At 44.9% G+C, this 45,619-nt stretch carries 41 protein-coding genes; 29 read left to right on the top strand and 12 right to left on the bottom strand.

Annotated features, from left to right (window positions below; all coding sequences use genetic code 11):
• Nucleotides 1-270: 270 nt before the first annotated feature.
• Nucleotides 271-585 (bottom strand): thioredoxin, encoded by a 315-nt coding sequence (gene trxA / locus ACEYKX_RS06915; protein WP_373767243.1) that lies wholly within the window; start codon nucleotides 583-585, stop codon nucleotides 271-273.
• Between the two features lie 117 nt (nucleotides 586-702).
• Nucleotides 703-2,007 carry a nucleobase:cation symporter-2 family protein gene (locus ACEYKX_RS06910; RefSeq protein ID WP_373767244.1) on the bottom strand — a complete coding sequence of 435 codons (1,305 nt, stop codon included), beginning with the start codon at nucleotides 2,005-2,007 and terminating at the stop codon, nucleotides 703-705.
• A gap of 172 nt (nucleotides 2,008-2,179) precedes the next feature.
• Here ACEYKX_RS06910 and ACEYKX_RS06905 point away from each other — a divergent pair, with 172 nt between their 5' ends.
• From ACEYKX_RS06905 to ACEYKX_RS06875, 7 genes are all read left to right on the top strand, one after another.
• Nucleotides 2,180-3,265: an MBL fold metallo-hydrolase gene (locus ACEYKX_RS06905; protein WP_373767245.1), complete on the top strand. Its 1,086-nt coding sequence runs from the start codon at nucleotides 2,180-2,182 to the stop codon at nucleotides 3,263-3,265.
• Between the two features lie 95 nt (nucleotides 3,266-3,360).
• The gene (hflK, locus tag ACEYKX_RS06900; RefSeq protein WP_373767246.1) at nucleotides 3,361-4,578 is read left to right on the top strand and encodes an FtsH protease activity modulator HflK; all 1,218 of its coding nucleotides are present in this window, start codon (nucleotides 3,361-3,363) and stop codon (nucleotides 4,576-4,578) included.
• Nucleotides 4,579-4,580: 2 nt separating this feature from the next.
• Nucleotides 4,581-5,468 (top strand): protease modulator HflC, encoded by an 888-nt coding sequence (gene hflC, locus ACEYKX_RS06895; protein ID WP_373767247.1) that lies wholly within the window; start codon nucleotides 4,581-4,583, stop codon nucleotides 5,466-5,468.
• 136 nt (nucleotides 5,469-5,604) lie between these two features.
• On the top strand, nucleotides 5,605-6,903 hold the full coding sequence (gene purA / locus ACEYKX_RS06890; RefSeq protein WP_373767248.1) for an adenylosuccinate synthase: 1,299 nt from the start codon (nucleotides 5,605-5,607) through the stop codon (nucleotides 6,901-6,903).
• Between the two features lie 154 nt (nucleotides 6,904-7,057).
• Nucleotides 7,058-8,278 (top strand): beta-ketoacyl-ACP synthase I, encoded by a 1,221-nt coding sequence (fabB, locus tag ACEYKX_RS06885; RefSeq protein WP_373780670.1) that lies wholly within the window; start codon nucleotides 7,058-7,060, stop codon nucleotides 8,276-8,278.
• Nucleotides 8,279-8,359: 81 nt separating this feature from the next.
• On the top strand, nucleotides 8,360-8,731 hold the full coding sequence (locus ACEYKX_RS06880; protein WP_373767250.1) for a cytochrome b562: 372 nt from the start codon (nucleotides 8,360-8,362) through the stop codon (nucleotides 8,729-8,731).
• An 87-nt stretch (nucleotides 8,732-8,818) separates the two neighbouring features.
• Nucleotides 8,819-9,874 carry an AI-2E family transporter gene (locus ACEYKX_RS06875; RefSeq protein ID WP_373767251.1) on the top strand — a complete coding sequence of 352 codons (1,056 nt, stop codon included), beginning with the start codon at nucleotides 8,819-8,821 and terminating at the stop codon, nucleotides 9,872-9,874.
• A gap of 42 nt (nucleotides 9,875-9,916) precedes the next feature.
• Here the strand turns inward: ACEYKX_RS06875 and htpX are convergent, their stop codons facing one another.
• Nucleotides 9,917-10,768, bottom strand: coding sequence for a protease HtpX (htpX, locus tag ACEYKX_RS06870; protein WP_373767252.1), 852 nt, complete (start codon nucleotides 10,766-10,768; stop codon nucleotides 9,917-9,919).
• Nucleotides 10,769-10,894: 126 nt separating this feature from the next.
• Nucleotides 10,895-11,965 (bottom strand): DNA polymerase IV, encoded by a 1,071-nt coding sequence (dinB, locus tag ACEYKX_RS06865; protein WP_373767253.1) that lies wholly within the window; start codon nucleotides 11,963-11,965, stop codon nucleotides 10,895-10,897.
• A 122-nt stretch (nucleotides 11,966-12,087) separates the two neighbouring features.
• Here dinB and ACEYKX_RS06860 point away from each other — a divergent pair, with 122 nt between their 5' ends.
• Entirely contained in the window at nucleotides 12,088-12,996 is a 909-nt protein-coding gene (locus ACEYKX_RS06860) for a lysine exporter LysO family protein (RefSeq protein WP_373767254.1), read from the top strand.
• Nucleotides 12,997-13,052: 56 nt separating this feature from the next.
• Here ACEYKX_RS06860 and ACEYKX_RS06855 read toward each other — a convergent pair whose 3' ends face one another.
• From ACEYKX_RS06855 to ACEYKX_RS06825, 7 genes are all read right to left on the bottom strand, one after another.
• Nucleotides 13,053-13,955 carry an inorganic triphosphatase gene (locus tag ACEYKX_RS06855; RefSeq protein ID WP_373767255.1) on the bottom strand — a complete coding sequence of 301 codons (903 nt, stop codon included), beginning with the start codon at nucleotides 13,953-13,955 and terminating at the stop codon, nucleotides 13,053-13,055.
• A gap of 501 nt (nucleotides 13,956-14,456) precedes the next feature.
• Nucleotides 14,457-16,643 (bottom strand): DNA helicase II, encoded by a 2,187-nt coding sequence (uvrD, locus tag ACEYKX_RS06850; RefSeq protein ID WP_373767256.1) that lies wholly within the window; start codon nucleotides 16,641-16,643, stop codon nucleotides 14,457-14,459.
• 140 nt (nucleotides 16,644-16,783) lie between these two features.
• Nucleotides 16,784-18,427 carry a chaperonin GroEL gene (gene groL, locus ACEYKX_RS06845; RefSeq protein WP_373767257.1) on the bottom strand — a complete coding sequence of 548 codons (1,644 nt, stop codon included), beginning with the start codon at nucleotides 18,425-18,427 and terminating at the stop codon, nucleotides 16,784-16,786.
• An 84-nt stretch (nucleotides 18,428-18,511) separates the two neighbouring features.
• A complete protein-coding gene (locus ACEYKX_RS06840; RefSeq protein WP_373767258.1) occupies nucleotides 18,512-18,799 on the bottom strand; it encodes a co-chaperone GroES in 288 nt (95 codons plus the stop codon).
• Between the two features lie 142 nt (nucleotides 18,800-18,941).
• The gene (locus tag ACEYKX_RS06835; protein ID WP_373767259.1) at nucleotides 18,942-19,826 is read right to left on the bottom strand and encodes an NAD(+) kinase; all 885 of its coding nucleotides are present in this window, start codon (nucleotides 19,824-19,826) and stop codon (nucleotides 18,942-18,944) included.
• A 73-nt stretch (nucleotides 19,827-19,899) separates the two neighbouring features.
• Nucleotides 19,900-20,778: an EamA family transporter gene (locus tag ACEYKX_RS06830; protein WP_373767260.1), complete on the bottom strand. Its 879-nt coding sequence runs from the start codon at nucleotides 20,776-20,778 to the stop codon at nucleotides 19,900-19,902.
• Between the two features lie 191 nt (nucleotides 20,779-20,969).
• Nucleotides 20,970-22,424 carry an aminoacyl-histidine dipeptidase gene (locus ACEYKX_RS06825; protein ID WP_373767261.1) on the bottom strand — a complete coding sequence of 485 codons (1,455 nt, stop codon included), beginning with the start codon at nucleotides 22,422-22,424 and terminating at the stop codon, nucleotides 20,970-20,972.
• A 178-nt stretch (nucleotides 22,425-22,602) separates the two neighbouring features.
• On the opposite strand from ACEYKX_RS06825, the gene gpt reads away from it, so the two are divergent.
• The 4 genes from gpt to thiI all read left to right on the top strand — a co-directional run bounded on the left by gpt (nucleotide 22,603) and on the right by thiI (nucleotide 27,024).
• Nucleotides 22,603-23,097, top strand: coding sequence for a xanthine phosphoribosyltransferase (gene gpt, locus ACEYKX_RS06820; RefSeq protein ID WP_373767262.1), 495 nt, complete (start codon nucleotides 22,603-22,605; stop codon nucleotides 23,095-23,097).
• A 248-nt stretch (nucleotides 23,098-23,345) separates the two neighbouring features.
• Nucleotides 23,346-23,969, top strand: a complete 624-nt coding sequence (gmk, locus tag ACEYKX_RS06815; RefSeq protein ID WP_373767263.1) for a guanylate kinase — start codon at nucleotides 23,346-23,348, stop codon at nucleotides 23,967-23,969.
• 116 nt (nucleotides 23,970-24,085) lie between these two features.
• Nucleotides 24,086-25,480: a TolC family protein gene (locus ACEYKX_RS06810; RefSeq protein ID WP_373767264.1), complete on the top strand. Its 1,395-nt coding sequence runs from the start codon at nucleotides 24,086-24,088 to the stop codon at nucleotides 25,478-25,480.
• 95 nt (nucleotides 25,481-25,575) lie between these two features.
• The gene (gene thiI / locus ACEYKX_RS06805) at nucleotides 25,576-27,024 is read left to right on the top strand and encodes a tRNA uracil 4-sulfurtransferase ThiI (protein WP_373767265.1); all 1,449 of its coding nucleotides are present in this window, start codon (nucleotides 25,576-25,578) and stop codon (nucleotides 27,022-27,024) included.
• Nucleotides 27,025-27,106: 82 nt separating this feature from the next.
• On the opposite strand, the gene ACEYKX_RS06800 is transcribed toward thiI, so the two are convergent.
• Entirely contained in the window at nucleotides 27,107-27,850 is a 744-nt protein-coding gene (locus ACEYKX_RS06800) for a YdcF family protein (RefSeq protein ID WP_373767266.1), read from the bottom strand.
• A gap of 120 nt (nucleotides 27,851-27,970) precedes the next feature.
• Here ACEYKX_RS06800 and ACEYKX_RS06795 point away from each other — a divergent pair, with 120 nt between their 5' ends.
• The 17 genes from ACEYKX_RS06795 to ACEYKX_RS06715 form a co-directional block, all read left to right on the top strand.
• Nucleotides 27,971-28,600 (top strand): acetyltransferase, encoded by a 630-nt coding sequence (locus ACEYKX_RS06795; RefSeq protein WP_373767267.1) that lies wholly within the window; start codon nucleotides 27,971-27,973, stop codon nucleotides 28,598-28,600.
• Nucleotides 28,600-29,640: an N-acetylneuraminate synthase gene (gene neuB / locus ACEYKX_RS06790; RefSeq protein WP_373767268.1), complete on the top strand. Its 1,041-nt coding sequence runs from the start codon at nucleotides 28,600-28,602 to the stop codon at nucleotides 29,638-29,640. Before ACEYKX_RS06795 ends, neuB begins: the two co-directional genes overlap by 1 nt.
• Before the next feature lie 15 nt (nucleotides 29,641-29,655).
• Complete coding sequence (locus tag ACEYKX_RS06785; protein ID WP_373767269.1) at nucleotides 29,656-30,921, top strand: cytidylyltransferase domain-containing protein; 1,266 nt, start codon at nucleotides 29,656-29,658, stop codon at nucleotides 30,919-30,921.
• The gene (neuC, locus tag ACEYKX_RS06780; RefSeq protein WP_373767270.1) at nucleotides 30,921-32,081 is read left to right on the top strand and encodes a UDP-N-acetylglucosamine 2-epimerase; all 1,161 of its coding nucleotides are present in this window, start codon (nucleotides 30,921-30,923) and stop codon (nucleotides 32,079-32,081) included. The genes ACEYKX_RS06785 and neuC overlap by 1 nt, the downstream gene beginning before the upstream one ends.
• Before the next feature lie 33 nt (nucleotides 32,082-32,114).
• On the top strand, nucleotides 32,115-33,320 hold the full coding sequence (locus ACEYKX_RS06775; RefSeq protein ID WP_373767271.1) for a flippase: 1,206 nt from the start codon (nucleotides 32,115-32,117) through the stop codon (nucleotides 33,318-33,320).
• Nucleotides 33,317-34,243, top strand: a complete 927-nt coding sequence (locus ACEYKX_RS06770; RefSeq protein ID WP_373767272.1) for a glycosyltransferase family 52 — start codon at nucleotides 33,317-33,319, stop codon at nucleotides 34,241-34,243. The genes ACEYKX_RS06775 and ACEYKX_RS06770 overlap by 4 nt, the downstream gene beginning before the upstream one ends.
• A gap of 1 nt (nucleotide 34,244) precedes the next feature.
• Entirely contained in the window at nucleotides 34,245-35,027 is a 783-nt protein-coding gene (locus ACEYKX_RS06765) for a glycosyltransferase family 25 protein (protein ID WP_373767273.1), read from the top strand.
• Between the two features lie 3 nt (nucleotides 35,028-35,030).
• Nucleotides 35,031-36,215 (top strand): hypothetical protein, encoded by a 1,185-nt coding sequence (locus ACEYKX_RS06760; protein WP_373767274.1) that lies wholly within the window; start codon nucleotides 35,031-35,033, stop codon nucleotides 36,213-36,215.
• Nucleotides 36,215-37,099: a glycosyltransferase family 2 protein gene (locus ACEYKX_RS06755; protein ID WP_373767275.1), complete on the top strand. Its 885-nt coding sequence runs from the start codon at nucleotides 36,215-36,217 to the stop codon at nucleotides 37,097-37,099. The genes ACEYKX_RS06760 and ACEYKX_RS06755 overlap by 1 nt, the downstream gene beginning before the upstream one ends.
• Nucleotides 37,099-37,899, top strand: coding sequence for a glycosyltransferase (locus ACEYKX_RS06750; protein ID WP_373767276.1), 801 nt, complete (start codon nucleotides 37,099-37,101; stop codon nucleotides 37,897-37,899). The genes ACEYKX_RS06755 and ACEYKX_RS06750 overlap by 1 nt, the downstream gene beginning before the upstream one ends.
• A 297-nt stretch (nucleotides 37,900-38,196) precedes the next feature.
• Complete coding sequence (cas3, locus tag ACEYKX_RS06745) at nucleotides 38,197-40,479, top strand: CRISPR-associated helicase Cas3' (RefSeq protein WP_373767277.1); 2,283 nt, start codon at nucleotides 38,197-38,199, stop codon at nucleotides 40,477-40,479.
• A gap of 76 nt (nucleotides 40,480-40,555) precedes the next feature.
• On the top strand, nucleotides 40,556-40,786 hold the full coding sequence (locus ACEYKX_RS06740) for a DUF2188 domain-containing protein (protein ID WP_373767278.1): 231 nt from the start codon (nucleotides 40,556-40,558) through the stop codon (nucleotides 40,784-40,786).
• A gap of 185 nt (nucleotides 40,787-40,971) precedes the next feature.
• A complete protein-coding gene (gene cas5c / locus ACEYKX_RS06735; RefSeq protein WP_373767284.1) occupies nucleotides 40,972-41,646 on the top strand; it encodes a type I-C CRISPR-associated protein Cas5c in 675 nt (224 codons plus the stop codon).
• Entirely contained in the window at nucleotides 41,643-43,430 is a 1,788-nt protein-coding gene (gene cas8c / locus ACEYKX_RS06730; protein ID WP_373767279.1) for a type I-C CRISPR-associated protein Cas8c/Csd1, read from the top strand. Before cas5c ends, cas8c begins: the two co-directional genes overlap by 4 nt.
• A gap of 2 nt (nucleotides 43,431-43,432) precedes the next feature.
• Nucleotides 43,433-44,296: a type I-C CRISPR-associated protein Cas7/Csd2 gene (gene cas7c / locus ACEYKX_RS06725; protein WP_373780669.1), complete on the top strand. Its 864-nt coding sequence runs from the start codon at nucleotides 43,433-43,435 to the stop codon at nucleotides 44,294-44,296.
• The gene (cas4, locus tag ACEYKX_RS06720; RefSeq protein WP_373767281.1) at nucleotides 44,296-44,961 is read left to right on the top strand and encodes a CRISPR-associated protein Cas4; all 666 of its coding nucleotides are present in this window, start codon (nucleotides 44,296-44,298) and stop codon (nucleotides 44,959-44,961) included. The genes cas7c and cas4 overlap by 1 nt, the downstream gene beginning before the upstream one ends.
• A gap of 60 nt (nucleotides 44,962-45,021) precedes the next feature.
• Nucleotides 45,022-45,619: AAA family ATPase (locus ACEYKX_RS06715; RefSeq protein WP_373780668.1), on the top strand; the 598-nt coding region annotated here is incomplete at its 3' end.

The following is a 45,619-nucleotide window of genomic DNA, read 5'->3' as shown; positions in this document are numbered from 1 at the left end:
GTTTTAATACGAGAGAAACCGCAAGTTAGAGATAGCTTGCGGTTTTTTTTATTTTGCGAAAGTAATGAAACAGAAGAAGAAAAGAAGAGAAGAATGAGGCTGACAAGCGGTCGGATTGCGGGGGAATTTTGCAAATGTTGGGGGTTACGCCAATAGGATAGCATGTGGTTACTGAATTTATGGTTTATTTAGTAAAGAAGAAAGATTAGATAAAGAAAAGAGCGAGAAGATGAATCTTTCGCTCTTTTTCTCTATAAATGGTATGAAAGATTATGCTAGTTTTTCTAAAAATGCCGGTAAATTTTGAGCGCCAACTTGTTGAGCGACGACTTCACCGTTTTTCACAATGGCTAAGAACGGGATGCTGCGTACACCGAATTGTGCTGGAATTTGTTGATTCTCGTCTACATTCATTTTAACAATTCGAGCTTTATCACCCAGTTGAGCGGCCAAATCATCCAATACAGGACCGATTGCACGGCAAGGGCCGCACCATGGTGCCCAAAAGTCTAATAATACCGGTACATCCGATTTTAAAACGTCTTGTGCAAATGTTGCATCCGTTGTGTGAATCACTGTACTCATAAATTTCTCCTATTTTAAATGAAAAAAGAAAACGCCTCACACCGGGAGGCGTTAAGATGAACACAAGATAGGGATAAATCGATAAAATATCAAGTAAGATTTTGTCGATTAAAGTAATTACTCTTTCGTGTTACTCGTTTTATCTTCAGGTAGCACTAAGTTTAATATCAAGGCCAATAGTGAGCCGACAGTAATACCTGAACCAAAAATCTCTTTGACGAAGCTTGGTAGTTTATCGAGTAATTCAGGGCGTGTGGTGACAGCCAAGCCGCATCCGATTGAAATCGCAATGATCAAACCGTTACGTTTGCTGCGTTCTATTTTATCCAACATTTGGATACCTGCGGCAATAATCATGGCAAACATCATTAAGCCTGCGCCGCCTAAAACCGGCATCGGAATCGATACAATTAAAGCTCCAAACACAGGGAATATGCCGGCAAGAACAAGTAAAACGCCCATAACGGTGACGACATAACGGCTAGCTACACCGGTTAAAGAGATTACGCCGATATTTTGTGAAAATGATGAAAATGGTGTGGTGGACATAATTGCCGCAAGAGCAGAACCTAGCCCATCACATAATACACCACCGCGTAAGTGTTTACCGGTAATTTCGGTTTGCGTCGCATTACCTAGCGCTAAGAAATTACCGCTGGATTCTACAATAGTGACAAGGTAAGCAATGCTCATTCCAATGATACCGGCAAGCGGGAAGCTCAAGCCAAAGTGAAGCGGTTGAGGTACTGCAACGATATCGGCATTTCGGACGCTATCAAAGTTGATCCAGCCAAGCGTTAAAGCGACTACATAGCCAACCATAATTCCAATCACGATTGCCGCAGCAGAGAAAATACCTTTTCCCCATTGCACTAAGCCTACCACCACAATTAAAACGAAGGTTGCCATGGCAAGGTTGGCCGGATCCGCATAATGGGCATCGCCACGTTGGCCGCCGGCAAACCAATCCACCGCAACAGGGACAAGGCTTAAACCAATCATCATCACGACTACGCCGGTGACAATCGGAGGAAATAATTTACGTACATAAGGCATAAAAAAACTGCCGATAATCATCACAAGCGAGCCGACTAATGAAGAGCCTAAAATGCCTGCAACACCGTGCTCAAAACCAATGGCAATGGCGGCGGCAACGAAAGTAAAACTTGTACCCATTACACTCGGTAAACGTAGACCGATCGGTCCGACACCTTGACATTGAATAATGGTGACCACGCCTGAAATCAGTAATGCAGCGTTAACCAATACAATCGTATCTTCCGTCGGTAATTTTAATACGGCTCCTAAAACCAGCGGAACGGCAATGATACCGCCAAGTGCGGCTAACAGATGTTGTGCGGCGAGTAAAAGCGTTAAGCCAAAAGGCGGTTTGGAATCAACAGGATAGAGTAGTTTTTGCATATATGAAACAGAGAATGAAATAAAAGAGGACGGATTATACGGGATTTTAGTAGTTAAGCAAACGATTGCTTTGGTGAGGTGAACTGTAAATTTTTAAAGATCGGTATATCAATGACTTGAAATTAAAGAATTTATCAACATATCGTGTAGCTCGTTAACTATGATTTTTTATATGATGAAAACGTTTTTTAAAAAATATCTCTTCCTTCCAATTGTGATTGTGAGTGCAGCCGCCTATTGGCTTTATCCGGATTCTTACCCGATTTATCAAGAGAGTGATCACTATTCGGCTCAACAACAGCAATTTTTTAATATTGTTCCCGATGGGGAGATGGATAAAAGTAAATTGTACGGCAATTTATGGGAAATGATTGTAGATGGAGAAAAATTTGCTCCTGCGTTACCATTACCTGTTGAAAAACCGGATTTTTCAGCCTTTCTTACACCGAGCGAGCAAATGAAATTTATTTGGTTCGGGCACAGTTCATTATTAGTCAGAAGCGGTGCTCAGACGATTTTTATCGATCCGGTTTTTGCAGAATATGCTTCTCCGATTCCGATCATGGCGAAACGTTTTCAGCCTCCCCCTGCGGGCATAGATGAATTGCCGCCGGTAGACGTTATTATCTATAGCCATAATCATTATGATCATTTAGATGAAGAGGTAGTGCGTCATTATGTTTTGCAAAAAACACGCTTTATCGTACCGCTTGGAATGAGGGTATTGTTGCAAAAATGGGGCGTAACTCAAGATCGTATTCAAGAGCTGGACTGGTGGCAATCGGTGAAATTGGCGGATGTTGAAGTGTTTGCCGTTCCGGCAAGGCATAATACGGCGAGGGGATTGTTTGATCGCAATAAAACATTATGGGCGGGTTATGTGCTTAAAAGTGCGACGGAACAAATTTATTATTCCGGCGATACTTCTTGGGGAGACGGTTCCCAATTTAAACAAATCGCACAACGGTTTGGCTATTTTGATCTTGTGTTAGTTGAAAACGGTCAGTATAACCCGGTATGGATAGATAACCATTTATTACCTCAGCAAACCGCCGATGCGGTTAGTCTTTTGAATGCCAAGAGATTTATGCCGGTGCACTGGGGAGCATATCCGTTGGCGCTTCACCCGTGGGATGAACCTGTGAAAGAGAGTCTCCCTTTGGTAAAACAGCGAGGTATCGGTGTTGTGACTCCGCTTTTGGGGCAAGTTTTTGATAAAGAGACGAAAACAACGTCTTGGTGGTTAGATGTTAAATAATTTTTACATTCAACCTAGCCAAAAGCAGTTCAAATCGGTACAATCCGAAGCTTACATTTTTCAAAATGTACAGTGATTTTTCTTTGGAGAGAATTATGTCGTGGAATGAATCAGGCAATCAGCAAGATCCTTGGGGAAAACCGGGGCAGAAAAAGCCTGAACAAGAACAACAAGGCTCCGGTCAGCAGCCTGAACAAGAATCTAAACATAAACAATCAGAGCAACAACCGCCTGATTTAGAAGAAGTATTTAATAATCTGCTGAAAAAAATGGGCGGGGGAAACGGGAATGGTTCAAATCATAATCATGGTGGTTCTTCGTTCTCGGCATTAGGTAAATTTTTACCGATGATTTTAGGGCTGGGTGCCGTCGTTTGGGGGGCTTCCGGTTTTTATACCATCCAAGAAGCGGAACGTGGCGTGGTTACCCGTTTCGGGAAATTAAACGAGATTGTACTACCGGGTTTAAACTGGAAACCCACTTTTATTGATCAGGTCACGCCGGTAAATATTGAGCGTGTGATGGAGTTAAAAACCAACGGTTCCATGCTGACGCAAGATGAAAATATGGTGTTGGTTGAAATGACCGTACAATATCGTATTGAAGATCCGGCGAAGTATCTTTTTAGTGTCAGCAGTCCGGACGATAGCTTAAAACAGGCGACGGACAGCGCATTACGTTATGTAATCGGTCACATGACGATGGATGATATTTTAACCACCGGACGTGCGGTTGTACGTGAAAGAACGTGGAGTACATTACGTGATATTATTAAAACGTATAACATGGGATTGTTAGTGACCGACGTTAACTTCCAATATGCCCGCCCGCCGGAAGAAGTTAAAGCCGCATTTGACGATGCCATTAAAGCGCAGGAAGATGAACAACGTTTGATTCGTGAAGCGGAAGCCTATGCGCGCGGTCAAGAACCGATTGCCCGCGGTCAGGCACAACGGATTTTAGAGCAAGCAAACGCTTATAAAGAGCAGGTTGTGCTAAATGCCAAAGGGGAAGTGGAGCGTTTCACTAAACTACTGCCGGAATATAAAGCGGCGCCGGACGTAACCCGTGAACGTTTATATATCCAATCCATGGAAAAAGTGATGAAGAATACCCCGAAACTCATGGTGGACGGTGAAAACGGCAATAATTTAACCGTATTACCGATAGATAAACTGATGGCAAAACCGACACCGTCTGCGGCACCTGAAAAAGCTGAACCGCCGCAGGTTCAATCGGTGCCCTCCGTACCATCAACATCGCCAGCACCGGTACAACCACAACCGGAATCAGTTCGTAAAGGGAGATTTTAATCATGCGTAGATTTTTATTACCCGTATTGGCGGTATTGGCGTTTGTCGTGTACCAATCGGTCATCGTTGTGCAAGAAGGTCAGCGCGGCATTATGTTGCGTTTTAATAAAGTTCAGCGTGATGCGGATAACAAAGTCAAAGTGTATGAGCCGGGGCTGCACTTCAAAGTGCCCGTTATCGATCAGCTTAAAACCTTGGATGCCCGTATTCAAACGCTCGACGGTCAAGAAGATCGCTTTGTAACGGTAGAGAAAAAAGATTTGCTTGTTGACTCTTATGTGAAATGGAAAATCAGCGATTTCGGCAAATTCTACACCGCAACCGGGGGCGATTACCAAAAAGCGGCGGATCTGTTACGTCGTAAGGTTAATGACCGTTTACGTTCGGAAATCGGTTCCCGTACGATTAAGGATATTGTTTCCGGTTCGCGCGGTGAATTGATGGCAGGTGCCCAAAAAGCATTGAGTGACGGTGAAGACGGTTCGGAAAAACTGGGTATTGAAGTGGTTGATGTACGAGTGAAACAAATCAATTTACCGAATGAAGTGTCTTCGTCGATCTATCAGCGTATGCAGGCCGAACGTGCGGCGGTTGCCCGTGAACATCGTTCTCAAGGGGAAGAAAAAGCGGAATTTATCCGAGCGGATGTGGATAGAAAAGTGATTCTGATTTTGGCGAATGCAAATAAAACCGCGGAAGCACTGAAAGGGGACGGCGATGCGGAAGCCGCTCGAATTTATGCGGAAGCATTCAGCAAAGAGCCTGAATTTTATCGTTTCGTGCGTAGTTTAAAAGCCTATGAAGAAAGCTTTGCCGAAGGTTCAAATAATATGATGTTACTGAAACCGGACAGCGAGTTCTTCCGCTTTATGAAAGCACCGACAAAATAACTGTATCTGTAAGACCCGAATCCTTCGGGTCTTTTTTATGTATTATTCATGAATATGGATTAAACAAGCGGTCACTTTTGCATAATATTTTGCAAAATGATCTGCGTTAGCCTAACTAACTCGAGGGTTTTTTTATATGGGTAAAAGTGTTGCAATTCTCGGCGCTCAATGGGGTGACGAAGGGAAAGGTAAAATCGTTGATCTGTTAACGGATCGTGTGAAATACGTAGTGCGCTATCAGGGCGGGCATAATGCCGGTCATACCTTGATTATTAACGGTGAAAAAACCGTGTTACGCTTAATTCCGTCAGGGATTTTACGTGAAAACGTGACCTGCTTAATCGGTAACGGCGTCGTGCTTTCACCATCCGCTTTAATGCAAGAAATGGGCGAATTGGAATCTCGTGGAATTAATGTGCGCGATCGCTTAAAAATTTCCGAAGCGTGTCCGTTAATTTTACCGTATCACGTTGTGATGGATCATGCCCGTGAAGCTGCGTTAGGCAAAAACAAAATCGGTACGACAGGGCGTGGTATCGGTCCGGCTTATGAGGATAAAGTGGCTCGTCGCGGTTTGCGTGTCAGCGATTTGTTTAATCGTGAAAGCTTTGCCGAAAAGCTGAAAACAATTCTTGAATACTATAATTTCCAGCTTGTTCACTATTATAAAGTCGAGCCTGTCGATTACCAAAAAACGTTAGACGACGTATTTGCCGTAGCGGATATTATCACCGGTATGGTTGCCGACATCACGACGCTCTTGCATAAAGCCCGAGCCAATGGCGACAACATTTTATTTGAAGGCGCTCAGGGGACCATGTTAGACATTGACCATGGTACTTATCCGTTTGTCACCAGTTCCAATACGACTGCAGGCGGTGTAGCGACCGGTTCGGGTTTCGGTCCGCGTAACCTTGATTATGTTCTCGGTATCATTAAAGCGTATTGTACCCGTGTCGGCTCAGGTCCGTTTACTACGGAACTGTTCGATGACATCGGCGCAGAAATTGCCCGCAAAGGAAATGAGTTCGGTGCGGTCACCGGTCGTCCGCGCCGTTGTGGTTGGTTTGACGCCGTTGCCGTGCGTCGCGCGATCCAAATCAATTCGATTTCCGGTTTCTGTATGACCAAATTAGACGTATTGGACGGTTTTGACGAATTAAAAATCTGTGTGGCGTATAAATTGCCGAATGGTGACATTGTCGAATATTCACCGCTTGCCGCAGCGGATTGGGAAGGCGTCGAACCGATCTATGAAACGTTACCGGGTTGGAAAGAAAATACCTTCCGCGTCACGAAGTTAGAAGACTTACCGCAAAATGCAATCAACTATATCAAACGCATTGAACAAGTATTAGGTGTGCCGGTCGATATCCTTTCAACCGGTCCGGATCGGGTTGAAACGATGATTCTGCGTGATCCGTTTGCCGCATAACCCGTCATATCCCCTGTATATAGGGGGTATTTTTATATGCAAAATGTTATTCAGATCTGACCACTTGTCAGTATTAAAAGGTTCTTACCTGTAGTGAAATCGGGTAGAATAGATAAGCTTTTTTAATCTAAACAATAAACTCAGAGGAAAAAGAATGAAAAGAGTTGTAATTACCGGTTTAGGCATCATTTCAAGTATCGGCAATAATAATAAGGAAGAAGTTTTAGCCTCGTTACGTGAAGGGAAATCCGGTATTGAATTTGTTCCTAGCTTTGCGGAAGCAGGGATGCGCAGCCAAGTTGCGGGAACAATCAAATTAAATCCGGCAGAGTTAATTGACCGTAAAATTTTCCGTTTTATGGGCGATGCGGCAGCGTATGCGTATCTTTCAATGAAAGAAGCGATTGAAGATTCAGGTTTAACGGAAGAACACATTTCTCATGAACGTACCGGCTTGGTTATCGGTGCGGGTACCGGTTCGGCGCGTTGGCAAGTTGCCGCCTGCGATGCGGTTCGTAGCCCTCGCGGCGTAAAAGCAGTCGGACCTTATGCGGTAACAAAAACCATGGCGTCAAGCGTATCGGCATGTTTGGCAACCCCGTTTAAAATTCGTGGCGTGAACTATTCAATCAGTTCGGCTTGTGCAACTTCCGCACACTGTATCGGTCATGCGATGGAACTCATCCAATTGGGTAAACAGGATATTGTTTTTGCCGGTGGGGCGGAAGAGTTGTGTTGGGAAGGCGCAACGCAGTTTGATGCGATGGGTGCCGTTTCAAGCAAATACAATGATACGCCGACCAAAGCTTCTCGTGCTTACGATGCAAACCGTGACGGTTTCGTCATTTCAGGCGGTGGTGCTGTTGTAGTAGTGGAAGAATTAGAACATGCATTAGCCCGTGGTGCGAAAATCTATGCGGAAATCGTCGGGTACGGTGCGACTTCCGACGGTTATGATATGGTGGCGCCAAGCGGTGAAGGTGCGGAGCGTTGTATGAAGCAGGCGATGGCAACGGTGGACGGTGACATCGAATACATCAACGTACACGGTACCTCAACGCCGGTCGGTGATGTGAAAGAGCTCGGCGCAATCAGAAACGTCTTTGCGGGTAAAACACCGGCAATTTCATCAACCAAATCCATGACCGGTCACTCGCTCGGTGCAGCCGGCGCACACGAAGCCATTTATTCGCTTATCATGTTGGACAATGATTTTATTGCACCAAGCATTAATATCGAAACATTGGATGAACAAGCGGAAGGCATGAATATTGTCACTGAGCGTCAAGACAAAGCCTTAACGACCGTGATGTCTAACAGTTTCGGTTTTGGCGGAACCAATGCGTGCTTAGTATTCCAAAAATATAAAGGTTAATCGGTCGCTTGATTATCCGGTTAAATTTGTTATAAAGACGTGGGGTGGTTGATACCTCGCGTCTTTTTTATAGGAGCAAAGATGAAATTATTAAAACAGCTCATTGCCGTATGCGGTATGGCAATTTCAGTCACGGCGGCAGCGAATGTGTCGATGGAAATGTTCCAAATGAATCGTGAAGTGGGACAATTGTTGAATGCGAATTCAACAGAAGCATTTCAACAAAGTGCGGATAAATTCCTGAGTGCAGCGAAAACGGCACAAGGATCGGTACCGAAAAGTTTGAAGGATGATCAGGCGCGTTTGGGCGGCTATCAGAAAGGAATGCAGGAAGTTATTGATGTCGTTACCGAAGCGAAATCATTAGCAGAGCAAGGTAAACTTGAAGAAGCGAAAGCGACGGCAACCAAGTTGAATCAGTTGAAAAAAATGTATCACACCGAATATAAATAACTGAAACAAGCGGTCGGTTTTCATGATTTTTTTGCAAAAAGTTTCGCAAAACCGACCGCTTGTATTCATCCGATAAGAGAAAAGATAATGGAAAATACTTCTTCATTAACCCGAATTTTGGTGGCAACGGCTGCGGTTGTGGTGATCTTAGCCGGGGTCAAATTAGCGGCGGAAATTGTCATTCCGTTTTTGTTATCATTATTTATTGCGATTATTTGTTCGCCAATCGTTAAATTTATGACGGATCGTAAAATTCCGCAGTGGTTGGCGATTACCTTGCTATTTGTGCTGTTTGTCGTTATTTTCTTTTTTCTTGCCGGTTTGATTAATAGTACGGTGAGAGAATTCACGGCATCCATTCCGCAATATAAAGTATTGTTGTCAGAACGAATCAGCACGTTGTCGCAACTGGCTCAAAAATGGAATATCCCGATAGAGATTTCCAGAGACGGCATCTTGGAACATTTTGATCCGAGCGCTATCATGAATTATGTCAGTCGATTATTGCTGAGTTTCTCCGGCGTGGTGACGAATATTTTTGTGTTATTGTTGGTGGTCGTTTTTATGTTGTTGGAAGCGCCTATCGCCAAACATCGTTTAGCCTTAGCCATGAGCGGTAATCATAAAGATGTGGCATCAAACGAAAGTCATATTAACCGAGTGTTACAAGGCGTGATCAGCTATTTAGGCGTTAAAACCTTTATTAGTCTGTTAACCGGCGCCTGTATTTGGTTATTACTCGAACTTGCCGGTGTGCAATATGCGGTGTTATGGGGAACCTTGGGATTTCTGCTGAATTACATTCCGAATATCGGTTCCATTATTGCCGGAGTGCCGATTGTGGTGCAGGCATTGTTGCTTAACGGATTCTCCGTCGGATTAGGTGTTGCGGCAGGGGTGATTGCGATTAATATGGTGATCGGCAATGTGTTGGAACCGCGTATGATGGGACGAACTTTGGGGCTTTCTACCTTGGTGGTGTTTTTGTCTTTATTGTTTTGGGGATGGCTGCTCGGTACGGTTGGTATGCTGTTGTCCGTTCCGTTAACGATGGTACTGAAAATCGCCCTGGAATCCAGTCGGAAAACGGTTCATTATGCCGGATTATTGGGGGATGTGGCGGAAGAGCAAAATCATCAATAAGTACGATAAAAAAATCAGGATGCCTCGGCATCCTGATTTTTTTTACGGAAGATTTCTTAGTGCTTCAATACGTTTTTCTAACGGCGGGTGGCTCATAAAGAGTTCTTTGCGTTTGCCGTTAATCATCATGGCATTGAGTGAACCCGGTAATTCTTCCGGCTCGTGTACTTTCTGTAAGCGTTGTAATGCGGCAATCATTTTTTCTTTACCGACAAGGCTTGCTGAGCCTGCATCGGCTCGGAATTCACGGTAGCGGGAGAACCACATGGCAATAATTGTCGCTAAGACGCCGAAGAGTACTTCAAGAACCATGGAAACAAGGAAATACATTCCGTTGTTCTGACTTTCGCCGTTATCACTGCGTGAACTGGATACGGCGGTTGCGATCATACGGGATAAGAAAATGACAAATGTGTTGAGAACGCCTTGTAATAATGTCATGGTAACCATATCGCCGTTGGCAATGTGCGCCACTTCGTGTGCCACTACCGCTTCGGCTTCCTCTTGCGTCATGTTGTTAAGTAAGCCTGTGCTGACCGCAACGAGAGAGTTGTTTTTGGTGGCACCGGTTGCAAAAGCGTTCACATCGGCGGAATGATAAATCGCTACATCCGGCATCGGAATACCGGCTTGTTGTGATTGGCGTTTTACCGTTTCCACCAACCAACGCTCCGCATTATTACGCGGTTCGGTGATGATTTCGGCTCCGACGGAGCGGAGAGCCATGCTTTTGGATAGAAATAATGAAATTAACGAACCGGTGAAACCGAACAGCAGTGCCATAATCAAAATACCGCCCGTACTGTTTCCGGCAATCCCCGTTACGCTTAGAATAATTCCTAGTACAATCATAACGGCGAAGTTAGTTGCAAGGAAAAGTGCAATACGCATCATATAGATAATTCTCCAAAGTAGTTAAGTCGTTAAGAAAGAGATTTCTTAGCATTATTGTATTCGGTGGATATTCACCGAACGCCTAACATAATGGTAATTTGAAAAAATTCAAGACTAGGACACGAATTATTCCCATAAATTTAATTGTGAGGTGGTTTTGGACTGCGGAAAATGTACCCCCAGTCCCAACAGCCGAATTCTTTTTCCGTTGCGTCTTACCCACACTTGATTCAATAATGTGCGAAATACGTCGAATGACAAACCGTCGGTTGTCCGTTCAAGAGTAGTTTGAGTGAAATCGTCAAATTTTAATTTAACGCTTAATTTTTTGAATGCCGACAACGGAATATCGCCCCAATGGCGTTGAATACGGTACACCAGTTGAGCATATTGGGACTGTATCATTTTCTCAGCATCCTCCAACCGATCAATATCCTGTAACAAGGTATTTTCAACGGTAAGGGATTTTCTCGGGCGATTAACTTCTACCTTTCGGTGATCAATACCGTGGCTGAACTCCCATAGACGTTGTCCGAACTTGCCGAATTGTCGGTAAATGTGCTGCGGATCCGCTTTTTGAATATCGGCACAGGTATAGAGCCCGAGTTGGGTTAACTTGTCATAGGTGACTTTCCCCACGCCGGGGATTTTTTTCAGTGATAATTGCGAAACGAAACCTGACACTTCTTCCGGTCGAATCACAAATTGCCCGTTAGGTTTATTTTGTTCCGAGGCGATTTTGGCTAAAAATTTCAGTGGTGCAACGCCGGCGGACGCGGTGAGTTTTAGTTCATCCCAAATAGCTTGGCGAATCTCCCGGGCAATCCAAGTGGCGGAACCGGAGCAGAGTCGGCAATCGGTCACATCCAAATACGCTTCATCTAAGGATAGAGGCTCGATAATATCGGTATAACGTTTAAAGATTTGATGAATTTGCCCTGAAACTTCCTTATAGAGCGGCATGTTGACCGGCAACAAAATCAAATTCGGGCAGAGTTTCAATGCTTGAGCGCTCGCCATGGCACTGTGTAAACCGAACTTGCGGGCTTCATAGTTACAGGTTGCCAATACGCTGCGTTGTGCGGCGCTACCGCCTACGGCAACGGGCTTGCCGATAAGCGTAGGGTTTTCGCGCATTTCAACGGCAGCATAGAAGCAGTCCATATCAATATGAATGATTTTTCGTTGGTTTTCCATGAGTTGCAAAATAAATGATAAAAATGACCGCTTGTTATCATAACAAATGGCTGTATATAAAACCAGTTTGTTTTTGTCGGATTCGGATTAAAATTCTCGCCCTAACTATAAGGAGAAAAAATATGCTTTACGGACTTATGATTGCTTTTGTGCCGCTTTTTTTCGGCTATTTGTTTCGGGTATCAAACCACGCCATACTTCAATGGGTAAACCGCATCACCATGTATTGTCTGTATTTGATTTTATTGATTATGGGAATTTCGCTCGGACAATTGGATGAGTTGACCACGACATTACCGCAAATCGGGGCGACGTCGCTCGGGTTGACGGTCATTTTACACGGCTGCAATATCATTGCGTTGGTCATCTTTGATAAATGCTATCCGATGGCTCGTCGAGCACACAATTTAGAGGCATTGCCTTCCCGTTGGAAAGTGTTGATGGAGTCCGTACAACTGTGTTTAATGGTATTTATCGGCGGTTTAGTCGGTTTTTTTACCAAAGGTTTGGTCGATTTTCCGTTACATTCCAGTACTTATGTGCTGGTCGTGATGATTTTTTGCGTCGGTATTCAATTGCGTAACAGTGGTATTCCGCTGAAAGAGGTCTTTTTAAATCAACGCGGGATTTTGACATCATTGGTCTTTATGGGCAGCGGATTAGTCGGTGGGGTAATTGCATCGTATGTATTGGATTTACCGATGATTCGCGCCTTGGCATTAGCCTCGGGTTTTGGTTGGTATTCTTTGTCCAGTGTGTTGGTTAATGACGCTTGGGGTGCGGTTTACGGGAGCATTGCTTTCTTTAACGATTTATCCCGCGAAATTTTTTGTTTATTTGCCATTCCATTTTTCATGCGGTTATTTCCATCGACCGCTGTTGGTTTGGGAGGCGCAACGTCATTGGACGCAACTTTGCCGATTATTCAAAAATCCGGCGGTATTCAAATTGTACCGTTGGCAATCAGTTTTGGGTTTATCGTCAATTTGGTGGTGCCGATTTTACTCGCTTTTTTTATCGGGCTGGCTTAAACCGACGCACGTTATGAAACGGCATAAGCGGTTCCATAACGTGACTCGGCGGATAATCAGCGGTGCTGCTGACAAATTTTATCGAGGGCATGCATGTTGTGTAAGAAATAGTCTGCCCCGGTTAAAAAGGCTTTCACGGCAAGCCAGTTTTCCCGACTGATTTCGGTTTTAAAGCGGAGTTGCTGATCATAATGCTGATGGGCTTCGAAAAATTTACTCAGTAGTTCGGGATGATAATCCAAGCGACGGATGTAATCGGCAATGAATTGTTCGATTTGATATATGCTGATAAAAGCCCGCTCGGCAAAATTAACATTCAACAGCAGATCGATATTTTTGGAGGCTTTTTCCGCATCATTTAACAAATAGCCGCGTTCGGCTTTACTCAATGCGCTAAACCAAATACCGTCACGCAGAGGAACGGTTCGGAGTAGCCGGATCAGATGGGATAAATCGCCTTCAATGAGTTCCAGCTCCACTTCACAAAGATTTTCTTTCATAAACGGGTTTTCGATTTGTCCTTGATCCAAACAGATCTCAATCTTGGCGACGGAATCAAATTCAACCAACCATTTTTCCCGAATAAAATCGGTTTTGAATATGGTTTTTAACGATGCTTGTAATTGTGCCAAATCGGCTTGGAAGGGAAGTGTACCGACCGTAGCGAGTCGGTTTAAATCGGGATTGGCATTCGGTAACGATACGTTGTATTCCGGGCGAATATGCAGTCCGCCGATGGTTTTCCCGCCTGTTTTTAAGGTCATTTCGAACGTATCGTCTTTTTTTCTGACGCGCAATCCCATTTCATGGGATGAAAAGAAGCGATCGCCATTGTCATAGTAGCTGTTTTCTAACAGAAATTTTTCATGTTTGATAATGGGTTGTATGCTAATCCAATCTTTAATGCTTTGGATGGCGCTTTCATTTAACATGAGTTTTAATTCAATTTCATTTTTCATTATATATTCTCCGGTTATTGTACTCATGCCCGCATTCTGATTATGCAAGACTTATTCAAGTATTCAATGCCGTAAAAAAACCGTCGGCGTATTTTTCTCCTTATTTGAATACGACAAAAGACGCAGAGCCCTTGAATGGCAACTATCAGATGAGTTGGTATCAACAACAGGGCTAAGCAAGCTCGCTTAGCAATCCGTTATCAGCGCAAGTAATAGTTTACTACGCTTCGTTTTTGAAGGCAGTAACGCTGCCTTTGCATAGCGGCGATGAAGGTGTGATTTAGGGGAAGATCGGAATAAACAAGCGGTCTGTTTTCAGCATTTTTTTACAAAAAAAAGATTTATTGAAATTTATTGTCTATAAATCCATCGGGTTTTGGCGTTTTTGTGTGCTTTGTCACATTTTTAAGTAAAGTTTTGCAAAAGCGCGCGGAGAGGCAAGATGACCGCAGTCACGATGCTAAACGCTGTCTGCGGTCGGTGGTTCAGAGCCATGTTGCGTTAGATTTTCTCTAAATTGGCAATTTTGGCGATCAACCATTTGATCCCTTGTTGAACGAAGGCAATTTGCAAGCGGGTTTGGTCACCGCTGCCTTCGACATTAATGATCGTCCCTTGCCCGAATTTTTCATGGCGGACTTTTTGTCCCATTTTCCATGCGGCTTCGGTTTGCGGTGCGCTACAAGCGGTCGGATTCGTGCGGAAATTTGCAAATTGTGCCGGGCGGTTAATGGTACCGCGTAAACGTACTTCACGAATATGTTGCTCGGGTAATTCGGCAATAAAACGTGAAGGCAAATGGCGCTCTTCTTTACCGTATAAGCGACGGCTTTCCGCATAGCTGATGGTCAGCTTCTTTTTGGCGCGCGTGATGCCGACGTAAGCCAAACGGCGTTCTTCCTGCAAACGACCTTCTTCAAAGCTCATGCCGCTTGGGAACAGCCCTTCTTCCACACCGACAATGAAAACGCGGGGGAATTCCAATCCTTTTGCTGAATGTAATGTCATTAATTCCACATAATCTTGATGCGGGGAAGCTTGGGTTTCGCCCGCTTCCAGTGAGGCATGGGTTAAAAAGGCACTGAGGTCACTCATTTCCTCGGCTTCATCCGGTTTGACAAATTGGCGGGTTGCCGTCACCAATTCTTCCAAGTTCTCGATTCGCACTTCGCCCTTTTCCCCTTTTTCCTGTTTGTACATGTCATAGAGCCCCGATTTTTTGATGACGTAATCGGTTTGCTCAAACAACGGCATTTGTTCGGTTTCTTGCTCAAGGGCATTGATTAATTCCACGAAGCGGAGCAATGCGGAGGCAGCCCGTCCGGACAGCTGTTCTTCCTGTACGGCAACCTGAATCGCTTGCCATAAAGTGATTTGACGGGTACGGGTTAATTGACGCAACGTATCTAAAGTGCGATCACCAATACCGCGCGGCGGTGTGTTGATGACCCGTTCAAACGCCGCATCATCTTGGCGGTTAGCGATTAAACGCAGATATGCTAAAGCGTCTTTAATCTCTTGGCGTTCAAAAAAGCGCATACCGCCATAAATACGGTAGGGAATATTAGCTTGAATTAACGCCTCTTCAATCACACGGGATTGACTGTTGCTCCGATAAAGCACGGCGCATTGATTTAACTCGCCTTCATCTTCTTTCCACTGTTTGATTTGTGATGCAACAAAACGGGCTTCGTCCAATTCGTTAAAGGCGCAGTAAATGTCGACGGGGTCGCCGTCACCGCTGTCAGTCCACAGATTTTTGCCTAAACGATCGTCATTATTGGCTATCAATGCGTTAGCGGCATTTAAGATATTGCCGGTCGAACGGTAATTTTGTTCAAGTCGAATCGTTTCCGCATTCGGGTAGTCGTTTAAAAAGCGTTGAATATTTTCGACTTGCGCTCCCCGCCAACCGTAGATGGATTGATCATCATCCCCGACAATCATCACCTTGCTTTTATCGCCGGCAAGCAAGCGAATCAAGTCATATTGAATGTTGTTGGTATCTTGGAATTCATCAATCAAAATGTGCTGAAAACGTTGTTGGTAACGCTGCAAAATCAGTGGCTTGTTTTTAAATAACTCATAGCAACGAATCAGTAATTCGGCAAAATCCAGCAACCCGGCGCGGTCACAGGCATCTTGATAAATTTGATAAATCTGCACCAATTTTTGAGTGTTTTGATCGCCATGATGTTTAATATCCTTGGCGCGTGAGCCTTTATCTTTTTGGGCATTGATAAACCAGCTGACCTGCTTGGGCGGGAAATGTTTTTCGTCGATATTATGTAACTTTAGTAATCGTTTGATTAAGCGTTGCTGATCTTCGGTATCCATAATTTGGAAATCCTGCGGCAGATTGGCATCCAGATAATGGGCTCTGAGCAAACGGTTGGCAATGCTGTGAAACGTCCCGACCCACATACCGAACAGGCGGTGATGACCGGTTTGGGAAAGGGTATATTCGATGCGGTGACGCATTTCCGCCGCGGCTTTGTTGGTAAAGGTGACGGCTAAAATATTGGATTCAGGCACATTTTCAACACCGATTAACCACGCGATACGGTGTGTGAGTACGCGGGTTTTACCGCTACCGGCTCCGGCAAGGACTAAATAGTTGCCGACAGGTGCGGCAACGGCTTCGCGCTGTTTATCGTTTAAGCCATCGAGCAATAAGGAAAAATCCATTCTTACGCCTCTTTATGTGAATTTATACAGTAATTTGCGTTATTATAGCTTACAAGCGGTCGGTTTTGGCAGATTTTTTGCAAATAAAAATGCCATCGAATAACCGATGGCATTTTTCAAAGTTTAAGGTTTAGGCAAAATTACATCATTCCGCCCATTCCACCCATACCGCCCATTCCGGCGCCTAAGTCAGCTTTTTCTTCTTTCGGCAGGTCTGTGACCATACATTCAGTCGTGATCATTAAACCTGCGATAGAGGCCGCAAATTGTAATGCAGAACGGGTTACTTTAGTTGGGTCTAAGATACCCATTTCTAACATATCGCCGTATTGTTCGGTTGCGGCATTATAACCGTAGTTACCGTTACCGTCTTTTACGTTACGAGCAACAACTGATGCTTCTTCACCTGCGTTTGCCACGATTTGGCGAAGCGGTGCTTCCATTGCACGAAGTGCTAAACGGATACCCACGTTTTGTTCTTCGTTATCGCCTTTCAGTACATCAGCCACTTTGCTTGCCGCACGTACTAATGCTACGCCACCGCCTGCGACGATACCTTCTTCCACAGCCGCACGGGTTGCGTGAAGGGCATCATCTACACGGTCTTTTTTCTCTTTCATTTCAACTTCAGTTGCTGCACCGACTTTGATTACTGCGACACCGCCAGCTAATTTAGCCACACGCTCTTGTAGTTTTTCTTTGTCGTAGTCTGAGGTTGAATCTTCGATTTGTTGGCGGATTTGAGCTACACGACCTTTGATCTGTGCTTCATCGCCAACACCGTCAATGATGGTGGTGTTGTCTTTTGAAATCACCACACGTTTTGCTTGACCTAATTCTTCGATAGTCGCTTTTTCAAGCTCCATACCGATCTCTTCAGAGATGACCGTACCCGCAGTTAAGATCGCAATATCTTGTAACATCGCTTTACGACGATCACCAAAGCCAGGTGCTTTCACTGCAGCCACTTTCACAATACCACGCATCGTGTTTACAACTAAAGTTGCTAACGCTTCGCCTTCGATATCTTCTGCGATAATTAATAACGGTTTGCCCGCTTTTGCTACTGCTTCTAATACAGGCAGAATTTCACGGATATTTGAAATTTTCTTATCCACTAAAAGAATGTATGGGTTTTCTAATTCTACCGTGCCGGCTTCCGGTTTATTGATGAAATATGGCGATAAGTAGCCACGGTCGAATTGCATACCTTCAACTACATCTAACGCATCTTCTAAGCCAGTACCATCTTCAACGGTAATTACGCCTTCTTTGCCGACTTTTTCCATTGCTTGAGCAATTAATTTACCCACAGTACTGTCTGAATTCGCAGAAATCGTACCGACTTGTTCAATCTCTTTTGATGTTTCACACGGTTTAGAGAGCGATTTTAACTCTTCAACAACCGCTGCTACCGCTTTGTCGATACCACGTTTTAAATCCATCGGGTTCATACCGGCTGCAACCGCTTTTAAGCCTTCGTTCACGATCGCTTGAGCCAATACGGTTGCAGTAGTGGTACCGTCACCTGCTGCATCGTTGGCTTTAGAAGCGACTTCTTTAACCATTTGCGCGCCCATATTCTCGAATTTATCTTCTAATTCGATTTCACGAGCAACAGATACACCGTCTTTAGTGATGGTTGGTGCACCAAAGGCTTTATCTAATACCACGTTACGCCCTTTCGGACCTAAAGTCACTTTTACTGCATCTGCTAATACGTTTACGCCGTTTAACATTTTTACACGAGCGTCGTTACCAAATTTTACGTCTTTTGCTGCCATTTTTTATTCCTTATTGTAGGGTGGGCCTTGACCCACCGTCTATGTAATACCTTGTTTTATTGGTGGGTCAAGACCCATCCTACATTATTCAACGATTGCCAAAATATTGTCTTCAGAAAGAATTAACACGGTTTCGCCGTCAATTTTTTCTTCTTTTACGCCGTATTCATTGAAAATCACCACATCACCGACTTTCACATTTAACGGCAACACAGTGCCATTATCTAAAGTACGACCATTGCCGATGGCAAGGACTTTACCTCGGGTTGATTTGGTTGCCGCAGAACCGGTTAAAACGATACCGCCTGCAGATTTGGTTTCCACTTCTTCACGTTTTAAAATCACTTTGTCGTGTAACGGACGAATGTTCATTGAGTTACTCCTAAGGTTAATTGAAATAAATGTGGTCGCAAGGGCGACCACGAACGGATTGCTATTTTGTGCCGTCTTTAATGTATTTCAAGAGCTAAGATAAAAAATTTGCAAAATTTTGTCGGAATCGTACCGCTTGTTGTTAAAACAATTTACTCAACCAGCCCAATTTGGAACCCAAGACATTAAAATAGTTATAATCTTTCAAATGCAAGAGGCGTAATTTATCCGGGCTTTTTTGCACGATAATGCGGTTTTCCGTATCGAAAGGGAGGAGTCGTTGGCTGTCACAACTGATGACTAAATTCGGTTGATTATATTTGGCAAAACGCAATGAAATCACGCTGTCGCCGTCAACGACCAACGGACGCGAAGACAAACTGTGCGGATTCATCGGAACGAGTGCAATGGCATTCATGTTAGGGGTCAGAATCGGACCGCCGGCAGACAGCGAATAAGCGGTCGAACCGGTCGGCGTAGCAATAATCAAGCCGTCGGAACGTTGGGAAAACGCGAATTTTCCGTCAATATACACTTCAAAATCAATCGTACGGGCAATTTGGCTTGAGTGAACGACCACTTCATTTAACGCATTATTGGATTCAACGATTTTGCCGTTTTCTTCTATTTTGGCTTCCAATAAAAAACGCTCTTCAATGATAAATTCGCCGCATTCAAGGCTACTGTGCAGCTGTTCGAAAGCCGTTTGTGGGGCAATGTCGGTTAAAAAACCGAGATTACCGCGATTGATCCCGATCATCGGAACACGGTATGAGGCCAATTGACGAGCCATACCGAGCATATTTCCGTCACCGCCGATAACAATCACCAAATCCGCCCATTCGCCGATATCGGGAATACTCATAGGGTTGGGTAAGTTAAGTTGCTGTGCAATTTTGGCTTCAACCAAGACATTATATTGACGATCTTTCAACCAATTATAGACGGCGAGATGCGTTTCAAGCGCAATATCGTGACGTGGCTTACCTACAATAGCAATGGTTTTGAATTTACGATTCTGAGTCATAATATTTATCTACATAAAAAGACCTTGTATATAGTAGTCTTCTCGCTTGGTTTTGTAAAACGTTTAAGCAACGCTAGCCCCATACCACCAATAATGCAGCAATGACGATCAAGGTAAGTCCGAGTAAATCTTGTCGTTTTAAACGTTCTTTAAAGACGGAATACGAAATCATCAACATAAAAAAGACTTCAATCTGCCCGACGGTTTTGACGAATGCGACATCATTCAGGCTCATTGCATTAAACCAGCCGAACGAACCTAAAAAAGAGAATATGCTGGTGGCGATCGCTAATTTAGGGCGCCGCAGTAATTTCATCAGTGTACTTTTATCGCGCAAGGCTAAATAAAAGAGCAATATGATCGCTTCAAAGGTGATTACCGAAAACAACACCCATGCAGCGGAAAGTAAGTAGTGGCCGTTTAATTGCAAACTGGCTTCTCTCACCCATAGCGATGTGAGCGCAAAACTTAAACCGCTACCACAACCGATGAGAAAGGTTTTCCACGAAACATAGCGCAGGTTGGCACTGCCCGTCATTAAAAAGATCGCCATTCCACCAAGCAACACGCCCAACCAACCGATAAAGCTGATGGTGGTGCCGAAAAACATCACGCCGAGCATCGCAGCAATGACCCCTTCACTTTTGGCAAGCCCGACGCCGATGGCATAGTTTCTGAGTTGAAACAGTTTCACCATTAATGAGGTAGCGAGAATTTGAGCGACAGAAGCGCCGAACACATACAGATAGAACAATCCGGAAAAGTGCGGAACGGCATAGCTCGGTTCGGTTTGATATAAAAAAATAAGATAACCGGCGGCTAACGGGACGGCATATAAAAATCGGGCAAGCGTGACGCCGAGAACCGGTACGTCTTTACTTAATTGTTTTTGAAAAGCGTTGCGCCCTGCCTGCATAGCGGCGGCGAGTAAGGTAAACCAAATCCACAACATGACGGGTAATGATTCGACGGTATTCGATACAAAAATTATAGCAAAGAAAAGCCTCGGCGTAAGACGATTCGGTACTTATTGGCGTATTTTGTAAAAAATCGGCAAAATCAGACCGCTTGTTTTGCGAAAAAGACCTCCGGTTATGCTTCGGGAGCAGAACGGAGGTCTTGAGATGGGGTTAAAATGACGGTTTACTTGACCGGCGCTTGAGCCAAAATCTGAGTGAGCAGTGTCCAGTAAATGTCGACGGCGGGAATATGCACTTTTTCATCCGGAGAATGCGCATTGCGGATCGTCGGACCGATGGAAACCACATCAATATTCGGATAAACCTTTTTAATCAAACCGCATTCAAGCCCTGCATGAATGACTTTAATTTGAGATTCATAGCCCAAAATTTTATCGTAGATGGCTTTGGTTAATGGGGTAATTGCCGAATTCGGATCCGGTTCCCAGCCGGGATAACCGCCTGAAAATGTCACCGTTGCACCGACTAATTCGGCAAGGGAGGTTAAACGGGAACGCACATCGGCTTTGCCGTTTTCAATTAACGAACGGGCTAAAATATTTGCACGAACGGCATCATTTTCAGTTACTAGAATACCGATACTGAGTGAGGTTTCTACCACATTTTCCACCACGTCGCTGTAACGAATAACGCCGTTCGGTAACACGTTTAAAAATTGAATAACCTTCGCAGTGGTTTCTTTCGCAAAGATTTGTGACGGTTTTTCTACATTTTCGACTATAAAATGAAGATTCGGCTCTGCATAGAGCAACTCTTTTTTCAAATCTTGCTCGAATTGACGTAAACAAGCGGTCAGATTTTCTTGATTTTTTGCATCCAGCACCAAACTGACCACCGATTCGCGGGGGATGGCGTTGCGTACCGAACCGCCCCGAATCGTAGCAATTCGGAAATCACAGTGAGATTTCAATTCGGCTAAGGCTCTTGCCATGAGTTTGATCGCATTCGCCCGCGTGGTATGGATGTCACATCCGGAATGCCCGCCGTTTAAACCTTTTAAGCTAATCTGTAGCGCACAATCAAAGTGATTGTTCTCATAAATAATAGGTAGTTCAATACTCACATCCTCGCCGCCGGCGCAGCCGATATAAATTTCACCGTTATCTTCGGTATCGGTATTAATCAAAATATCTGCAGTCATCCAATTCGGGCGTAAGCCGAGAACCCCTTCCATACCGGCTTCTTCCGTCATCGTAAGTAACGTTTCAATTTCAGGATGCACCAAATCATCGGCATCCAATACCGCCAAACAAGAGGCTAAACCGATGCCGTTGTCCGCCCCCAAGGTAGTGCCTTTGGCTTTAACCCATTCACCGTCGATATAAGGTTGAATCGGATCTTTTTTGAAATCGTGCTGTGAGCCTTCATTGGCTTGCGGCACCATATCCAAATGCGCTTGTAAGGCAATCGTTTTGCGGTTTTCCATGCCTTTTGTTGCAGGTTTACGAATAAGAATATTGCCGGCGTCATCCCGCTCAACAAACAGCTGTTTCTGTTTTGCCCAATTGACAATAAATTGCGCAATCTCTTCTTCGTGATAGGACGGATGCGGAATCGCACAAATTTGGTCAAACCATTTCCACAATAAATTCGGTTTAAGTGTTTGAATTTCTGACATATTTCCTCCCGGGTATGACAAGCGGTCAGTTTCGTGTAAAATTTTGCAAAAAATCGATGATCAGAGCGATTTTATTGTAAAAAATTCTTTGAAATGATAGCACGAAAGTGCTTTTCAGGTTATTCTTAGGCAATTTTTTTATTCGGTGGCACAGCCACTATTTTTTTAGGTAAAGTTTATGAGTGAAAAATACACAAACGAAAAATACACAAACGAAAAATACGTCGTGACATGGGATATGTTTCATATGCATGCCCGTAAATTGGCGGAACGTCTGTTACCGTCTTCGCAATGGAAAGGCATTATTGCCGTTAGTCGTGGCGGATTGTTCCCTGCTGCAGTATTGGCTCGTGAATTGAGTATTCGCCATGTTGAAACGGTTTGTATCGCAAGTTACGACCATGATAGCCAAGGCGAATTAAAGGTATTACACGCAGCACAAGTGGAAAACGGCGGTGAAGGGTTTATTGTGGTGGACGATTTGGTCGATACCGGCAATACGGCGCGTGAAATTCGCAGAATGTATCCGAACGCCAAATTTGTCACCGTGTTTGCAAAACCAATGGGTGCGGAATTGGTTGATGATTATGTGGTGGATATTCCGCAAGAAACCTGGATTGAGCAACCGTGGGATTTAGGTATCACCTTTGTGCCACCGCTTTCGAAAAAATAAAATTCCGTGTTAGGGACGCACTTGCGTCCTTAATTTTTTATCTTATCTGTTAATCAAATAAATGCTAAATTTCCGCAAAATAACCCCCTCTTTAGCAAAGAGAGACTGGGGATTTGGCAGAAGTAAAATGAAGAAAATAAATTAAATAGATACGAAAATAATATAATCTACGGTTTTATATTATTTGAACAAATCTCCCCTAACCCCTTTTTGCTAAAGAGGGAAACTTGTATGAGCAATATAACATTATGAGCTTAGGAAATTTATATATCATCTCAGCCCCGAGCGGTGCCGGAAAATCATCATTAATCAATGCATTACTTGCTGATCTTCCCCGTTCGCAAGTACAACTTTCCATTTCCCATACAACCCGTAATCCGCGTCCTGCAGAAGAAGACGGCGTACATTATTACTTCACTCAGCATGAGGAATTTAAACGCCTGATTGAGCAAGGACACTTCTTAGAATGGGCGGAAGTCTTCGGCAACTATTACGGCACATCGCTACCGATGATTGAACGTAGCCTCGAGCAAGGCATTGATGTTTTTCTCGACATTGATTGGCAAGGAGCAAGACAAATTCGTGAAAAAGTCCCGAATGTCAAAACCATTTTTATTCTGCCGCCGTCTAAAGCGGAGTTGGAAAAACGTTTAATCGGGCGCGGTCAAGACAGTGCCGAAACCATTGCCAAACGCATGAATGAAGCGGTGTCCGAAATGAGTCACTATAACGAATTTGATTATGTGATTGTGAATGATGATTTTCAGGTTGCGTTGGCGGAACTTAAAAGTATTTTAACCGCTGAACGTTTGAAACAAACAAGCCAAGCGCAGCGTCATAACACATTGATTTCACAGTTGTTAAACGGCTGACAAGCGGTCGGATTTCTGTAAATGTTTGCAAAAAATGAACGCTCGTTCATTTTTTGCTTTCCGAAATGAACGGCTTTCTTTAAAATAAGCTACTATTTTTCTATATAGGGTATCGTATGCAACTTTCTAAATTGACACTCATTTTAGTGACTGCGCTGGCGGTCAGCGCGTGTTCAAACAGAATGAGCCAAGACGGTTCGCTTGAAAAAGCGCAACAAAATTATCAACAATATCAAGACATCACTAAAGAATATCAAATTACCGAACAGTGGTGGTTGGGGTATAACGATAAGGAATTAAATCGTTTGGTAGAAATGGCATTGCTCAATAATGTGGATCTTGCCAAGGCCGCCATTACGGTCAACAAAGCCCTTTATAATGCGAATTTGGTCGGAGCGGATTTAGTGCCGACCTTTAGCGGCTCCGAATCTTCCTCCGTTTCAAAAGGTACCGGTTCGCCAAGTACGAACAGCGTTTCTACCGGCACTTCAACGCTCAGTCACCAATTGGGCTTTAATTTAAGTTATACCTTAGATTTATGGCGTCGCTTGGCGGATACGGCAAGTGCATCCGAATGGGAATATAAAGCAACGCAGCAAGATTTACTGGCATCCCGCTTGTCTTTAATTAACTCGGTCATCAGCAGTTACTATAATTTGGCGTATTATCAAGATGCAATTCGTGTGACGGAACAGAGCATCAAAAACTACGAACAAATCAGCAAAATTTTGAGCAATAAATTGAATGTCGGCGCGATTGACCCATTGAGTGTCGATCAATCGATTCAATCGGTGTTATCGGCAAAAAATACTTTAATCAGCTTGAAGTCCGCTCAGAAAAGTGCGGAGCAAACATTACGTAATTTGCTGAATTTGAAGCCGAACGAACCGCTTGTGGTCCGTTATCCGAGCATTCTGAGCGTGAAATTGCAAGGTGTGGATATGAACGTGCCGGTGTCAGTCATTGCCGCCCGACCTGATGTTGTGGCAAGCTTACAGCGTCTGCAGAGTTCCTTCAAAACCTTGACGGCAACGGAGAAAAGCTGGTTCCCGACCATTACGCTCGGCGGTAGTTTGAGCAGCTCGGCAGCGAAATTAGGTGACGTTACCGATAATCCGGTTGCCGGCGGTTCGATTTCATTTAGTTTGCCGTTCTTAGATTGGTATCGCGTGCAAAACAACATCAAAATTTCGGAAGAAAGTTATAAATCCGCTAAATTGGATTATGAGCAAACGGTCACAAGCGCGTTGAATGAAATCGATACGTACTATGTCGCTTATCAATTGTCTCGCGACAGCTTCGACAATCTTCAGAAAAAATACGATTACGACCGACGTATCAGCGGCTACTACAAAAACCGCTACGATCAAGGCGTATCGGAATTACGTGAATGGTTAAGTGCGATTAATACCGAACGTAGCTCGGAACTTTCGTTACTCGAAACCAAATACACCATCCTCAAAAATGAAAATGCGGTGTATCAAGCCATGGCGGGTAAATACAGAAGATAATTCCGTATAACCTGACAAGCGGTGTGATCTTAGGAATATTTTGCAAAATATGCTAGGATCCCGCCGTTTTTTCTTTTCAAATATCACACAACCGTATGAAATTTATTATCAAACTTTTCCCTGAAATTATGATTAAAAGCGATTCCGTGCGTAAACGCTTTATCAAAATTTTAACCTCCAATATCCGTAATGTGTTACTGCGTGAAACAGAAAATGTGGCAGTAATTCGTAACTGGGATTTCATTGAAGTGCGAGCAAAAGTCGCTGAAGAAGCTCCTCTAGTGTTGGATTTACTCAAACGCACCCCTGGTATTCATCATATTCTTGAAGTGGAAGAAATGCCGTTTACCACAATGCACGACATTTTTGAGCATACTCTTGCGAAAGTAAAAGAAGAATTAGAAGGTAAAACCTTCTGCGTGCGTGTTCGCCGTAAAGGTAAGCACGATTTCCGCTCCCTTGATGTGGAACGCTATGTGGGCGGTGGCTTAAATCAGCATATCGAGTCGGCAAGTGTGAAATTGACTAATCCCGATGTAACGGTGCGTATTGATATTGACCACGATAAGATGTTGTTAATTAAAGCTCGTCACGAAGGTTTAGGTGGTTATCCGATTGGTACACAGGAAGATGTGCTATCGCTGATTTCGGGCGGTTTTGACTCTGGCGTATCAAGTTATATGCTGATTCGCCGTGGTTCTCGTGTCCATTACTGCTTCTTTAACCTTGGTGGTGCGGCGCACGAAATCGGTGTGAAACAGATGGCGTATCATATCTGGAGCCGTTACAGCTCGTCTCATAAAGTGCGTTTTGTGGCGATCAATTTTGAAAATGTGGTGGGCGAGATTTTAGAAAAAGTCGATAACGGGCAGATGGGCGTGGTGCTAAAACGGATGATGGTGCGTGCAGCAAGCAAAATTGCCGAACGTTTTGATATTCAAGCGATTGTGACAGGCGAAGCGTTAGGGCAAGTATCCAGCCAAACCTTAACAAACTTACGCTTGATCGACAAGGCTTCCGATACCTTGGTATTACGCCCACTGATTACTCACGATAAAGAGCAAATTATCGCAATGGCAAAAGAAATTGGCACGGACGATATTGCCAAATCTATGCCGGAATTTTGTGGTGTGATTTCAAAAAATCCGACAGTGAAAGCGATTGAAGGCAAAATTATCGAAGAAGAAGGCAACTTCAACTTTGATGTTCTCGAACAAGCGGTACAAAACGCCCATTATTTAGATATTCGTGAAATTGCTCAACAGACGGAAAAAGAAGTGGTATCCATTGAAACAACGTCTGAATTAGGCGAAAACGATGTGATTTTAGATATTCGTAGCCCTGAAGAAGTGGACGAAAAACCATTCAGCCTTGAAGGTGTTGAAGTTAAAGAGCTACCGTTCTATAAACTCTCTAATCATTTCGGCAGTTTAGATCAATCGAAAACCTATCTGCTCTATTGCCAACGTGGTGTGATGAGCAAGCTGCAAGCGCTTTATTTGAAAGAAAGCGGTTTTACCAATGTGAAGGTCTTTCGCTTCTGATTAAGAGACAGACTTTCCGACAAGCGGTACGTTTAGGCGAAAAATTTGCAAATTTTTCATCAAATCGTACCGCTTGTATTTTTTACTTTTCTTTCCAGTAACCGATCCACTCTTTGAGAGCAAGCATATTGCTGTTCATGGCACCTGCTTGAGGGACGAAATACATGAAATTCAAGCCGTAAGTTGTCGGTGTTGCGCCCGAGCCGACACTGGCGGGGAGAACTTCAAAGCCCTGTTGTTCAAATAATAATTTGGCACGCTGCATATGCCATTGGTTGGTCACCAAAATAATTTTGTGAATGCCTTGTTCGGCTAATATCGTTTTACTGAAACGGGCGTTCTCTTGGGTGGTTTTGGCTTTTTCTTCCAACCATTGCGTCGGTACGTTGTAAAACAAGTCCAATTCTTTTGCCATCACGGCGGCTTCGGACGTATTGTTCGGACTGCTGCCGGTGATGAGTAGGGGTAACCCGGTTTCTTTCTGTAAATAGGCGGCATAGCGGACACGCTCGACGGCAATTTGGTTGGTGGCGAGTTTGCCGAATAACTCTTTGCTGTCGCGTATTCCGCCGCCTAACAGCACGATGGCTTGGGCGGATTTATAGTCGTTTAACGTCAGGTTGTCTTCTTTGATTAATGAGTCGTTCAGTTTTTGTGACGTGTAGGGAATGCTGAAAACATACAGGATAGCGATGCCTAAAAACGTACAAAAATAACTGAGTTTTTTGAAGTGCAATCGCGCAAATACTAATGAGCACAACCATAAAATGATGACATTAAACGGCGGTAAAATCATTGCGGTAAGGACTTTCGTGAGGGCAAACATGATTCTGTCAACGTAAGTAAAAGAGGTTTATTATTCACCATTCATGCGATCTTGTCTATTGTTTAACAAGGTGTTTGAAATTAGAATGGGGAAATTTTTGCAATAGCGTGGTAATTAATTATGCGAAAAAAAGTTGTTTTTATCGGTGCGGGCGGTTATGCAAAGTCTGTATTAGATTCGTTAGATACTGCCCAATTTGAATTCTGCGGGTTTATTGACAGTTTTAAACCCGTCGGAACCCTTCATCTCAGTTTTCCTATTTTGGCAGAAAATATCGAAAGCTTCGCAGAACGTGATCAATATGCCTTTTTTATCAGTATCGGCAACAATGAGCATCGTTTGGAAAAGTTTTTAAAATTACAGCGGTTTAACTGTGAAATCATTAATGTGATTGATAAAACGGCTCTTATTTCCTCTTATTCAACGTTAGGCATCGGTGTATTTGTCGGCAAAATGGCGATCATTAACAGCGGTGTGACGATTGGTGATGATGTCATCATTAATACCAAATCACTTGTCGAACATGGTTGTAAAGTAGGCAATCACAGCAATATTTCAACAAATACGACACTAAACGGCGATGTGATTGTCGAAGATTATTGTTTTGTCGGCAGTTCTTCCGTTGTCACCGGTCAATTACGTATCGGTGAAAGCGCGATAGTCGGCGCCGGCGCTGTCGTTATTCGTAATGTCGAACCTCGAACCGTTGTGGCGGGGGTTCCGGCAAAATTCATTAAGGATATTAAATAATGTCGAAAGTATTTATTGTGGCTGAAATCGGCTGTAATCATAACGGGGATCCGCAGCTGGCAAAAAAAATGGTGGATGTCGCTAAAACGTGCGGTGTGGATGCGGTGAAATTTCAAACCTTTAAAGCCGATAAGCTCATTTCAAAATATGCGCCGAAAGCGGAATATCAAAAAGTCACCACCGGCACGGCGGACAGTCAATTGGAAATGACCCGCAAATTGGAGCTGCCTTATGATGAATTCGTGAAGTTGGAAGCGTACGCCCGTTCGTTAGGTTTAGAGGTGTTTTCTACGCCGTTTGATTTTGAATCCATTGATTTTTTAGCTTCCCAACAACAAAAAGTCTGGAAAATTCCGTCCGGTGAATTAACCAATTTACCGTATTTGGAAAAAATCGCCCGTTTGCCGATTCCGGGGAAAACCATTGTGATTTCAACCGGTATGGCGACCATTGACGAAACGAAGGCATCATTAAAAGTGCTGGAAGATAACGGCATGGCGAAAAAAGATATTACGATTTTACATTGTAATACCGAATATCCGACACCTTATGAAGACGTTAATCTGAATGCTTTCCACCAATTAAAAGCTGAATTTGCCGACTACAGCCTCGGCTTTTCCGATCATTCGGCGGGCTATTTTGCCGGCTTGGCAGCCGTGCCGTACGGTATCACGTTTATTGAAAAACATTTCACCTTGGATAAAAACTTTGAAGGACCGGATCACAAAGCGTCCGTGACGCCGGAAGAGTTGAAGTTGCTTTGCGAAGGAATTCGTGCGGTGGAAAAATCCCTTGGTTCATCGGAAAAATTGGTGACGAATTCCGAAGCGAAAAACAAAATCGTGGCGCGTAAATCGATTATTGCCGCACGTCCGATTAAAAAAGGTGAAGTGTTTACCACGGAGAACATTACGACCAAGCGCCCGGGGAACGGGATTAGCCCAATGCATTGGTATGAAGTACTGGGCAAAGAAGCGCAGCAGGATTTTGAAGAAGATCAATTAATTCAAGACAGTCGTTTTGACAATCAACAAGTGTAACAAGCGGTCGGTTTTATGAAAAAAATTGCAATTATTACGGCGCGGTCCGGTTCAAAAGGGTTACCGAATAAAAATGTGCTGTTAGTTAACGGTAAACCGTTAATGGCGTATTCGATTGAAGCGGCGATTGAATCGGGGATGTTCGATAAAATTATCGTGTCAACGGATTCACAGGAGTATATTGACTTACTTTCCCATTATCCGATTGAGTTTATCAAACGGGCTGCGCATTTAGCCGGTGATAAAGCCAGTTCGTTTGTGGTGATTGAAGATGTGTTACAACAATATCAAACGACGGAATTTGATTACTTTATGTTGTTACAGCCGACGTCACCGCTTCGCACGGCGACGCATATTCGGGAAGCTTGTGAAAAATTCGAGAAAAATTTTGCGCAATTTGATTTTTTAGTCTCGGTTAGCGATGCGCATAAACCGACGACATTGACGCGTGTGATTGACGACGATGAAAGTCTGAAATATTTCCAATTGGATTATTCGAACTACGCACGCCAACAATATCATCCCGAATATTCGCCGAACGGGGCGATTTTTACCGCTAAACCGGATGCATACTTGGTACAAAAACATTTTTACGGTGAAAAATGTATCGCCTATTTTATGGATAAATCCGTTTCCATTGATATTGATGACCGTCAAGACTTTGAATATTTCTATTATCTGATTCAACAACAGAACAAAGATAAAGTCTTGCTTGAAAGCATTACTAAAGAAATTCACTATAAGCAATCGTATTTTAATGCGGACAGCGATATAACCTTTATCGGTCATTCTCAGTTGGCACAATGGTATATTGAAGAAATTAACGGGAATAAAATCAATAACTTGGCAATTTCCGGCATTACCGCCGAACAATATGATTCATTGATTCTGACACCTCATCTGAAGCGTGTAGCGCCGCGTGTAGTAATTTTATTGGGCGTGAATGATTTACGTCGCCAAGACACATCCGTAGACAAGGCGGTAGCGTCGGTATTAAAGGTTGTTGACGGTGTGAAGAAGCTTAATCCGCAGACCGATATTTATGTCTTGGAGTGCTTGAAAACGGTTTTCCGAGTGGATTGCAGCAATGCCGATATTGATGAGTTTAACCGAAAAATCACCCCTGAGTTACTTGAGCGTCATGTGAAGGTGGTGGCGTTAAATGCCGAATTTGAAGATAAATACGGCAAATTGGATATCCGCTACAGCAATGACGGCTTACACCTTAATGACGAAGGTTATGCCAAACTGGCGCAAATTCTGAAAAAGGAAATTCGATAATGAAGCGTATCGCATATGTAACGGGATCGAGAGCAGAGTATGGTATTGTAAAACGTTTATTGCAACGGTTACAGGATGACCCGGACATTGAGTTTTCATTGATTGTGACGGCAATGCATCTTGACCCGCAGTACGGTAATACCGTGAATATTATTGAAAATGACGGTTTTATCGTGGCGGAAAAGATTCCGCTGACCTTGGACAGTCAAAATAATCAGACGATTTTGCATTCAATGGCGGAATGTTTGGATAAGTTCGGCGCACATTTTCAGCAACATCATTACGATGCGGTGATCGTATTGGGTGACCGCTATGAAATGATGGCGGTTGCGACGGCAGCGGCAATGCATAATATTCCTTTGGTACATTTACACGGCGGCGAGCAAACTTTGGGCAATTATGATGAGTTTATCCGTCATTGCATTACCAAAATGGCAAAACTGCATTTAACCGCAACGGAAGTGTATCGTCAGCGTGTGATTCAGCTGGGGGAATTTCCCGACTACGTGCATAACGTCGGTTCATTGGGTGCGGAAAACAGTTTAGGGTTAACCTTACCGAGTAAAGCGGAATTGATCGAGCGCCGTGGGATTCCGACAACCCCGTATTTTATGGTGGTTTTCCATCCCGAAACCTTAAATGAACAACCGGTATTGCAGCAACTTGACGAACTGTTGGCGGCATTGGATTGTTTTAAAGACCGTTATCAATTTGTCTTTATCGGTTCAAATTCGGACACTCATTCGGATTTGATTTTTGCCCGCTTGAAAGCATATACCGAGCAACACCGTTTCTGCTTTTTCCCATCGGTGAAACCGGAAGAGTATTTGGCATTAATTAAATATTCGCAGGGGTTGATCGGTAACAGTTCCTCCGGTTTGATTGAAGCACCTTCATGCGGTGTCGGTACGATTAATATCGGTAATCGTCAACAAGGTCGCGTGCGCGGTGAATCGGTCGTGGATGTTGTGATCAACCGAGAAGCAATTCGACGGGGTATTGAGACCTTGTTGTCAAACGATTTCCAACAACGTTTGCCAAACATGATAAATCCGTATTACCAAGCGAATGCGATGGAAAACGCTTATCACGCGATCAAACGCTTCTTAGCTGATCCGAATAAGGACAAACCGAAAGGTTTCTATGATTTGAACGGCTGACAAGCGGTCAGATTGGGTTAAAATTTTGCAAATATGAAAGCCATAAAAGACAGCATCATTTACCTTGGCGGTGAATTGCTTTCCAAGTCCGTACCGATTTTATTATTGCCGTATCTGTCCAGAAAATTAGGTGTGGCAGGGTTCGGGGAACTCTCTTATTTTCAAACGTATCTCGCCCTATTTGCGATTTTAGTCGGGTTAAGCCAAGAGGGCGCTATTGCCCGTTATTTCTACTTTTACGGCAAACGCTCACTGAATTTAGTGATGGGTGCCGGTTACGCTTATACGTTGTTGACGGGCGGCATTATTCTGCTCGGTTGCTGGCTGGTGAAATCCGAAATTATGGCGTATGTTGCCGTCTCGGCGGTTTTTCAATCGCTGTTAGCGGTGCAATTAAGTGTTCGGCAGTGCCAAAAACAGGCATTGCCTTATGTCACCATTCAACTTTGTTCCACGATCCTCTCTGCTGTGTTGACGGTAATGCTGTTGGAATATTACCAACATGATTTGGTTGAAAAACGGATTTTGGCGATCTTATTCAGCAATGCGGCGGTATTTGTGCTGGCGTATGTGTTATACGCCAAGCACGCCACCCGTAAAACGTTTGGGGTAAACCGTTACAAAACGGCACTGTGGTATGTGATTGGATTCGGCGCACCGCTGATTTTGCATCATGCCAGTATTTTCTTAAAAGGTCAGCTGGATCGTATTTTTATCTACCATAAATTCAGTGAAGCGGATTTAGGATTATATGCAATGGGGGCACAGCTCGCCGCTATTTTGATGATCTTAATTCAGGCGGTGAATAAGGCCTTGATCCCACACCTGTTTGAAGCCTTAAAGCAAAAGAAAATATCGGTAAAAGAGGTGCATAAATGGGCGTCATATTCCCTCATTCTTGTGCCGTTGCCGGCGTTGATCATGTGGTTTATTCCGGAAACGTTTGTTGTGTGGCTGCTCGGTAGTCAGTTTGTCGGGACGAAGTACTATATAATGCTGTTTTTAGTTTCAACCACATTGGTGGTTCCGTATCTGATTTTAGTGAATTATCTGTTCTACTATGGTAAGAATACGTTGATTTCGTTTTGTTCGGTGTTATCCACCATCATTTATGTATTGAGTTTGATTTTACTGACGTTCACACAGATTCAATATATTCCCTATGCCGGTATTATCGGATCGCTCGCCATTTTACCGATTTTATATCTCATGACAGCCAGAGTGGGAAAAACCGTATGAATTTAATTATTTGTTGTACGCCGTTACAAGTGTTGATTGCTGAAAAAATTATTGAGCAACATCCGAACGAGCCTTTTTATGGCATTATGCTATCCACCGTGAGCAATAAAAAATTTGATTACTACAAACAACGTTTGGCGGATAAATGTGTCGAATTTTTTGCAATGGTGCAGGAAACCCAGCGCCTTAAATTGTTTAAACAGATTTTGCAGCTAAAGCGTAGATTCGGCGGAAAATCTTTTCATAAAGCTTTTGTTGCGAATATTAACGAACTGCAAATTCAATTTATTTTAAGTGCAATTCAATTTAATCAGTTAAATACGTTTGATGACGGTACAGCCAATATTATTCCGGGCAGTATTTTTTATACCAATAACCCGGATAGTTTAAACCGTAAACTGATCAACCGTTTATTAGGTAATAAATACAGCATAGATAGCTTGAAACGGCAATCCAGTAATCATTACACGATTTACCCGGAGTTGCCGAATATCGTTGAACCGGTCACCGCTGTCAATTTGGTTAAGCCGATAAGCGGCAATGTACAATCGGATGAAGTGACCAATATTCTACTCGGACAGCCTGTATTTCAAGACGATCAGAAAAATATTGCCTTGGCGAAACAGGTGATTGAGCGTTTCAATATTCATGCTTATCTGCCGCATCCTCGTGAAAAATATAAGCTGGATAATGTCCGTTATATTGATACGAATTTGATTTTTGAAGATTACATTACACAAGAGTTTGCCGATAAAAAATGTCGTATCTATACTTATTTTAGTAGTGCGGTATTAAATATTATGAATAAAAGCGACAATATTGAAGTAGTGGCATTGCGAATTGATGTTTCGGAGCCTTCTTATGTCGCTTGTTACAATTTATTAGAAAATGTCGGCGTAAATATTATTGATATTCGAGCATAAGATGAAAAAATATTTAATTTCATTGGATAAAGACCAAAAACGACGAGAACTCTTTTTCGCACAGGCGGATACACAAGATTTTCACGTGTTTTCTGCGTTTAATACCATGAATGAAGATTTGGCAGGATTAGCGCAACGTTTTGCGTTGCCGCAATTTGCCGCTCGTTATGAGCGGGAAGCCACGAAAGGTGAAGTCGGTTGTACATTGAGTCATTTGGGCGTTTATCGGCAAATCGTGCAAGATGTAACGATTGCCGATGAAGAATATTGCTTGGTATGCGAAGACGACGCATTGTTTAATGCGGATTTTCAACAAAATCTGGAGCGGATTCTATCCGCGGGCGTTTCTGCGGATATTCTGTTGGTTGGACAGTCCAAAATTGCGACATTTGATGATATTGAATTGGAAATAAACTATCCGACGACATTTGCATTTTTACAGCCAAAAGTGACCGCTTGTCCGTTTGCTGCGGTATATCCTTATAAAAATTATTTTGCCGGTACGGTCGCCTATTTGATTAAAAAATCGGTCGCCAAGCAGTTTTTGCTGAAAGTGCAGGAATATGGTTTGCCCTATTGGCTGGCGGATGATTTTATTTTATTCGGCGAGCATTTCGGCTTGGATATTGCCGTCGTCCGTCCGTTAATGGTGATTGAAAATCCGCAGGTAAACAGTAATTTGGAATCGATTCGCGGTTCGATTGATCATAGTTTATTTGCAAAATTGCTGAAATACCCGTTAAAAAAAGTCTTGGCGGTCATTCGGAATTTAGGGAAGAAATAAGCAATGTCAGCATTCTTTAATCTGTTTTATATTTATGATCCGTGGCTGTTTCATTTTTTCCGAATGGCGTTTTTTACCGGAATGCTGGCTTTACTTTGGTTGGCATATCAAGCGTATAAAAAAAATCTGCCGCAGGGCATTATCGTGCCGCTGGACAGTTTGTGGGTTATTTTAGGACTGATCGGCATTAGCATCATTCCGGTATTGCTGCACGGAACCAAAGAACTTGGTGTGATTATCATGTATTGTAAAACGCTGATTTTATTCGTGTTTGGTGTTGGTATTTACAATATCTTTTACCGCCGCCCGAACGGGCAAGCACTGGTTGTGAGGGATCTGAAAATCGGTATTGCCGTACAAGCCGGTATCGGTGTTGTCGCATTGGCGGGACTTTCGTTTATGATTGATTTGGCATTATGGACTAACGCCGTATTGCCGGAGCGTTTTTATGGTTCCGAACAAGAGTATCGTTTGTACAACATTACTTCGTCTGCATTTTTCCAACTCAGCGTTTTTTATATCGTTTTACTGCATTTTTTACTCGCTTATAACGCGAAGCATAACAATATCAATAGTGTATTCCTGTTTTTATTATTGTTTATCGGGTTAGTTTCCGGCAGAACCTTTTTATTTCTTTCGGTTGTGAGTATCGCCCTCTATTTCAAATGGCGTTATATTCCCGCACTTCTCGCTTTTGCCGCAATCTGCTTATTTTTAGCGATGAATTTTGCCGATAACAAATATGTAGAACATGCATTGGAACCCTTAATCAACCTATTATCCAATAAAGGTAGCATCAGTTCTTCAAGCGATAATTTAGTAAAAAACCACCTTTATCTGCCGCAATTAAAACAAATTTTGATCGGCGACGGTTATTACTATACGCCGACCGGCGGATATTACGGCGCAACGGATTCCGGCTTTATCCGCCAAGCGTTATACGGCGGAATCGGTTATATGGCGGCGTGCTTTTTATTTATGTTTTATTTTGTCAGACGTATTGCGCAAAACTGGTTTGACGGCAGTTGGACATTTACCCTTTCTACCTTATTTATTCTCAGTGTATTAAATATTAAAGCGGATACCTACGCCTTTCCGGGACTCATGTTAGTGTTAGTGATGTTTTTATCTCTGTTCGGTACGCACGGCAAATCCAAATTATTCTTTGAAAGCAAGAGGGCTGTATAATGTTCAGTATTATTGTTCCGTCCTATAACCGTAAAGAGGAAGTTCCGCTCTTGTTAGCGGATTTAGAGAAACAAACCGCCCAGAATTTTGAAGTGATCATTGTCGATGATTGCTCCAAACAGCCGGTTACATTGGACAGAACCTATGCATTTCCGGTCAAAATTATCCGTAATGAACAAAATCAAGGTGCGGCGGAAAGTCGCAATATCGGCGCTAAGGAAGCAAGCCGTGAATGGCTGCTTTTTTTAGATGATGATGATCGTTTCGCCGAACAAAAATGCGAGGTATTGGCAAAGGCGATTCAGGCGGAACCGCAGGTGAACTTTATCTATCACCCGGCAGAATGTCTGATGGTGAATGAAGGTTTTACCTATTTCACTCACCCTTATAGCAATCCGCAGGATCTCACCTTAGACAATATTCTGCAAGCCAATAAAGTAGGCGGTATGCCGATGATCGGTATTAAAAAAACACTGTTCTTTAAGGTCGGCGGGTTATCAACGGACTTATTGTCATTAGAAGATTATGACTTTATTTTAAAAGTGATTTCGGATGCGGATTTTATGCCGAAATATATCGACCAAGCGTTAAGCAAATGCGCTTTTCATACCAAACGAAACAGTGTGTCGACCAACACGAAAAATACCGAAAGAGCGATCCGAATGATTTACGCAAAATATGTGAAAACCCCGCAACAAGCACATAATTTTGTGTTTAACTCGTTTTATATGCTGGCATATCCGTATATTATGAATTTATCGCGTAATGCAGCGATATATTATTTTAAAATGTTCAAACACAGCAAAAAATTAAAATATTTAATTATTGCATTAATCACATTTATTTCGCCTAAACTTGCGATCAATATGAAAAGGTTTATTTAATGAAGTTTTCTGTTTTAATGTCTCTTTATATTAAAGAGAATCCCCAATATTTAACCGAATGCTTTGAAAGCTTAGTGACGCAAACGCATCCGGCTGATGAAATTGTTTTGGTTTTCGATGGCGCAATTACGGCGGAATTAGAGCAAGTTGTGCAAAATTTTGCTCAAAAACTACCGCTTGTTATCGTTCGTTTAGATAAAAACCAAGGTTTAGGTAAAGCATTGAATATCGGTTTAACTCACTGTTCGCACGAATGGGTTTTCCGTATGGATACGGATGATATTTGTGTGCCGGAACGTTTTGAAAAGCAGCTTGAATTTATTCAACGTCATCCGGAAACCGTTATTTTCGGCGGGCAAATTGCCGAGTTCGGTCAACATATTGATGACATCGTCAGCTACCGTCGCGTACCGATGGCTGCAGCGGACATCGTTCGATTTACCCGAAAGCGCAGCCCGTTCAATCATATGACAGTAGCGTACCGCAAAAGTGACGTTTTACAGTGCGGCGGTTATGAAGATTTACAAGAAGATTATTACTTATGGATCAAACTGATTGCGCAAAACCCGCATGTCGCCAATCTTCCTGATGTGCTGGTTTACGCCCGTGTCGGTAACGGCATGGTCGGTCGCCGCCGAGGCATCGCACAAGCAAAAGCCGAATGGCGCTTGTTTAAACTCAAACGACGTTTAGGCGTACAAGGTTGCTTCTCGGGTTTTGCGACTTTCCTCATGCGCTCCCTCCCGCGCTTATTACCCGTCTCCTTGCTGGAATATTGCTATAAATTTTTACGTAAATAGCTTCTCCCTCAACAAAACTCACATCGCTGATAAAGCCATGTGAGTTTTTCTTTTCCTGCCATTTGCAAAATTTCCGCCGAAAGTGACCGCTTGTAATAATGGGTTATGCAAGTATTTTTATGTTTAATTGGTTTTTTGTAATATGGTGGTTTTTTGGAGTAAATTTAGTTTTGATATTTCTCAATATTGTCATGTTTTGTCTGTAAATGTGGTTGTTTTTTTAAGAGGATTAAGAATAATAAATAAACTATCCGGTCGTGCATTATTGCAAATATTCGAAACAAAAGAGGGATAACGATGAGTAAAGGAATAACATCATACTACGCCCATTCCGTCGAAAACCAACCCGAATCCCAATGGCAAACCTTAAGCAGCCATCTTGCCCAAGTCGGCGAGATGGCGGCGGGGTTTGCCAGTTTTTTTGGTGCGGAGGAAACCGCCCGCCATACCGGGCAGCTGCACGATTTGGGCAAATATACGGAAGCGTTTGATAAACGGTTGCACGGAGGCTCTTCCGTTGACCACGCCACCGCAGGTGCGAAAATTGCGGTAGAACGGTTCGGCGACAAGGCAGGCAAGCTGATGGCGTTCTGCATTGCCGGCCACCATGCCGGTTTGGCCAACGGCGATGGCGAGGGCGATAACCGCCGCACTTTGACGCAGCGGTTAGAACAGCCGTTTGACGGTAAAGCATTGCATCGACTTGATCCTGTTTGGCAGCAGGAAATTGCCCTGCCGGAAAAGCTGCCCGCACCGCCCTTGAAGGCCGACGTCCATCACAAATGGTTTTCCTATGCTTTCTTCACCCGCATGCTGTATTCCTGCCTGGTGGATGCTGATTTTCTCGATACCGAAGCCTTTTATGCTTCCGTTGAAAACAAAGCTGTGCAGCGCGGCGGCCATCCCGATTTAAAAGCACTGCAACAGCGTTTCAATACCTTTATCGAATCTTTCAGACAGCTTGCCAAACAGACTCCGGCAACCGAAGCCGAACAACGCCGCGCCGAGCTTAACCGCTTGCGCAGCAACATTCTCGACCATGCCATTACCCAAGCGGGTGAGCAGCCCGGCTTGTTTACCCTTACCGTGCCCACCGGCGGCGGCAAAACCTTCACTTCGATGGCGTTTGCCTTGGAACACGCCAAGCGCCACGGCATGCGGCGCGTGATTTACGTGATTCCGTTTACCAGTATTATTGAACAAAACGCCGCCGAGTTCCGCAAAGCCTTCGGCGATTTGGGCGACGCCGCCGTGTTGGAACACCACAGCACCTTTGACGACAGCAAACTCAAAGACAAGCACAGCAAAGACAAACTGCGCCAAGCCTCCGAAAACTGGGATATACCCGTGGTGGTGACCACCGCCGTGCAGTTTTTCGAATCGCTGTTTGCCGACCGCTCCTCGCGCTGCCGCAAGCTGCACAATATCGCCGGCAGCGTGATTATTCTCGACGAAGCGCAAATGCTGCCGCTCAATCTGCTGCTGCCCGTGATGCAGGCCATCAAAGAGCTGGCGCGAAACTACCGTTGCAGCGTGGTGATGTGCACCGCCACCCAGCCCGCCGTGCAGACCGAACACGGCTTTTACCGCGGCTTTGAAAACGTGCGCGAAATCGCCCCGAATCCGACCGCACTTTTCGAACAACTGCGCCGAACCACCGTGCAACATATCGGCCTGCAAACCGATGCCGACCTGTTGGAAAAGCTCGGGCAACACCCACAAATGCTCATCATCGTCAACAACCGCCGCCACGCCCGCAGCCTGTATGACAGCGCCAAGCCGCTTGACGGCGTGTTCCACCTCACCACCCTGATGTGCGCCAAACACCGCACGCAAATGCTGGAAACCATCCGAGGCCGTCTGAAAAACGGCGAACCCTGCCGCGTGATCGCCACTTCTTTAATCGAAGCGGGCGTCGATGTCGATTTCCCGCTGGTGATGCGCGCCGAGGCAGGGCTGGATTCCGTCGCCCAAGCCGCCGGACGCTGCAACCGCGAAGGCAAAAGGCTGCCTGAAGAGAGCTTTGTTTGGATTTTCCAGCCCGAAGCGCAATGGAAAGCCCCCGCCGAACTCGGGCTGCTCTCCGGCGTGATGCGCTCCGTAGTGCGGCAGCATGCTAGCGATTTACTGTCGGTGGAAGCTATTACTGATTACTTTAGTGAAGTTTACCAACTCAAAGGCGCCGAGCTGGACCAGCGCCGAATCCTCGCCATGCACCACAACGCAGGCAGCAGCCTCAACTTCCCCTTTCAAACCATCGCGGCAAAGTTCCGCATGATCGAAACCCATATGCAGCCGCTCATCATCCCGTTCGACGATGAGGCCGAGCGCCTAATCGACAGCCTGCGCCACGCCGACCAAATCGGCGGCCTGTTGCGCAAACTCCAGCCCTACACCGTGCAAATTCCAGAAAAGGCTCTTGTAGCCCTATACAAAGAACGGCTGATCGAGCCGATCAATGAGCAAACATTCGGCAAGCAGTTCTATGCCTTGATTGACAAGCAGAATTTGTATGACGAAGTGGCGGGATTCAGCTGGACGAATCCGTACTTTGTGCAGCCAGAAAACAGTGTGTTGTAAATCACATAAAATTGAAGTAAAATTTTTCGAGAGATGAGCGGGCTTGCTACATCTCAACAATATTAGGAGGAAAAACATGAGCAGAAAAAACCAACACGTTGTTCCCCATGCTGACGGTTGGGGCGTAAAAGGTGCGGGCAATAGCAAAGTAACAGCCGTTTATCGAACGCAGAAAGAAGCCATTATCCGAGCAGAAGAAATTGCGAAGAATCAGCGGGCAGATACCAAAATTCATGGCACAGACGGGCGTATTCGTGCTGGAAATAGCTATGGCAACGATTCTTGCCCGCCAAGGGACAAGAAGTAGCTCCTTTGCTGTTCTTTGTAATCAGTTGATGATGCACTTGTGTACTAACGTAGTCTGCGGGCGTTTAACACGGTGTATCTGAACAGCCGCTTCAGGGCGGCTGAGGGTTGAAACAATTTCATGTGATTGAAAAACCGCCTCCCTTAGAGGAGGCGTGGGTTAAAAAAATCATAGGAGAACAAAAAATGAATCGGGTACGCCTACACATTTGGGGCGATTACGCCTGTTTTACCCGTCCGGAAATGAAGGTGGAGCGGGTGTCTTACGATGTCATCACGCCGTCGGCGGTGCGTGGGGTGTTGGCGGCGGTGCATTGGAAGCCGGCAATCCGCTGGGTGATTGACCGCATTTATGTATTGAAGCCGATCCGTTTTGAATCGGTGCGGCGCAATGAATTGGGCGGCAAGATTTCGGAGAGCAAGGTCAGCGGGGCGATGCGGCGCAAGAGCGTGGAGGGTTTGTACACGTTGATTGACGACGACCGCCAGCAGCGCGCGGCGACGGTGCTGAAAGACGTGGGCTATGTGATTGAAGCCCATGCGGTGCTGACGGCCAAAGCGGGCGAGGACGATACAGTTACCAAGCATATCGAGATGTTTAAGCGGCGGGCGTCGAAGGGGCAGTGTTTCCAGCAGCCGTGCATGGGCGTGCGCGAGTTTCCGGCGCATTTTGCTTGGGTGGATGATGACGGCGATTTCCCTGAATCATGCCTGCCTGAAAGTGATGCCAACCGCGATTTGGGCTGGATGTTGCACGATATTGATTTCGACCACGGCAATCTGCCGAAATTTTTCCGTGCCGAGATGAAAAACGGGGTAATCGAAGTGCCGCCGTTTTACGCCGAGGAGGTGAAAGCATGATTTTGGCTTCACTGGCGCGTTATTACCGCCGCCTGGCAACGCAAAATGATGATGTTGGCAATCCGAAAGTGCCGCCTTACGGCTTTAGCGAGGAAAAAATCGGCTGGATTTTGGTATTGGATAAAGAAGGGCGTCTGCAAGATGCGGTGCCGAATTTAACGGCGGATAAAAAACCGCAGCCGAAACTGATGAGTGTGCCGCGCCCTGAAAAGCGCACGTCGGGCGTCAAGCCGAATTTCCTGTGGGACAAAACCGCTTATGCCTTAGGTGTAGAAGCCAATAAAGACAAGGCGCAGGCGAAAACCGAACCTGTGGTGCCGTCTGAAAAAACCTTCGAGGCGTTCCGGCAATATCATTTGGATGTGCTGCAACACGAACAAGACGAAGGTTTGCAGGCGCTCTACCGCTTTTTACAAAACTGGCAGCCTGCGCAGTTTGCCGATTATCCATGCCTGTCTGAAACGCCAGATGCCAATGTGGTGTTTGCTTTGGATAAGCCTTCCGCCTTGATTCACAAGCGCGAGGCGGCGCAAACGCTGTGGGCAGGCCGTCTGAAAAGTGATGAAGCCGAGCAGGGCTTGTGCCTGATCAGCGGCGAAGAAGCGCCGATTGCGCGGCTGCATCCGGCGATTAAGGGCGTGTTTGGTGGGCAGAGTTCGGGCGGCTCGATTATTTCGTTTAACAAAGAATCCTTTGCTTCGTTTGGCAAAGAGCAGGGGGCGAATGCGCCGGTGTCGGAAGTGTCAGCCTTTGCCTATACCACCGCGCTGAACTATCTGCTGCGCCGCGAAAACGGCCATTGCCTCACCATCGGCGATGCCAGCACGGTGTTTTGGGCGGAAGCCGCCGACAGCGAAACCGCCGCCGCAGCCGAAGATTTCTTTGCCGACATCATGACCCCGCCCGATGACGAGCAGCAAAGCCAAAAAGTATTCGATATTTTGGAGCAAATCGCCAAAGGCCGCCCTTTGCAGGAAATCGCGCCCGATCTGTCGCCCGATACCCGCTTTTATATTTTGGGCTTGGCGCCGAATGCGGCGCGGATTTCCATCCGCTTTTGGCTGGATACCACGTTCGGGCAATTGGCAGCGAATCTGGCGCAGCATTGGCAGGATTTGGCGCTGGAGCCGCGACCGTGGAAAACCGCACCGTCGGTATGGCGTTTGTTGCTTCAGACGGCCGTATTGGGCAAAAGCGAAAACATTTCCCCCGTTTTGGCAGGCGAGATGATGCGCGCCGTAATCGGCGGCACGTTGTATCCGATGAGCCTGCTGGCGCAGCTGATCGCCCGCATCCGTGCCGACGGCGATGCCAACGGCTTGCGCGTTGCCATGATTAAAGCCGTGTTGCAGCGGCGTTTCAGAAAAGGTCTTATTCACGAGGAGGTTTCCATGAGTTTGAACACCGAAAGCCGAAATCAGGCTTATCTGCTCGGGCGGCTGTTTGCCGTGCTCGAGCGCATCCAGTATCAGGCGCTGGGCGAATTGAATGCGGGCATTGCCGACCGTTATTACGGCTCCGCATCCGCCGTGCCGTTTTCCGTTTTTCCGCGTCTGTTGTCGGGCGCCAAGCACCATTTATCGCGCCTGCGTAAAGACAAAGCCGGTATGGCGGTCAATCTCGATAAAGATTTGGGCGAGATTATCGCCATGCTGCCTGAAACTTTCCCGCGCCATTTGAGCATCGACGAACAAGGCCGCTTTGCCATCGGCTATTACCAGCAAAAGCAAAGCTACTTCGCCAAAAAAGACCCTGCACTCACCCAAACACATGAAGGAGAATAAACATGTCCATCCAAAACCGCTATGAATTCGTTTACTTTTTTGACGTAACCAACGGCAATCCCAACGGCGACCCCGACGCCGGCAATATGCCGCGCCTTGATCCCGAATCCAGCAAAGGCTTGGTTACCGACGTGTGCCTGAAGCGCAAAATCCGCAATTTTGTCGAACTCGCCAGCGAAAACCAGCCGGGCTACGAAATCTACGTGAAAGACAAAGGCGTGCTGAACCTGCAAAACAAACGCGCCTATGAAGCCTTGGGCATCGAATCCGAAGCCAAAAAACTGCCCAAAGACGAAGCCAAAGCCCGCGACATCACCGCTTGGATGTGCAAAAACTTCTTCGATATCCGCACCTTCGGCGCCGTGATGACTACCGAAGTCAACAGCGGCCAAGTGCGCGGCCCCGTGCAACTGGCGTTCGCCCAATCCATCGACCCCATCGTGCCGCTGGAAATCTCCATCACCCGCATGGCGGTAACCAACGAAAAAGACCTCGAAAAAGAGCGCACCATGGGGCGCAAATACATCGTCCCCTACGCCCTTTACCGCGTACACGGCTTTATTTCCGCCAACCTTGCCGCCAAAACCGGCTTTTCCGATGAAGATTTGGCGAAATTATGGGATGCCTTGAAACTGATGTTCGAACACGACCGCTCCGCCGCCCGCGGCGAAATGGCGGCGCGCAAGCTCATCGTGTTCAAACACGACAGCGCCCTCGGCAGCCTGCCCGCGCACAAACTGTTCGACGCCGTTAAAGTCGAGCGCGTGAGCGGCGAAAGCGGTACGCCGGCATCGGGTTTTGCCGACTATCAAATTCGTGTCGATTCAGACGGCCTCAACGGCGTGAGCGTGGAAGAATTGCTGTAATGCCCGATGTGCAAAATTTTGCAACAAACCCACCGCTTGCAGGCGCGGGGGAACGGGATTTGCCCACCGTTTCCCTCTCCGCCCTGCAACACTACGCCTTCTGCCCGCGCCAATGCGCGTTGATTCACAACGAGCAGGCGTGGGCGGAGAACTATCTGACCGCGCAGGGGCGTTCGCTGCACGAGCGGGTGGATTCGGGCGAGCCGGAAACACGCAAAGGTGTGCGCTTTGAGCGCAGTGTGCATGTGTCGGCGCAGCGGTTGGGCATCAGCGGCATTGTCGATATGGTGGAACATGATTTGGTTTCAGGCCGTCTGAAACCGGTGGAATACAAACGCGGCAAGCCCAAACCCGAACCGTTCGACGAAATCCAGCTTTGCGCGCAGGCGCTGTGTTTGGAGGAGATGACGGGGCAGACCGTCAGCGAAGGCGCGCTGTGGTATATGCAGACCCGTCATCGTGTACCTGTGGCGTTTACCGATGCACTAAGAGAGCAGACGCTTACCACCATTTATCAGGTCAGGACTCTACTGGCAAGTGGGCAAACGCCACCACCTAACTATGACAAACGCTGTAAGGCGTGCTCGCTCATAGAGCTATGCCAGCCGAAGTTGTTGGAGCGGGATAGATCGGCGGGGTATGTGGAGGGGTTATTTGGGGAGTAGATTGAATCACTGATAATATCCTGGCGTAAACATTAAATTATTTAAATTTGAGGCTACCAAATGAAGCTTAGAAATATTCATATTAAAAGATTTAGATCTATTAATGATCTTCAAATAGAAATTGATGCAGATAATAACTTTATTAGTATATGCGGAGCAAATAATGTTGGGAAAACAAATGTATTACGGGCATTAAATTTATTTTTTAATCCAGATGGCTATGTTTTTGATAAAGATGTTCCATATTTAAAACAAAATACAAGAGGTGGGTCTATAGCGACAGAGCTTACTCTTCAATTCGAAGATAACAAGGGAAGATTCTATGAGTTAATTAGAAAAATTGAAATTTTAGAAGGAGAAGTTGTTGTAAATGATGAGGGAAGTTTATGGCCTGAGGGGGTTGGGAGAGGCAAAGCTAAGAACAAACTAGATGAGAATAAAATTGAGGAGATAATTAAAAGCTTTGCATTTTTTTATATTCCAGCAATCAATATTTCTTTTCCAGATTTAATTAATTTGATCATTAATGATGTATATGAGATAGAATTTGATAGATCTCGATTTTCAGGGCTTAAAGGAGCATTGAAAAACTCCTTTGAAGAGTACAATAAAGGGTTAATAGCAGTTTTGAATCAGTTGGCAGAAGAGATAAATCCCT

The sequence above is a fragment of the Glaesserella sp. genome (genome assembly GCF_041817755.1).
Classification (GTDB): domain Bacteria; phylum Pseudomonadota; class Gammaproteobacteria; order Enterobacterales; family Pasteurellaceae; genus Glaesserella.
Note: the sequence above shows the minus strand (reverse complement) of the source record. Positions and strands in the feature narration are given on the sequence as shown.

What these genes read in the sequence shown, in the direction of transcription:
- ACEYKX_RS06775 (WP_373767271.1), top strand. Translation starts at nt 32,115, where the DNA reads ATGAAAGCCATAAAAGACAGCATCATTTACCTTGGCGGTGAATTGCTT.
- ACEYKX_RS06755 (WP_373767275.1), top strand. Translation starts at nt 36,215, where the DNA reads ATGTTCAGTATTATTGTTCCGTCCTATAACCGTAAAGAGGAAGTTCCG.
- cas8c (WP_373767279.1), top strand. Translation starts at nt 41,643, where the DNA reads ATGATTTTGGCTTCACTGGCGCGTTATTACCGCCGCCTGGCAACGCAA.
- ACEYKX_RS06875 (WP_373767251.1), top strand. Translation starts at nt 8,819, where the DNA reads ATGGAAAATACTTCTTCATTAACCCGAATTTTGGTGGCAACGGCTGCG.
- ACEYKX_RS06750 (WP_373767276.1), top strand. Translation starts at nt 37,099, where the DNA reads ATGAAGTTTTCTGTTTTAATGTCTCTTTATATTAAAGAGAATCCCCAA.
- thiI (WP_373767265.1), top strand. Translation starts at nt 25,576, where the DNA reads ATGAAATTTATTATCAAACTTTTCCCTGAAATTATGATTAAAAGCGAT.
- groL (WP_373767257.1), bottom strand. Translation starts at nt 18,427, where the DNA reads ATGGCAGCAAAAGACGTAAAATTTGGTAACGACGCTCGTGTAAAAATG.
- ACEYKX_RS06760 (WP_373767274.1), top strand. Translation starts at nt 35,031, where the DNA reads ATGTCAGCATTCTTTAATCTGTTTTATATTTATGATCCGTGGCTGTTT.
- ACEYKX_RS06835 (WP_373767259.1), bottom strand. Translation starts at nt 19,826, where the DNA reads ATGACTCAGAATCGTAAATTCAAAACCATTGCTATTGTAGGTAAGCCA.
- purA (WP_373767248.1), top strand. Translation starts at nt 5,605, where the DNA reads ATGGGTAAAAGTGTTGCAATTCTCGGCGCTCAATGGGGTGACGAAGGG.
- ACEYKX_RS06880 (WP_373767250.1), top strand. Translation starts at nt 8,360, where the DNA reads ATGAAATTATTAAAACAGCTCATTGCCGTATGCGGTATGGCAATTTCA.
- ACEYKX_RS06910 (WP_373767244.1), bottom strand. Translation starts at nt 2,007, where the DNA reads ATGCAAAAACTACTCTATCCTGTTGATTCCAAACCGCCTTTTGGCTTA.
- gmk (WP_373767263.1), top strand. Translation starts at nt 23,346, where the DNA reads ATGAGCTTAGGAAATTTATATATCATCTCAGCCCCGAGCGGTGCCGGA.
- ACEYKX_RS06855 (WP_373767255.1), bottom strand. Translation starts at nt 13,955, where the DNA reads ATGAAAAATGAAATTGAATTAAAACTCATGTTAAATGAAAGCGCCATC.
- ACEYKX_RS06740 (WP_373767278.1), top strand. Translation starts at nt 40,556, where the DNA reads ATGAGCAGAAAAAACCAACACGTTGTTCCCCATGCTGACGGTTGGGGC.
- cas3 (WP_373767277.1), top strand. Translation starts at nt 38,197, where the DNA reads ATGAGTAAAGGAATAACATCATACTACGCCCATTCCGTCGAAAACCAA.
- dinB (WP_373767253.1), bottom strand. Translation starts at nt 11,965, where the DNA reads ATGGAAAACCAACGAAAAATCATTCATATTGATATGGACTGCTTCTAT.
- cas7c (WP_373780669.1), top strand. Translation starts at nt 43,433, where the DNA reads ATGTCCATCCAAAACCGCTATGAATTCGTTTACTTTTTTGACGTAACC.
- neuC (WP_373767270.1), top strand. Translation starts at nt 30,921, where the DNA reads ATGAAGCGTATCGCATATGTAACGGGATCGAGAGCAGAGTATGGTATT.
- fabB (WP_373780670.1), top strand. Translation starts at nt 7,058, where the DNA reads ATGAAAAGAGTTGTAATTACCGGTTTAGGCATCATTTCAAGTATCGGC.
- ACEYKX_RS06860 (WP_373767254.1), top strand. Translation starts at nt 12,088, where the DNA reads ATGCTTTACGGACTTATGATTGCTTTTGTGCCGCTTTTTTTCGGCTAT.
- ACEYKX_RS06765 (WP_373767273.1), top strand. Translation starts at nt 34,245, where the DNA reads ATGAAAAAATATTTAATTTCATTGGATAAAGACCAAAAACGACGAGAA.
- htpX (WP_373767252.1), bottom strand. Translation starts at nt 10,768, where the DNA reads ATGATGCGTATTGCACTTTTCCTTGCAACTAACTTCGCCGTTATGATT.
- cas5c (WP_373767284.1), top strand. Translation starts at nt 40,972, where the DNA reads ATGAATCGGGTACGCCTACACATTTGGGGCGATTACGCCTGTTTTACC.
- ACEYKX_RS06795 (WP_373767267.1), top strand. Translation starts at nt 27,971, where the DNA reads ATGCGAAAAAAAGTTGTTTTTATCGGTGCGGGCGGTTATGCAAAGTCT.
- ACEYKX_RS06830 (WP_373767260.1), bottom strand. Translation starts at nt 20,778, where the DNA reads ATGTTGTGGATTTGGTTTACCTTACTCGCCGCCGCTATGCAGGCAGGG.
- neuB (WP_373767268.1), top strand. Translation starts at nt 28,600, where the DNA reads ATGTCGAAAGTATTTATTGTGGCTGAAATCGGCTGTAATCATAACGGG.
- ACEYKX_RS06810 (WP_373767264.1), top strand. Translation starts at nt 24,086, where the DNA reads ATGCAACTTTCTAAATTGACACTCATTTTAGTGACTGCGCTGGCGGTC.
- ACEYKX_RS06840 (WP_373767258.1), bottom strand. Translation starts at nt 18,799, where the DNA reads ATGAACATTCGTCCGTTACACGACAAAGTGATTTTAAAACGTGAAGAA.
- ACEYKX_RS06825 (WP_373767261.1), bottom strand. Translation starts at nt 22,424, where the DNA reads ATGTCAGAAATTCAAACACTTAAACCGAATTTATTGTGGAAATGGTTT.
- cas4 (WP_373767281.1), top strand. Translation starts at nt 44,296, where the DNA reads ATGCCCGATGTGCAAAATTTTGCAACAAACCCACCGCTTGCAGGCGCG.
- hflC (WP_373767247.1), top strand. Translation starts at nt 4,581, where the DNA reads ATGCGTAGATTTTTATTACCCGTATTGGCGGTATTGGCGTTTGTCGTG.
- ACEYKX_RS06785 (WP_373767269.1), top strand. Translation starts at nt 29,656, where the DNA reads ATGAAAAAAATTGCAATTATTACGGCGCGGTCCGGTTCAAAAGGGTTA.
- ACEYKX_RS06800 (WP_373767266.1), bottom strand. Translation starts at nt 27,850, where the DNA reads ATGTTTGCCCTCACGAAAGTCCTTACCGCAATGATTTTACCGCCGTTT.
- uvrD (WP_373767256.1), bottom strand. Translation starts at nt 16,643, where the DNA reads ATGGATTTTTCCTTATTGCTCGATGGCTTAAACGATAAACAGCGCGAA.
- trxA (WP_373767243.1), bottom strand. Translation starts at nt 585, where the DNA reads ATGAGTACAGTGATTCACACAACGGATGCAACATTTGCACAAGACGTT.
- gpt (WP_373767262.1), top strand. Translation starts at nt 22,603, where the DNA reads ATGAGTGAAAAATACACAAACGAAAAATACACAAACGAAAAATACGTC.
- ACEYKX_RS06905 (WP_373767245.1), top strand. Translation starts at nt 2,180, where the DNA reads ATGATGAAAACGTTTTTTAAAAAATATCTCTTCCTTCCAATTGTGATT.
- ACEYKX_RS06770 (WP_373767272.1), top strand. Translation starts at nt 33,317, where the DNA reads ATGAATTTAATTATTTGTTGTACGCCGTTACAAGTGTTGATTGCTGAA.
- hflK (WP_373767246.1), top strand. Translation starts at nt 3,361, where the DNA reads ATGTCGTGGAATGAATCAGGCAATCAGCAAGATCCTTGGGGAAAACCG.